Consider the following 56,275-nt stretch of genomic DNA (forward strand, 5'->3'; position numbering starts at 1 on the left):
AGTGAAACAGGCCCGCTAACTGGTCCCGGTAAATCCCCAAATTATGGGGTCTCATCAGGCGTTTTCCCCAGAGATGAGGGCCGTCAACAACGGGGACATCAGCGCGACAATCTCGTCGTCGCTGGCGGCCGCCAGATCGGGCATCCGCAAGAGGTACCGCTGACTGGCAATCCCCATCAATACGGCACTTAACAATGCAGCTCGTAGCCGCGCGTCGGGCTGCTCGATGGTGGCCGCCACCGAACTCACCGCATGATCGGTGACCTGTTCGCGCAGCAGTTCCAACGCATCCTCGCTGGTCATGCTGTTGCGGAGTAGAACTGCCATCGGGCCGTTCGGCTCGGCGGCCCATCCCGAGAGCAACCCACGCAGGTAGTTCTCGGCCGTCTCCGCCGGGTTCGGCACCGTCAGCTCCTCCACCGGGATCGTCCAGCTGACCGCCTCTCGGAAGAGGTTGCTCTTGCTCCCGAAGTACTGGATCACCGACGACTTATCCACGTCGGCTGCGGCCGCGATGCCCCGAATCGTGGCCTTCTCGTACCCGACCTCGGCGAACACCCGCCGGGAGGCCGACAGGATTCGTTGCCGCGTCCGCTGTCCCTTGCGCTCGGGCGGTGGTGAAGACATAGACACATCCTCGCAGGAACAAAAGTAGACAACCGTTGAGTTATTGTGGACAAGAGTACCGAGAAGAAGGGACGAACGGATGGCACACGTAATCGACTGGGATGGCGCCTACCGGAAGGACCGACCGGCGTGGAACATCGGCGAACCACAACCCGAGTTCGCCGCGCTCATCGACCAAGACGGGATCGTTCGGGGCGAGGTGCTCGATGCCGGCTGCGGCTACGCCGAACTGGGACTTGCCTTGGCGGCGCGTGGACACACCGTCGTGGGGATCGACCTGACACCTACCGCGGTCGAGGCCGCCACGGCCGCCGCCGCCGAACGCGGTCTGCGCACCGCCACCTTTCACCAGGCCGATATCAGCGCATTCACCGGCTACGACGGCCGCTTCGCCACCATCTTCGACAGTGGTCTGCTGCATGCGCTGCCCGCAGAGCTGCGCGACGGGTACCTGCGGTCCGTTCATCGTGCGGCGGCGCCCAGCGCCTCGTTCTACATCCTGGCGTTCGGCACCGGCGCGTTCGGAGACCACGATGGCCCCGCGCCCACACAGTTCACCGAAGACCAACTGCGCGAGATTGTTTCAAAGCACTGGCAGGTCGAGGGTATCCGCCCTGCCAGTCTCCAGGCGGGAATCGGCCAGGAGGGTGTGCAGTTGCCCGGGCATCTCGTGATCGCCCGCAAGGCATAAGGGAGCCAGGCGATGGCCTTCACCCCGAGTGAACAAGAATTTCTGCGCCAACAGCCCATAGGTCGCCTGTGCACCATGGGCGCCGCCGGCGATCCGCAGATCAGACCGGTCGGTGTGCACCTCGGTCCGGATGGAACGGCGATAGACGTCGTTGGTCACGCGCTGGCCTCAACGCAAAAGTGGCGCAACGTGATCGGAAATCCACGCGTGGCCTTCATTGTCGACGAAGTGATCTCGGTGAAACCTCCGCGAGCGCACGGCATCGAGGTCCGCGGGACGGCGCAGGTGATGCCCGGTCAAGGCAGCACCGACGGCGGGCTGAGCGGCGACATCATCCGCATTACGCCGCACCGGATCATCTCGTGGGGAATCGACGGCCCGCAGACCCGCGGGAGAAAGGCCTAGGCGCTACCGCACGCTATCGGTCATGCTCAGCGGTATGCCTGTGACGATCGAGACGCACGACCGGGTCTGCGTGATCCGGATGGATCGGCCCGCGAAGCGCAACGCCATCAACCCCGAGATGACGCTGGCGCTGGACGCCGCCCTGAACGAATTCGAAGACGACGCGGGCCTGTGGGTGGCCGTGTTGACCGGCTACCGCGAGGGCTTTTGTGCGGGTACCGATCTCGCCGAGACATCCGGCCCGCGCACCGCGCGCGGAGGAGAGTACGGGGTGATCCGGCGCTCACGCCGTAAGCCGCTGATCGCCGCCGTCGAGGGAATGGCCCTGGGTGGCGGCATGGAAATCGTGCTCGCCTGCGATCTGGTGGTGGCGGCGGTTTCGGCGACCTTCGGACTGCCCGAGGCCCGCCGGGGGGTCATCGCCACGTGCGGCGGCCTGTTCCGCGCGCAACGTGCACTGCCGCTGAACATCGCACGACAGATACTCCTCACCGGCGATCCGATCACGGCGGATCGTGCCTACCAGCTGGGGCTGGTGAACGAGGTGACCGAAAGCGGCGCAGCCCTGGAGTCCGCGATCGCCCTCGCCCAACGGATCGTGCTCAATTCGCCTGTGTCTGTTCAAGAAAGCCTGCGCGCGACGCACCAGGGGTTCAACCAGGCTGACGAGGCCGGGTGGGCGGACACCGAGACCGCATTCGAAGCAGTGCTGCAGTCCGCGGATATGGCGGAAGGGATCACCGCGTTCTTCGAACGTCGACCACCTCAGTGGACCGGCAAGTAGCCCCGCCTTTACCGTCCCGCGTTACGCGCCAGATCGATCGCGAACTGGTTCACGAAGGTTCCGGCCCGAGGATCCCCGCGGTCGCATGAACCGTCGGATTCCCCGGGACGCTTGACCCACAGATAAGCGTCAACGTTGGGGCTCGCGGTGGCCGTGGTGGGCGGGGTACCCAGGGCACGACCACTGGGGTTGCACCAGTAGAGCGCGTCAGCGGTGGGCCCCGCTCCGTTGCGCGAGGTGTCGATCACGTAGTGCGCGCCGTTCGTCATTCCGGAAATCGCGTCGCCGTATCCGATTTCCTCATCAGTGGTGAAGAAGTTCGCGGTGTTGAGGCTGAAGCCTCGCGCCTTGGCGATGCCGACGTCATTGAGCCGGGCGGCCATGGTGTCAGCACTCACCCAACGCGAATGGCCACCGTCGATGTACACGGCAGAGGCCGGATTACGGGTCAGTGTGTCGACGGCGTACCGCATCAACTCAAAGCGTTCCTGGCGTTGACCGGCCGACAGACAGTCGGCCATCGCCAGTGCGTCGGGTTCGAGGATGATCACTGCCGGCCCTGAACCCACGGCAGACGCGACGCCATCGATCCACCCTCGGTAAGCATCGGCCGACCCGAAGCCCCCGGCAGCGAAGCTGCCGCAGTCGCGGTGCGGGATTGCGTACAGAGCCAGTACCGGCGTGGCGCCGGAAGCCTGCGCCGCACTGATGTACTTCGCGTCCACGCTGGGAGTCGAGACGTTATCCATCCAGTACGCCTGCGGCGTGTTGGCGATGGAGGTCAGCTCGGCGCTTCCCGCACCCTGCGCGGCGCGCATGGCCGCCGAGTTCGGATTGACGTAGAACCCCTGACCATCCAACGGGTTGTCCGCCCTGGCCACCGGGCCAACGAACAGACCCAGGCACGTAACGGCCAGGATGGGGGCGATCCGTCGTGCGAGGACACCAGCAGCTGAGGAAATCACCTCAGAAAACTAGCGGTATCACGCCCGCGAGCGCCATTCGGCCCAGGGGCAGATCTCGTGCGCTACCTGGCAATGGCGTGCGGCGGGTTGTCTACTTCCTGCTGGTCCTCACAAGCGTCCAACTCGTTGACGAGCACACAGTTACTCCCACCGTCCTGCTGGTTAGGCGGGTCCTGCTCGCAATCGCCAAACTCATTGACCCGCTCGCACATCGCGCGAGTTGTGGGCACCGCGTATGCGGTGGGAACCGAGACGTGAAAAGTGCCCGCGATCACGGCGGCACATGCCGCGGCAACGACGCCTCCAATATTGGCCATAGTGCCTTCCCTTCTTCCTACGGGCACAACCCCCCGATCACGGTTTCTCGGCAGCGACGACACCTGAACACGGGCGGTGACCACCCATTTTACAAAGCAATGGCCGCGCTGATGGCCGATTGAGACACGGATCGGCGTCTATCTAGCCGGGGTCTGCGCGCTAGTGTGCTTGCGTCGGCCTCAGCGAACAGGCCGACAGGAAAGTTGGACAACTCATGACTGCACCAGCAGAAGCGTCGACGCTCGAAGCGCGCGTCGGCCACTACTACCAGATGGACGGCCCCTACCTGGTCGGCCGCGAGAAGGTGCGCGAGTACGCCCGCGCGGTGCAGGACTATCACCCCGCCCACTGGGATGCCGCCGCTGCCGCGGACCTGGGCTACTCAGGTCTGGTGGCCCCGCTGACGTTCACATCCACCCCCGCCATGGCCTGTAACCGCCGCATGTTCGAATCCGTGGTCGTCGGTTACGACACCTACCTACAGACAGAAGAAGTCTTCGAACAGCACCGGCCGATTGTCGCCGGAGATGAGCTGCATATCGACGTGGAACTGACATCGGTACGCCGGGCCGCGGGCAGGGATCTGATCACCGTGACCAACACCTTCACGGACACGGCCGGCGAGCGGGTGCACACCCTGCACACCACCGTCGTCGGCGTCACCGCCGACGAGATCAATCCGGGGACGATGGCGGCCGTGCAGAGGGCGATGATGCACGACGTGGACTTCTCCGGCGTCGGCGCATCGGCGCAGGCCTATGAGAAAACCGTGCGACCCGCGGGCGAGGTTCGGATCTCCGCGGACACCACGCGGACACCGGGCACGCCGTCCTTCGACGACGTCACGGTCGGCGACGAGCTGCCGGTCCATCACACCCGACTGTCCCGGGGCGATCTGGTGAACTATGCCGGCGTCGCAGGCGATGCCAACCCGATTCACTGGGACGAGGACATCGCCAAGCTGGCCGGGCTGCCCGACGTGATCGCACACGGCATGCTCACCATGGGTTTGGGTTCCGGATTCTTCTCGACGTGGTCGGGCGACCCGGGTGCGGTGACCCGCTACGCGGTGCGGCTATCCGCACCGGCGATCGTGTCGGCCGGCGAGGGCGCGGACATCGAGTTCGGCGGCAAGATCAAATCGCTGGATCCAGAGACCCGCACCGGCATCATCATGGTGACGGCGAAGTCCAGCGCTAAGAAGATCTTCGGCCTCGCGACCATGCACGTCCGCTTCAGCTGACCTGACGATCCCCTACAAGGAACGCCTGCGGCTACAGCTCGGTCACCCGGCCGTTGTCGACCATCCATGAACGGTCCAACCGAACATTCTGCAGCATCCGGCGATCATGCGTCACCAGCAACAGCGCACCGTCATAGCTCTCGAGCGCCTGCTCGAGCTGCTCGATCGCGGCCAGGTCGAGATGGTTCGTGGGCTCATCCAGAACCAACACGTTCGTGCCGCATGCCTGCAGCAGCGCTAGGCCGGCCCGCGTCCGCTCACCGGGCGAAAGCTCATCGACCGTGCGTTCCACATGGTCGGCACGCAGACCGAACTTTGCGAGCAGCGTTCGCACATCAGCCGTCGACCATGCCGGCACCCGCTGCTCAAAGCGATCGACGAGCCGGTCCGTTCCGGTGAAGTCGGCTCGCGCCTGGTCGATCTCGCCGATTGCGATGTTTGCACCCGTACTCGCGCGGCCCTCGTCGGGCTGCTGGCGCCCCAGCAGCAGGCGCAGCAAAGTGGACTTTCCCGCCCCGTTGGGGCCCGTGATACCGATCCGCTCACCGGCGTCAACCTGAAGCGACACCGGCCCCAGGACGAATTCGCCTTGCCTCACAACGGCATTGTCAAGAGTCGCGACGATAGAACTCGACCGGGGCGCGGCACCGATGGTGAACTCGAGCACCCATTCCTTGCGGGGTTCGTCGACCTCTTCGAGGCGGGCGATCCGGCTCTCCATCTGACGAACCTTCTGCGCCTGCTTCTCGCTGGACTCCGACGCCGCGCGGCGCCGGATCTTGTCGTTATCGGGGGCCTTACGCATCGCGTTGCGCACACCCTGGCTCGACCATTCCCGCTGAGTGCGTGCACGCGCCACGAGGTCGGCCTTCTTCTCGGCGAACTCTTCGTACTGTTCGCGTCGGTGCCGCCGACCAACGGCACGCTCTTCCAGATAGCTTTCGTAACCGCCGCCGAAGACCGTCGTGGTGTTCTGAGCCAGGTCCAGTTCCAGGACGTGGGTGACGCTGCGAGCGAGAAACTCGCGATCGTGACTCACCAACACCACGCCACCACGAACGTCGCGGACGAAGTCCTCCAGCCGGGCCAATCCGTCGAGGTCCAGATCGTTGGTCGGCTCATCGAGCAGGACAATGTCGAACCGCGACAGCACCAGCGCCGCCAACCCGACACGCGCCGCCTGCCCGCCCGACAAGTCAGTCATCAGGGTCGACTGCGGACGCACCGCATCCGAGCCGAGGCCCAGGTCGACCAGCACCGCGGGCAGCCGCTCGTCGAGATCCGCCGCACCGGAGGCAAGCCAGCGATCAAACGCGGCCGAGTAGGCGTCGGTCGGATCGATCTCCGAGCGGCTCTGATCCTCCTCGGCCAGCGCCGCGGCCGCGGCTTCCATGGCCTGCGTGGCGTCGATGCATCCTGTGCGACGCGCGATGTAGGTGGCGACGGTTTCTCCCGGCACCCGCTCATGCTCCTGCGGCAGCCACCCGATGAAAGCGTCGGCCGGCGCCACGCTGACGGCACCCTCGAGCGGCTCCAGATCCCCGGCAAGTATCCGCAGAAGTGTGCTCTTGCCGGCACCGTTGGCGCCGACGACTCCGACCACATCGCCGGGCGCCACGGTCAGATCGAGCGCCTCGAAGAGCGTGCGGTGGGCGAACCCACCAGCCACATTCTTCGCGACAAGCGTTGCGGTCATGGGTTCATCGTCCCATCACCACGCACCAACAGGGCCCGCGCGTAAGTAGCGGACGGCTACCATCGCGCCATGCACCTGTCGGTCTCACGGCGCGACGCCCTTCGATACGCCGTGGCCGCGCCGATCCTGGCGGGTCTTCCGATGGCCCTTGCACCGCACGCATCCGCAGACGGCACGCGGCTGATCGACTTCACCGAACGGCTGGTTACCCCGGAAGAGATCAAATCCGCGGGCTACGCGGGCGCCCTTGTCTACGTGTCGGAATTGCGGCCGGGCGCAACCTTTGACTTCAAACCCGTCACCCGGGAGTACGCCGCCGGGCTGCGCGCGGCCGGACTGCACGTCGTCAGCTGCTACCAGTACGGCAAGCCCGGTTGGCCCACCCCCTCAGACTTCACCCGCGGCTACGACGGCGGCGTGGCCGATGCACAGACCGCCCTGCGGCTGCACGGCGCCGCCGGAGGGCCGGATTCCGCACCGATCTTCTTCAGCGTCGATGAAGACATTGATCAGAGCATCTGGAAAACTGTTGCTGTGCAATGGTTTCGGGGCATCAACGCGGTGTTGGGCGTTGGCCGCACCGGCATCTACGGCCACGCACGGGCCTGCGGGTGGGCGATCGGCGACGATGTCATCGGACACTCGACGACCGGCGGCTACCGCTGGGCCTGGCAGACACGAGCCTGGTCGGGCGGGGCGCGTGAGCCCGCGGCCGTGCTGTATCAAAGCGCGGTCAATACCGCCTCGACCCCGGGACCGCTCATCGGTGACGTGCATGTGGACGTCGACGATGTTCTAGCAACCGATTTCGGACAGTGGGACTTGCCTCGATAAGCATCGAGAGATGCAGGGCGGGCCGCCATCGCATTGACGCCCGCGCACCCAAATATCTAGCACCGCAGCGCAACCAGATCTCCCGGGCCGAGGGACGCCACCAACAGAAGCAAGGTTACGCTAACCTACGTTGGCTGACCCATTTCATAGACGGTCAGCGAGCACTGGAGAGGAGACGCCAGGGCCGCCCGTGCGTCGCCCTGCAAATCGGTCAGATGATGAGTTGTGAAACTGGTTCCCCCACAGTCGGTCCGATGAGCGGCGTAGGCAACGGCTCATGACAGCTCCGGTTTGGATGGCGGCCCCTCCCGAAGTGCATTCGGCCTTGCTCAGTAGCGGCCCCGGCCCCGGGCCCCTGCTCGCGGCGGCAGGCGCCTGGCGTTCCTTGAGCACGGAATATTCCTCAGCAGCAACGGAACTCACCACGACGCTGGGTACAGTACGGGCGGGCTCATGGACCGGCCCCAGCTCCGAGCAATACCAGGCAGCACACGTGCCCTACCTGAGCTGGTTACAGCAGACCAGCACCGCCAGCGCGGGAGTGGCAGCCCAGACCGAGACCGCGGCCACGGCGTACTCCGAGGCGCTGGCGACCATGCCGACCCTTGTCGAGCTCGCCGCCAATCACGCGACACACGGGGCGCTCATCGCCACCAATTTCTTTGGTATCAACACCATTCCGATCGCCGTCAATGAGGCCGACTACATCCGGATGTGGATACAGGCCGCCACTGTGATGAGCACCTACCAAGCCGTCTCCGAGACCTCGGTGACATCGGCACCGCCGACCCTCCCGTCCCCGGTACTGCTCTCGCCAGAAAGTGGTGGGGCCGCACGGGCCGCAGCCCAGGACGCCACCAAGCCACCGCCCATCGTGCCTGATCCGAACGATCCCATCGAGATGTTGCTGGCGAACTCCCAACACTTCCTGGGTATGTATCGCGCGCTGAAGGGACTGATCACTGACCCGGTCGGCACCATCATCCAGATCATCATCGATTTCTCCACCAACCCGGCCGCAGCGCTGGTCACCTGGCAGCCGCTGTTCTTCGTATTCGCCTACGCCGCAACATTTGGCGTGATGGGAACGCCCATCTACGCCGCAATCTTGGGCCCCGCAGCGGGTATCTCGCTCCCGCTCGCCATCACCTTGGGCAGCCTGGCGCAGATGCCGCCAGCCCCACCGGCGGACCTGGCCGCAGAGGCCGTCCATCCGCGTGCTGAGCAACCGAACGCCGTCGCGACGAGTGGTGGCACGGTGACCACGGCGAGTTCCGCGGCGCCCGCCCCGTCATCCACCTCCACCGTGACTCCCAGCTCTGCCCCGGCGCCTACACCGCCACCCGCAGGAGTCGAAGGCCTGGGTTACGCCGTTCGGGGCGACGGTCCCGGCTTCGGGTTCGGGCCGACCATGGGCCAGAGCACCGGGGCCATCGCCCACGCACCGAGCAGCGCCGTGGCCGCCGCCGCCGCACTGGCCTGCAATCCCGGAAAGTCCAAGAACCGCAGGCGCCGCCGCGGAACCGCCGAGGACCGCGGCTATCGCCACGAATACGCCACCATAGACGCCGAAATCCCGGCTGGCCCGGATGATCCGGTGACGACGAGCGCTTCCGGCACCGGCGCGGGGAGGCTCGGCTTCGCCGGCGTGCACACGTCATCGGCGGTCACCGAGGCCGCCGGATTGGCCACGCTCGCTGCGAGCGCAGCCGACGGCCGGACCAGCCCGATGCTGCCGGGAACATGGGGCGTTGACGGGGACGACCCCGCACACTGACTACGCGCGCTTCCTGCGCGCATTGTCGATGTTTCAGTATTGCTCCGAGCGGGTATGTCTTCGCCGATAAGGCCTGGACGCACTGGGCCAGGAGAGGGACATCATGATCATCTTGGGCATTCTGCTGGCCGTGTTGGGATACGTACTGGCCGTTCCGATTCTGCAGACAATAGGAATAGTTCTCGTAGTGGCCGGAGCCGTGCTGTGGATCCTGGGTGCGGTGGGCAGGCCGGTTGCGGGCCGCAAGGTGTGGTTTTAAGTGCACTGAGTGCTGCCCGGATGTTTAGCGGTCGAGCTTATGGGGAACAGCTCGACTGACAATGGTTCAGGCCGGTTGGCTCTGGGGCCCTTTATTTTCTGCGAGCTTCTTGGAGGTTACTGTGCTGGTACGACGCGTCGCCCGTCCGATGCTTTCTTCTATCTTCATCGCAGCCGGAGTTGACGGCCTCCGTCGTCCCGCAGCTTCTGCGGACGTGGCCGAACCGCTGGTCAACAATCTGTTGGACAGCGCGCCGGACTCGGCGACCAGATACCTGCCACGAGACCCGCAGACCTACGTCCGCGTCCACGCGGCCACGCAACTTGTCGCCGGGTTGGCTCTTGCCAGCGGCCGATTTCCCCGGGTATCAGCATGGACACTCGCCGGCACCCTGGTTCCGGTGACGCTGGCGGACCAGGCGTTCTGGCGCGAACCCGATCCCGACCTCAAGTTGCAGCAGAAGGCCCACTTCTGGAAGAACATCTCGCTCTTGGGCGGATTGATCATCGCCGGTATCGACACCGAGGGACGGCCCGGCCTGTCGTGGCGCGCCCGCCGAGTTGCCGGCGACGCGGTCGCCGCCGTTACCTCGGCGATCCCCGGAGCCGACCATCCCTCGCATTCACTCCAGACCAAAGCCGCAGAGTTCGGAGAAACCGTGCGCGAGAAGGCGCCGGTAATCGCCGAGTATGCCCGGGAGCGCGGAGCCGAGCTCGCTGAGACCGCTCAACGACGCGGCAGCCAGCTGACCGAGATTGCCTCACAGCGCGGAAGTGAACTCGCAGAACTACTCTCAGAGCGCGGCTCGGAGCTGGCAAGCGCCGCCGACAAGGGCCGTCATCACCTAGAGGCCCTGGCCGCCGACCCACCTCCCAAACTCCGCAGACTCGCCCGCGCCTTCGGCCGTTAGCGCGGGCAGATCCGGCGTGGCGAGCTGATTCGGCTCAACTCTCGGAAAAACCCATGCCGCACATGACGGTATCCACATGCTCGCCATAGAGCGTTTCGCTGTCCGCCACGAGTTCCCGCAGGCTCCCGAAAACCTCACCTGCCAGGTATCCGGTAATCGACGCCCATGCGGAAATGCCGATCCCGATGATCGCCGGGTCCATCGGCATGTCCGAGCCCGTGCCGAGTAGTGCGGCCAGCAGTGGCCCCGGTGCCGTCCGGCGGAACTTGGTGCGTTGCGGTACTGCCTCGCCGGCCTGCACCGCACGGAAGTACGCAACCATGAAGGATCCCATGACTCTCGTTGCCGCTGGCCCGGTCTCAGACGGTTGCGCGCGATATCCCGGGATGGGCGTTCCGCTGATCAATGCGAAATCCCCCGGATTCGCCAGCGCCCAGCGGCGAGCCGCGACGAACGCGGCACGCACTTGCCCTGTCGCGTTGTCCTGGGCGGCAGCTTCTTGTCCGTCGCTCATGGCCGCGGCAAGAGCAATGTTGGCGTCAACGCACAATGCGGTGATTAGCGCTGCCTGCGTCTCGAAATAGCGGAACAACGCCGCGGGTGCCATGCCCATCTCGCGGGCGATCCCCCGTAACGACAGTGCGCCGGTACCGCCGTCGGCGAGCTGCTTTCTGGCGTGGGACTTGATCTCGTCCGTGGTCTGCGCACGCTGTCTAGCCCGTCTCGTCGCGGGGACATCCGCAGCATTCGTCGGGGTGGACACATCAAATCCTTTGGTTGAGATGGCGGTGGTGCTGGGACCAGTCTAGGAAGGCTTCCTCGCGCTCAACTGTTGACGAGTCTGGAACGCAGTACGTCCACCCCGGAGCCGGAGAGCTCGGTCAACACACTCGGGCGACCACCGACCGCCATCACGATTGCCTCGCCTGGACCTCGAATCTCTGGCCCATCGCCATAGGTCCAGTCCATATCGGTTGCCGTCCAACGTAACCCGACAAGCCTGCGTTTCGAGTGAATGAACGGGTCCGGGTTGTCCAGCACGGTTCGCAACGTGCCATCGGGAACCCTCCGGGGACGGTCCAGCGGACGGCGGATGTCTTGCTGATGAATGAGCAAGTCGGCGAGGACCAGCTTCGGCTGGATCTTCGCCGAATAGCTTCTCTCGATGGTAGATTCGAAGGCCGCAAGCAGTGTGTCCGTCGACCACCCTCGCGCCCGGTCGATGTAGAGCTGATTCAACTTGTCGGCCGACCCGCCCACGCGAACGACCTCGTAGAGGTACTTGGGCAGCGATGTTCCGTCATACAGCACGTGAGCCACCACATCACGCACCCGCCACCCCGCACAGAGTGACGGCGCATCCCAGTCCTGCGGAGTCAGCGTGCGCAGCAGCGCGGCGAGGTCGCGCTTCTCCTGTTGAACCATGGCGTACGCGTCGGTTCGGGACATCATTACCTCCGGTGTGGTTCGGTGTTCCGTTGGGGTACTTAGTGAAATCGCAATCGGACGAAGTTGCCCAGGCCGTTCCGCCGCCAGCTCCAAAGCATCTTCGGGGTCGGCAGCCAAAAGGGGTCCGGCAGATGGAACCCGAGCCACGTGGCGCGCGTGAGTCCCATCTGCCGCAGCTGTCGTGCCATCGTCAACACCGGCAGATGTGGTTGATAGGAGTAGTCGTGTCGCCCTTGCGCGATTGAACCGGTGACCAAGCGGGCCATCTCCACGGGCGACCGGGTGATACCGGCGAGCCCCGGATGTTCTGCCTTCCACTGGTTCGCGGCATCTTCCGATGCAAAGAAGCTGTTGTAGTCGCACCACCCGACGACCCGATGGGGCATCTCACGGATCGGATAGCCCAGATGCACCCGCAGTGTCTGCGGCGAGTAGTCCACCAGCACGCCGTCCTGCCCGACGAGGCGCACAGGTTGCCTGGTTTGTCGGCACACAGAGTCCACGATCACCTCGGCGCCGGGGAATTGCCCGGATATCGCGCAGGCCTCGACAGCGCATTCCGCGTACCACTTCTGGCGGCCCTCCACGGTGATCGCGTAGTGATTTTTGAACGTCGCAAAGGGGCGTGCGTACACCAGCTCGCCCAGGCGAGGCTGCCGTGCGGTGAGCACCTCACCCTGGAATATCGCGCTCTCCGCATGCTCCTCGTCCTGGCGAGCCACACAGATCGCGCCCTCCAAGTCGCGCAGGAGCGGAGCCAGTTCCTCGTCCGACATCGCGAACTCGCTGAGTAACTGAGCGATTGTCGGCGCCGTCCCCTCGCTCCGCATTTCGGCCATGATGCGTTCCCGGATCGCCCGCGCACCCTCACTCAGTGTCGCCACGTCCACCTCCATCGTCATTAGTGATCACTGATCGCACTTCGATCACTGTACACATGTGGACTTAAGCCCTCAACGCGTTTTCGGCCCCGGCTTGGGAGTCGTCTCCTTGATCCGTTAATATGACCGTGTGGTCATATCGGGATATCGGTCGGCCTACAGCGACTTGAGAGGGGTTCTGTGTCCGTTCGCCGTACTGTCCAGGAGCTTGCCCAGCGCCGTACCTTGCTGCCCGCGCGGATCGATTCCCTGCTGTCCGGCCCGGGTCGTGACGTCAGCCAACTGACCGTGGTGGTCACCGGCGCGTCGGCCGGAATCGGTCGACAGGCCGTCATACAGCTGCGCGCCCGCGGAGCCCGGGTCATCGGTGTGGCTCGGCGTGCAGACGAACTCCAGACACTCGCGGCGGAGACCGGCTGCGACTGGCGCACCTGCGACCTGACCGACCAGACCGAGATCGAACGGCTGCTGCAGGATCTCGACGATCAGCACGTGGATGTGCTGGTGAACAACGCCGGCCGTTCCATCCGCAGGCTCATTGTCGATGCGACAGACCGCCTGCACGACTACCAGCGGACGATGGCGCTGAACTACTTCGCGCCCGTACAGCTGACCCTCGGCTTGATGCCCGGAATGATCGAGCGCGGACGTGGCCAATTCGTCAATGTCAGCACATGGGCCCTGCACGCCAACACTTTTCCGCGCTTCTCCGCGTATGCGGCCTCGAAGAGCGCGCTGGCGATCTTCGGGCGCACCCTCAACGCCGAACGGCCGCACCCCGGCGTGCATGCGACCAACGTGCACTTTCCCCTCGTGCGGACCGAAATGATCACACCCACAGCGGAATACGACGGGGCCACCGCATTATCGGCGCAGGAGGCCGGCCGCTGGATCGTGCGTGCGATTACTCATCAGCCGGTGGAAGTCAACCCCGCCGTACTGCGCGCCCTGCTACCGGCGATCGACTTGTTCTCCCCGACAGCGTCGGACAGCACCATCGCGTCGATCACGTAGGGCCGGCTACCGCACGGATTTGATCGGAAGCACTGCCAGCGCACCAAGAACTGACAGCACCATGGACGCCAGGTACAGGATGCTGAAATCGCCTTGGGCGTGATGCAACCCGAATAGCGCTGTTGCCAGCATGGGGACAAGCAGCTGTGGCAGCAGGTACGCCATGGCCACCACGCCCAGGTCTTTCCCCGAGGACTCCGTCTCCGGCAGCACCTCCGTCATCAGCGCCAAGTCCACCGCGGCGTAGGCGCCCTGCCCCGCTCCGATGACCGCCGCACCAAGCAGGAGGGCGTTAAAGTCCTTGAACAACAACAGGATCACCAGGCCGACCGCCGTGATCAGGCACGAGGCCCAAACGATGCCCTTGCGCCGCCCGGTGCGATCCGACCACCAGGCAGATACCGCTGCGGTGAGCATATTGGTGATCAGGAAGGCGCCGATGATCACGCCGTACTTGGCGGCTGCCTCATGCTCGGACAACCCCAGGGTGCCCGCCACGATATACAGCATGTAGACCGTCACCAGCAGCACCGACATCGTCACGAAGAGGCGACACATCCACGCCCACGCGAAGTCCTGGTGCTTCCTGGGATTTATCCAGTAGCTGGCAAGGATCGCCTGCCAGCTTCGGGGGACCCGATGCGTGCGGACGATATCGCGCAGAACAAGTGCCGCGGCGCCATTGAATGCCAGCGCCAGTATCGCCGGGAGACCGAACCACCAGCGCGGATCGTTGGGCAGGATGTTGATGAAAACACTGCCGACCACGGGCGCCAGGCTGGTGGAGATGCCGAACACCGCCGCAACACGTGCCCGGATTGCGACCGATATCTGATCTGCCAACAATGCGTTAAACACCACAAGCGTTGCCGCGAAACCCATCTGGGTGATGCACCAGCCAGCGACGACCCCGCCGACCGTCGGTGCGGTGGCCAATGTCGTCAGACCCACCGCCCCCAGGAGGGTGCCTCCCACGAGAAACGGCCTGCGGATACCGAATCGCGAGATCGATGTGTCGCTGAGATGGCCCAGTGGCGGTGTCACCACGATGATCGCAATTCCACCGAGAGCCATCGTCAGCGACAGCGCCTGGGTCTTGTGGTCCGGGTCGAGCTCGGCGAGACGCAGGGGGATACTCACCGCACCGGCGGCAAGAAGTGCCACCGCGGAGGCGAAGTAAGCCAGCAGAAAGACCGGCAGGAAGGCGCGCGGCTGCACCACCCGGACATCCACCTCAAGGCGTGTAGCAGGCGTTTCCGTAGACATACGGTCCTCTCGATGTTCTTCGAACAACCACTGTAGGTGGTCTCACGCGGGGGCCGCTGGGGACGAGATCAGTGCACCTAGCAGGCGGAGCCCGGTTATCTCAGTCGCTTCACCGACAGCGGTTGAGGACAATGAGCTCGTGTACGTACCGAAGAACTTCGTGATGGCTGACGAGGAGACGGCTGCGGCGCTCGCCCAAGTCGGACTGGCCCACCTCGTCACGCATGATGACGACGGCTACCTGGTGACACCGATTCCTCTGCTCCATCGGGCCGCGACCAACACTTTGGTGGGGCATGTGTCTCGAGCCAACCCGCACTGGCAACGAAGCGGACCGGCCGTTGCGATCTTTCCCGGGCCGCAGGCGTACATCTCCCCGAGTTTCTATGCGACCAAAGGCGAAAGCGGCAAGGTGGTACCCACCTGGAACTACGAAGTCATCACCGTTCACGGCAATCTCACTGCTCATGACGATGCAGCCTGGGTACGCACACTCGTCGCCGAACTCACGGACCGGCATGAGCAGAACAGGGAGTCACCCTGGGGAATCGATGATGCGCCAGAGGCATTCACTACCGCACAGATACGCGCCATCGTCGGGATCGAACTGAGCATCGATCGTGTCGAAGGCAAGACGAAAATGTCGCAGAACCAGCCCGAACGCAATCGCGCCGGTGTCATCGATGGACTGCGTCGGTCCCCCGACCCAGCAGACCAGCGCGTCGCCGATTGCATGGAGACCCTGAGCTCCGGGCACTAGCCCTCGGTGGTCTCCTTGATGCGTTGCAGCGAGCGGTGCAATCCGTCCAGCGCAAGGACGTCACGGGGCCTGCCGAACGGACCCGACCAGCGCAACACTTGGTGAAGAAGCGCCGAACGGGGCCACTCGCGGTATTCGGTGATCATGACACCGCCGTCCTCATCGGGGTCCAGGTAGTAGCCCCATACCGTGCCGACGAGATAGACCTTGAACTCAAAATGGCGTCCAGGCACCAGTGCCGTCACACGGCACGGCGTCGCCCAGATAACCGGTCCAATGCGGTTGAAGCCGACGAACCACGAGTTCACCGCAGGTGCGGCCGAGGGTTTCAGCCACCATCCGGCGCGGTTCTCCGGGCTGAAGCGGCCCATGCGGGTGATATCGGAAACCATGTCCCACAACTGTTCTCGCGGTGCAGACACCTGCACCGAGTACTCATCGCGCACACCCGCTGCTGTTTCCGTGCGTAGTACGTCGGCCGGGCGCCGAAGCGGGTTCTTCACCATGGTGCTCCTCGCGCGTCCGTACTGCGTTGTACCTACTGCAGCGAACCTATGGGACGCCCCGATCTAGGGAAGGGCATTCGGCGCTACCCACCTGAAGTGTGTGACAGGTCCCAGCGCACGTTGTTGCCAATCACCAGACCGGAGAACCCCCGGTTTGCGCCAGCGGAGCACCTCCCGGGAAACGGGCTCGGCGGTGAATCCACGTACCGCCCGTCGGCTCGTGACTGCCTCGTAGACGTCCACAACCGCGCACCTTTCTGGGAAGTCTTGTCGGCCGATGAATCCATCCTCGTAGCCGTCGGCCGTCGGTGCACCCGGGGAAGTTCGTGGTTCTGCCGCTCGACGACCCTTCCCGTGCCTGCCGCTCAACTACCGTCGAGCTTGTGACGGTATCGGGATCGTGCGTCGTCCGGGCAGGTGCCGTCGTCGCCGTCTTACTTGCCCTCGCCGGGGTGCCTTCGTGCGGGAACTCAGTGCATCCGATCCCTGCGCCGAGCGTGGTTCCCCACGGTCCTTTCGCACCGGTCACGCAACTCGTGAACGACGCGGTTGCGGCACCTCGGCTGCCCGGTGCGGTGGTTGAAATTGGACACGCCGGCAAGATCGTCTTCCGGCAGGCCTTCGGGTGGCGCAAGCTCCCCGACGAACCGGGCCTGGATGGGTCGCCCTCCCCCGCCGAACCGATGACCGAAGACACGATTTTCGACCTGGCATCGTTGACCAAACCCCTTGCGACGAGCGTGGCCCTTCTCCAGCTGTACGAAAAGAGCCTGGTAGGAATCGATGAACCCGTGCAGACGTATCTGCCGGACTTCAACCCGGCCCACGACCCACGCCGCGCCCAGGTGACGCTTCGCATGCTGCTTACCCACACCTCGGGCGCCGGAGGCGACTTGAGTCATCAGGGCCCGTGGGGACTAACAGAGGCAGACAAGGCCGACGGCGTCCATCGCGCACTCACCGCCCCGTTGGCATTCGACCCCGGCACGACGTTCCATTACTCCGATATCAACTTCATCATCCTCGGAGCGCTCATCGAAAAGATCACCGGCGAGCCCCTGGATGTTTATGTGCAGGACAATGTCTTTGCGCCGTTGGGCATGGCCGACACTCGATACCTTCCCGCGGCGAAGTCGTGTGGCTCTCGTCAAATCATCGGTACGGCAATTGCTTTCGATAAGGCCACGCATACCCCCTGCTCAGCAGGTACCTGGAGCAGCGAGCTGTTGACACGCATCGCGCCGACTGCTCATGACGAAGACTCCCCGGGCCTCAACCCCAACTATGACCATCTGATTCGCGGCACCGTGCATGACCCGACCGCGCGCCGGATGGGCGGTGTGGCCGGCAGCGCCGGTGTGTTCTCGACCGCCGACGACGTCGGCCGGTACTCCCAGGCACTTCTCGACCGGCTCGCCGGGCGCGCGAGCCCGTTCCCGCTGAAACAATCCACTCTGCAATTGATGACGAGTCCGCAGCAGCCCGGCCATACCCCCGCGCAACTCGAAGCCGCTAACAACGCCACCCGCCAGGCCATCGAAAAGGCTCCTAACCCAACAGATTCCCTGCTTGCACCCGGCTATCCGGCCATCGCGGGACAGAACCTGCGCGGCTTCAGCTGGGATATCGATACCGAACTATCCAAGCCGCGCGGAATGCTCTTTCCTATCGGCAGCTTCGGCCACTCCGGCTTCACCGGGGTGTCGCTGTGGCTGGACCCAGGGTCGGACACGTACGTGATTGTCCTGGCGAACGTCATCCATCAACGAGGCGGCCCACCCATCGTGAGGCTGAGCGGCGATATCGCCACAACAGCCGCACAGGTTCTGCACCTCTACAGCAACTAGTGGGGCCCTGCATTCGAGAACGCCTGCGCCCGTGACGATCACGAGATCCTTCGCATTGATACAAGAGCGTTATGTAAGCGCCGTCGAGGCAACAGTTTTAACATCAGTCACTTTGTTAACATCGCGCAATGCAAGACTCGTCGGGGATTGACAGCCTTCGGCGCACCTCACGTCCGGTAACCCGGCGTGACGCGCTGCGCTACGCCACCGCGGTATCGGCACTCGCCGGACTGGGTGCGGCATCGCTTGGTGCCGGCACACCGACGGCCTCGGCCGCCGCTCCCACATTGATCGACTTCGCCATGCGCCAGATTCCCGCGGAGCACATCAAGGCCGCCGGGCATGCGGGAGTGATCAATTACGTCTCCACGTCACGTCCCGGCTCCTCCATGGGCGCCAAACCGATCACCCGGCCCTACGCCCAGGCGCTCACCGCCGCCGGGCTGGTGATCGTCAGTAATTTTCAATACGGAAAGCCCGGTGGGACAGCACCTTCGGACTTCACACGTGGATTCTCCGGCGGCGTCGAGGACGCTCGCACCGCCTGGCAGCTGCACACCGCGGCCGGCGGCGGCCAGAGCGCACCTGTCTTCTTCTCCGTCGACGACGACATCAACCGCGACACCTGGAATGACGTTGCGCTGCCATGGTTTCGGGGCATCAATTCGGTGTTGGGGGTGCAGCGCACCGGCATCTACGGGGGAGTTAATCCGTGCCAGTGGGCCGCCGCCGATGGCGTGATCGGTAACTCACGCTCACCCGGCCACGTGTGGGCCTGGCAGACCCGGTCATGGTCTCGCGGCCAGGTCTTCCCCGGCGCGGTTCTCTACCAACGCATCGTGAGCACCGCATCCAATCCGGGCCCGGTGGTCGGCGGGCTCGAAGTCGACGTCAGCGATGCCCTGGCCCAGGATGTCGGCCAGTGGAACTTCCATCAGTGAGGTCGATCGACACCCGCAGTTCCGTATAAGCGTCAACGAGTGCGTCCAGCGTGAACCGCCGGTTGAGGCCGCTAGGGTTCGGCAGCACCCATGTCGTCGCGTCCGCGAAGCGGAACGGCTGTAGTCCGAACGCGAGGTGCGGAGCTTCGAGCATGGACACCACCGCACGCTTTCCGAGAAAGGCCAGCGCTCGAGGTCGCATGCGGCGAATCTTCTCCTCGAAATCTGGCCGCGCCTCGCGGAACTCGCTCGCCACGATGTCGTCGGCGCGCGGTGTTGCGCGACTGACAGCGGCGGTAATGCCGCACCCGTACGTCAGCAGCCGCCGCTCGTCCTCCGGGCGTAATCGAGTGTCGGTAAACCCGGCCCGGTAGAGCACCTCCCAGAAACGGTTGCTTCGGTTCGAGAAGTTATGCCCGTCGGCCACAGCGGTCGAAGCGGGATTGATTCCACAGAAAACTACGTCGAGCCCAGTAGCGAGAATATCGGGAGAGTACTGGCCCACAGCATGTAGGTTCTCATGACTCAGCGGCCTGGTGGTACCGAACTATCTTGGAGGGCTGGAGGGTTCGGGCCTTGCCCAACGATGCGCTCCTGAAGCCGGTACAGGGTGTACTTGAAGCTACCGACAAAGTAGCCCCAGTCTGCCTGCTTGGGTCCGTGGTAATCGCTGGAGCCCGTGTTGCCGGCATCGTCGAGATTACCCAAACCCGTACGGGCAAAACTCCAGCGCTGCTTGATATCTCGCTGATACCGGCTACGCTCACCAGCGGGCCGGGAAACGTTGGTGCAGTCCGCCGGTCGGTGACCGCTCTATGGGCGCAGGTGGTACTGACCCGTGTCGGGCGCCGGCCATTGATCGCATTTTGGCTAGTCGTTTCCGGTTAGCTTGTCCTTGACGGCCTCAACACCCTCTTTGACTTTATCTGCAGCGTCGGCGATCTTCTGCTTAGCAGAGGCGATTCCCTGCTCGGCTTGTCCTTCAGCTTTCAGATCGTCGTCGTTGGTGACGGACCCGGCAGCTTCCTTAGCGCGACCCTTAAGATCATCGAACTTGTTCTGGGCGTCATCAGTAATTCCCATGTTTTCCAACCTTTCTCACGATGTCATCGCAGCGAGACAAGTGTCTCGTTTTTGGAATGGCCAATTCCGCTGTTGTCAGCAGCACGGGTCGTCTGCGGCGTTTCGAGGGCCACCGACGACCCGTGCCAGTGCTGACGTTTCTACTGGTTGCTCAGTTTGTCAGTGAGACTTTCGCATCGGCATCGCCGACTTTGAAAGTGATCGTTCCGTGCTCGAAGGTGGACTTGAACGAGCCGTCTGTCTCGGTCACCTCATCGGCCGTGGGATAGCCGAGTTTGCCTTGTGAGGCTTGATTGTCATTCCAGGTGTCTCGGATCTTGCCCCACACGAAATAGACCGGCTCTCCATTGCGGTAGATCAGCACGCCGCCGTCGAACTGCTGATAGACGCCGCTGCGATCCAGCGTCTCCTTCTGATTGTCATACGGTGCGCCCAGGTCCTTCTTCTGAACATCATTCAGGGTGTTCCACTTGGCGAGGATCGGTCCCTCCACGGTGTAAGGCGTGCCGTTTTTACCCGGAACCTGTGTAGTGCTGGGCTTTTCGGAGGGCGAAGCGGTGATGGACGAAATCGCCGACGAAGCGGCCGAGCTAGCAGAACTGAGCGAGGGCGCGTCACCAGTCTTGTGTGAGCAGCCCACCGCAACTGAGGCAATGACGCCTACTGCGACGGGCAACGCGGTGACATGCAGATTCTTGATGCGCATCTACTTCTCTCCCTAGGTGTGTGATCGATCTTCCGCGACAAACTCGCGCTGCACTCATGCCGATCTTGCGCCGGCAAGAGACATCTATGAACGAACCTCGGATGTCCGACGATGCTAGCAATTGTTTACAGGATAAACTAGGGTTGTGGCTATGACGGGTAAGCCTTCAAACCGCCACCGGATGTTGGGACCAGCGCTGGTGGTGTGCGGGGTCGTGACTTTGTTCGGCGGCACCATCACCACCAATCACAGCAGCCACGGTGGCGTCCTTTCCACGGTGATGGCACTCCCCGGCAATTCCGAGGTGGCCGATCCTGACAGCGATTCTTCCGGGGGTTCGGACGTGACCGGTCCCATCGGAAACTCTGACCGTTCCGACGTGACGGGCCCCATCGGCGGTTCACCCAGCGGTCCCGTCGGCAATTCCGCCAACTCGAACGTCCCCCCCATCGGTGGTCCCGGCGGCGGTTCCGCAGGCGGTTCCTCCAACGGTCCCGCTGGCGTGAACGGGGCCGCGGGTGGGGTCCCCAGCGGCCCCGCCGACATGAACGGCACCGTCGGCGGCGGTCCCGGCACCCAGTGATTTCAGCGACCACAACCAGCATTGCCCGCTAATCTCGCGACGCAACATCGCAACAACGAAGACTCGGCGGACACACGTTAGATGCCGGATGGCGCGCTCGAGCTGGTGGGCATCCGGGCCCGTTAAGACGCGAGCTGGCGGCGGCGCTGCGTACCGGGCGCGCCAAACGAAAACTATCGCGCTGCTTCATGACGGCCAGCGACGGTACTGACCCATGTAATAGCCACCAAACCCCGGGCGCTTCACGTTGATAACGATATGAAACCTCAGTGGTTGCAATGCGATACGTGAACCCTGAGTACTTGCTGGGCGCCACTATGTTCACTGGGTGCACCGTCGAACGGCCCTGAAGATTCCGCTGGTGCTGGCGGTAGCGACTCTCCCCCAGATACTGGCTCCTCTTTCGGCAATCCCGCGGGCGACCGCCGCGCCAGGCCAATGGCCGGTTGAACGCGCCAATGCGTGGTACCAGGCGCAGGGTTGGCAGGTCGGCACCAACTTCATCACCTCGAACGCGATCAACCAGCTCGAGATGTTCGCGCCGGGCACCTACGACGCGCGACGCATCGACAGCGAGTTGGGGGCGTGCCGGCTATTGGGGTTCAACACCGTACGGGTGTTCCTACACGATCTGCTGTGGGCCCAGGACCGCGCCGGATTCCAAAACCGGCTGTCGCAATTCGTCGGGATCGCCGCGCGCCAGGGCATCAAGCCACTGTTCGTCTTCTTCGACTCGTGCTGGGATCCAAATCCTCAACTAGGAGCCCAGCGGGCGCCGACGCCGGGCGTACACAACTCGGGCTGGGTACAGAGCCCAGGGGCGCACCGCATCGACGACCCGCGCTACCGCGGGATGCTGAGAGATTACGTGGTGGGCGTCATGAGCCAGTTTCGCAATGACAACCGGATCCTGGGCTGGGACCTGTGGAATGAGCCGGACAACCCGGCCAAGCAGTACCGCAAGGTGGAGCGCAAAGACAAGATCGACGCCGTCAGTGGGCTGCTCCCGCAGGTATTCAGCTGGGCACGTTCGGTCAATCCAGTGCAGCCGTTGACCAGTGGTGTGTGGCAGGGCAGTTGGGATCGCGGAAGCCGTAGTGAGATGGCCGGCTTCCAACTCGACAACTCCGACGTCATCTCGTTCCACTCGTATGCAGGCCCCACCGAGTTCGAGGCCCGCATCAACGAGCTCACCCCGCTGGGCCGACCGATCCTGTGCACCGAGTACCTGGCCCGCGACCAGGGCAGCACAGTCGAGGGCGTGCTCCCAGTTGCGAAGCGGCACAACGTCGGTGCGTACAGCTGGGGGTTGGTGGCAGGCAAGACCCAGACCTACTTCCCGTGGGATTCCTGGGACAAGCCTTACACCAAGGTCCCGGACGTGTGGTTCAGCGATCTACTACAGCCAGACGGGCGGCCGTATCGCGACGCCGAGTATCAGACGCTGCGAAAGCTGACTACGCGCGTGTAAAACATGTCGACCAACCTTGTTCATGAGGCGATAGGCAACCTATCGGGGGCCCCGTCATCAGCAGTGGCGGCCAGTCAACGCTCGGGCATGATCTGGGTGATTCGAGAAATGCCGGGCCGGGATGAAACCGAACTTGAGAATACGAAACGGAACTTGAGACCCTACAACCGAATGTAGTTACCGCGCCATGTTGGTAAAACGCGACAGGTGCAGCTGGTGCGCCACGGTGATGGTGGCCGTCGGACCGTTACGGTGCTTGCCGAGAATCAGGTCGGCCTCACCACCGCGCGGATCGTCACGCTCGAACGCATCCGGTCGGTGCAGCAGGATAACCATGTCGGCATCCTGTTCCAGCGAGCCGGATTCACGAAGGTCGGATACCTGCGGGCGCTTGTCGGTGCGCTGCTCGGGACCACGGTTCAGCTGACTGATCGCGATGACCGGAACCTCGAGCTCCTTGGCCAACAGCTTCAGATTTCGGGAGAACTCCGAGACTTCCTGCTGACGGGATTCGTGCTTCTTACCGGAGGTCATCAGCTGCAGGTAGTCCACAACCACCAGCTTGAGCCCGGCCTTCTGGTTGAGCCGTCGCGCCTTGGCGCGGATCTCCATCATGGTCAGGTTCGGGGAGTCGTCGATGTAGAGCGGGGCCTCGCTGATCTCACTCATCCGCCGCGCCAGCCGGGTCCAGTCGTCATCGCTCATCCGGCCCGAACGCATATCGCCTAGCTTGATCTTCGCCTCGGCCGAGAGCAGTCGCATGACGATCTCGGTCTTGCTCATTTCCAGCGAGAAGATGACGCTGGGCAGCTGGTGCTTGATCGAGCACGACCGCATGAAATCCAAACCGAGCGTCGACTTACCCACACCAGGTCGCGCCGCCACGATGATCATCTGACCCGGGTGCAGACCATTGGTGATCTCATCCAGATCGGTGAAGCCCGTCGGCACGCCCTTGGACATACCGCCAGCAGACGCGATCGCATCGATCTCGTCCATCGTCGGCTGCAGCAGTTCTTCCAGGGGTACGTAGTCTTCCGACATCCGACGGTCGGTGACGTCATAGACCTCGGCCTGGGCGCGGTCCACCACCTCAGCCACATCGGCACCCTCGGCCCCGGCATACCCGTACTGCACCACGCGGGTCCCGGCCTCCACGAGCCTGCGTAGCAGTGCCTTCTCGGCGACGATGCCCGCGTAGTACCCGGCGTTGGCGGCGGTCGGCACGGTAGAGATCAGCGTGTGCAGATACGGCGCCCCGCCCACCCGGCGCAGCTGCCCGCGCCGGTCCAGCTCGGCGGCCACGGTCACCGCATCGGCGGGCTCGCCCCTGCCGTACAGATCCAGGACGGCCTCATACACGCTCTGATGATTGGGCCGATAGAAATCGTGCGGCCGCAGCTTCTCCAGCACATCGGCGATGGCGTCCTTGGACAGCAGCATCCCGCCCAGCACGGACTGCTCGGCAGCCACATCCTGAGGTGGTTGACGGCCGAACTCCTCGGGAGGGGCAACTGGACCGGACTGGCCCAGATCGTCGACTATTGCCACGGCGCGCGGTCCTCCTACTCACATCAAGTCGAACACATGATCGCGGCAAGGTCCGACAAGTACGGTTCATCCCGGCGCGCCGCGGTAGACGTTAGATGTTGCTAGCGACCCTGCCAAGTGCCCCTGTGGATGAGCCTGGGCATGGGGTGTGGACTACTGTCCAACCCGGTGTTAGGGGGTTGGGGACAACCTGGGGATAGCTACCTACATTCCTGCACTTTTCCCTGTTGGCAGCCGGTCAACTAATTGACAGGACTGTGGATGGGAATCCGTTCGGCGTGTCGCATCAGGTTGCGTGCTCGGGCGTGTTCTGTTACCCCTCTCAACCCTCTAGGTTAACTAGAGGTAGCTTCGCTGGAGTGGCACACGCGTACAATACGTTCGCCAGCAGATACGGCAACGGCGCCGCGGAAACCCGCGACGCCGTTGACCCGGCAGTATTTCGGATCGATCAGCCTGCGGCGACTACATCCACAGTGACCTTGGTTGCCACTCCGGCGTGCAGATGCACATCCAGTGCGTACGAACCGATCTGCTTGATATGTGCCTTCGGCAGGGTGACGGTCCGCTTGTCCAGGTTCGGTCCACCGGCGGCCTTGATGGCACCCACCACGTCAGCGGCGGTTACCGAGCCGAACAGCTTGCCCTCGCCGGCGGTCTTCACCGTCAGCTTGACGGCACCCAGGCCCTCGATCGCCTGCTTGATCTCGTGGGCATGCTCCACGCCACGGATCTCCTTGGCCTCGCGGGCGCGACGGATGTCGGTGGCCTGGCGCTCCGCACCACGGGTGGCGACAATCGCCAGCCCGCGGGGCAGCAGGTAGTTGCGTCCGTAACCGTCCTTGACCTCAACGGTGTCACCGGCAGTGCCGAGGTGCTCGACCTCGGTCGTCAGAATCAGCTTCATCAGATGTCCCTCCGGTCCTACCGCGTCGCCGAGCTGAACGGCAGCAGGGCTACTTCGCGAGCGTTCTTCACCGCGATCGCGATGTCCCGCTGGTGCTGAACGCAATTGCCGGTAACCCGGCGGGCACGAATCTTGCCGCGCTCACTGATGTACGTGCGCAGCAGGTTGGTGTCCTTGTAATCGATGTTCAGCGCCTTCTTGGTGCAGAACGCGCACTTACGTGTCTTGACCGGCTTTTCCGGGGCAGGACGGCGCTTAGTCGTCTTGGCCATGGTGAATCTCTTTCTTTCTAGCTAGATAAGTTGTATCGCCCAGATCAGAAGGGCGGTTCGTCGTCGGCCGCGGTGGAACCGGAGGCCGGGGCACTGCCCCACGGATCGTCGGCAGGCTCGCTGGAGCGGGGAGCCGCGCTGGCACCTCCGCCGCCACCAAAACCTCCGCCGCCGCCACCACCACGCGAGGCCTTGTTGACCTTGGCGGTCGCGTACCGCAGAGACGGGCCGATCTCGTCGACCTCGACCTCCATGACGGTGCGCTTCTCGCCCTCGCGGGTTTCGAAGGAGCGCTGCTTGAGCCGACCAGTGACGATGACACGTGACCCGCGGGTCAGGCTCTCGGCCACATTTTCGGCGGCCTCACGCCAGATATTGCACCGCAGGAACAGCGCCTCTCCGTCTTTCCACTCCGAACTCTGTCGGTCGAAGATGCGGGGAGTCGACGCCACTGTGAAGTTGGCGACGGCGGCCCCGGACGGTGTGAAACGCAGTTCTGGATCGGCGGTCAAATTTCCGATGACCGTGATGGTGGTGTCACCTGCCACGGTTCCTCCTCGTGTCTGTCAGCTGGCGTGGTTAACCGGCAGCCTACGGAAGTCGACTGACTTCCGTAGGACCTCTAGCGGGCTCCGGTACGCAGGACCTTGGTCCTGAGCACGGACTCGTTGAGGCCAAGCTGGCGATCAAGCTCCGATACGGTGGCGGGCTCCGCGACCACGTCGATCACCGCGTAGATGCCCTCGGCATGCTTGGCGATCTCGTATGCGAGACGACGCTTGCCCCAGACCTCTACCTTCGAAACGGTTCCGCCGTCACCCCGGATAACGTTCAAGAACGTATCCAGCGATGGAGCTACGGTGCGCTCGTCAAGGGTTGGGTCGAGAATGACCATGATTTCGTACTGACGCATGAGAAACTCATCACCTCCTGTGGTCTAGTGCGGCCACGGCGTGTCCGTGGCAGGAGAGTCGCCTGCGTCGGCAACCGGCCAAGGCTACCGCACAGCCCCCTGACCGGCGAAATCGCCGACTGAACGGAACTACGCGCGGGCGATATGCGGTGCGGCTTTACGCGGCCGCAGCCAGGAGGGCAGCCAGGCCGGGGCGTCGTCGGCGGCCCCATCGCACGGCCCACCCGCCGGATCGTCGGTGCTGTCGGCGCGCACCACATCCTCGCTGGGGTGATAGATCTGGCGCAGCACCACGGCGCACAACCCGATCACCGCGATGTCGCGTACCAGCACCGTGCCGGTGAACCATTGCTCGGGCAGCCCCTTGTTCTCCATACCCAGCAGGTAATACATCCGTGGAATCCACACGAGCGCATCGACGGTCATCCACGCCAACAGGATTCGGCGGTGCGGCAGCGCCACCACGGCCAGCGGCACCAGCCACAGTGAGAACTGCGGGCTCCACACCTTGTTGGTCAGCAGGAACACCGCCACCACCAGGAAAGCCAGCTGCACCACGCGCGGACGCCGCGGCGCCGTCAGTGCCACGTATCCGATACCCAGGCAACAGATCCCGAACAGCGCGGCCGATACCGCATTGAGAACGACCGGGGGCTCCCAGAAGCCCAGCGGGCCGTCGAAGCCCTGCCATCCCGTGAACGACTTGAAGACGTTGTACAGCGAGTCCATATCGTCGCCACGACGGGTGTTGAGCCGGAAGAACTCACCCCACCCTCGTGGGAAGAGCATCGCCACCGGTGCGTTCACCACAACCCAGCTCGCCAGCGCGGCGGCGGCAGTCTTCGAGAACTCGTGCATCTTGCCGCCCCGCATGCTCACCAAGAGCAGCGGAAACAGCAGCAGTACCGGATAGAGCTTGGCCGACACCCCCAGCCCGATCAGCACGCCGGCAAGCCACGGTTTCTTGCGCGCCCACGCCAAGAGCGCCGTCATACTGAAAGCCGTTGCGAGAGCATCGAAATTCGTGAAAATCTGGAAGATCACGATCGGGGACGCCGCGATCATCACCGCATCCCATGGACGCGTGCGCGGACTCAATCCCGCACTGGCCCAAATGGTCACCAGCCAGGCCAGCGCCAACCCGAAGGCCACGATGTTGAAGAACATCACCACTTCGGCGACGACGGGCAGCCCCAGCAGATCGCTGGCCTGGGTGTAGGTCTTGGCCAGGGCCATCGCGGTGTACTGGTACACCCCGGTGACCACCGGGTACTCCATGTACCGGACCGCCGGGGTGCCGTCGTACTGAATCTTCTGATGCCCGCTCGAGTCGGTTTCCAGCCAGCTCGACTTGTACGGGAAGCGGCCCTGATTCAACAGCTCCGCGCCGTAGAGCGGCACGGTGTCCGAGTAGCACAGTTGGTAGTAGGCGCGGTTGTTGTCCCAATTGGCCACGCGTGCAGCGCCGTTGCCGGTTCCACTCTGCTGCAGACAGGGCGCCTTGCTGGTCCATCCCAGGATGAGGAACCCCAGCGCGATGACGAACACCACCCGCAGCGGCGTCCAGAACGGCTGTCTGCCCACCAACGCGTGCCGACCCAACGGTCCGCCGACCACCTCGGACAGCTCGGCGCCCATCACATCTGTGCGACTGGGGAAGTCACGATCGTCGGCGCTGCGCAGATCGCCCGCGAGTTTTTCGGGAGACACCGTCGCACCCTGAATGTCGCCAACAGTGCGGCTCACGGGCTCAATGTCGCCGGCGCTGCGGCTCACAGGCTCAATGTCGCCGGCGCTGCGGCTCCGGGATTCTGCCGGCACCTGCCTACTGCCCCGGAGGTGGCGGTACGTCACCCGCCGGTGGCGCCGCCGGGCCAACCGGAATCGTTGTCGGCGGCCCCACGGGAATGGTGATACCCGGCGCGATCTCGATGGTCGGCTGGATGACCGTCACCTCTCCACCGCCGCCCGGTGCGGGCGCCGGCGGACCATTCGGAGACGGAGGCGGCGGTACATAGACGGGCACACCGGCATAACCACCGATGGCGCCGGGCTTGGGGAAGGTGTCCTTGGTGGTGCCATCCAGCGCACCATCCATGGTCTTCTTCCAGATGTCCGACGGCAGGCCGGAACCGTAAATCGGTCCGCCCCAGCTGTTCTTGATCGGCTTGCCGTCGTCGGTTCCGACCCAGACCGCCGTCGAGAGCGACGGGGTGACACCGACCATCCAGGCGTCCTTGTTGTCCTTGGTGTCGCCCAGCTGTGCGGTGCCGGTCTTGGCGGCCGACTCTCGTCCACCGGCCAGCGCGTGTCCACGCGAGTAGCCCGCAATCGGTTTCATCGCCGCGATGGCATTGTTCGCAACGTCATCGGAGATGCGCTTCTCGCCGGTGTTGTCGGAGGAGCCTGCGTCGAAAAGCACCTGACCGTCGGCGTTCACCACCTTCTGGATGAAGTGCGGCTTGCGGTAGGTCCCCGACGCCGCCAAGGTCGCGTACGCCGAGGCCATGTCGATCACCCTGGTCTGATACTGGCCCAACACGACACCGTTGTTCGGCGGGCCGCCCTGACCATCCTCGGAGAGGGTGTGTGAGACACCGGGAAAGTTCTCGGCGATGCCGGCGGAATGCGCGGCGGTGGCCACGTCGTCGGGCCCGTTCTTCAGCTTCAGCATGAGCCGGTAGAAGCTGGTGTTCAGCGAGCGCTTGAGCGCCTCCGCCACCGAACACGTTCCGCACGAAGCATCTTCGCTGTTCTTGATGGTGATGCCCTGATAGGTCAGCTCCGAGCTGTCCAGCTGGTAGCCCAGACCGATCCCCTGTTGCAACGCCGCCACCAAGGCAAACACCTTGAACGACGAGCCGGTCTGCAGACCCTGCTGCGCATAGTCCAGGCCCTGCGCGTTCGATCCGCCGTAGTACGCCTTCACCGCACCCGTCCGTGGGTCGACGGAGACCACCGCCGTCCGCAGATCCGGGTTCTCTCCCTGAAGGGTGCTGTTGACCGCGTTCTCGGCGGCCTGCTGCGCCTTGGTATCGATCGACGTGGTGATCTGCAGGCCCTCGGTGTTCAACGTCTGCTCGTCGATATTGAACAGGTCGGTCAGCTCCGCCATCACCTGGCGTTTGATGAGGCCGTTCGGGCCCGTGGTCGCGTTCTGCGCGGCGGCCTGCTCGGGCGGCACCGTTGCCGGATACACCTGCCCGGCACGATCCTGCGCGGACAGCGCGCCGATCGTGACCATGCCGTCAAGCACCCAATTCCACCGGTTCGTCGACTCGGGCAGATCCACCGCGGGATCCAGTCGCGACGGCCGCTGGATCAGCGCGGCCAACAACGCACCCTCGGACACCGTCAGCTGTTCGACCGGCTTGTCGAAGTAGGCCTTCGATGCCGCCGAGATGCCGTACGCACCACGGCCGAAATAGATGATGTTGAGGTAGGCCTCCAGCACCTGATCCTTGGACCACGACTGGGACATCTTGGTGGAGATGACGATCTCCTTGGCCTTACGCGTCAGACCGCCGAGGCCGGCGCGCTGCGCACCCACCATCGCGTTCTTCACGTACTGCTGGGTGATGGTCGACCCGCCCTGAGTATCGCCACCGAACATATTGTTCTTGACCGCGCGCAGCAGGCCCGAGAAGGAGAAGCCGGGGTTGCCGTAGAAATCACGGTCCTCGGCGGCCATCACTGCCGCACGCACGTGCTGGGGCACCTGGTCGATCTTGATGTCGACCCGATTCCCATCCGGTGGAACAACTTTGGCGAGCTCGGTGGTGCCGTCGCTGGCCAGGATGGTGGACACCTGGCTGGTACGAATGTCACCCGGCTTCGGGATGTCGACCACCGAATACGCCAGCGCGAACGTGGCCAGCGGGATCACGATCGCCAGCAAGACAAGCGCGATCATCAGGCGGCGGAATATGCTCCAGCCGTTGCTCTTTCGTTTACGGCGGCGCTGCGGGGGACGCGACGGGCCGTCGGGCCTGCTGGATGGCGGCAGCGGCTCGTGTCCCATGCCCTCGTCGTCGTCACGTTCCAGCGCCGCGCGCGCCTCGGCCACGGCGTCCTCATCGCGCCGGTACAACGGCAGATCCTCGACAGGGTCGAGGATCGAAGTCGGACGATCGTCCATGCTGGGGGTACGCGGTGAATCCGAGCCGCCGCTGGGAGCTACCGGATTCTGCCCGCCAACCACGCCGCCCTCACCTTGTGGCCTATTCACTGGCCGTCCGGGCACGAGTTGTCCGCTGACGTGGGGTGGTCCCCTTCGGCGCCGGCAGGGCGCCCATGACATACGACTTCACCAAATGATTCCAACTGCAGGTCCGGCATACCTCGACAACGTGCACGGCGAACTCCGAGAACCGAGTGGCCAGCATCACGAGTTCCTCGGCCGAACGGGCCGAGCCGGATACCGCTCCCAAGTGCTCACCGAAAACCCACGACACCAGCGTCAGTTGCTCCTTGCGGCAGATCGGACACACCACCGCACTCGATTTGCCGTGAAACTTAGCCGCGCGGAGCAGGTACGGGTTCGCGTCGCAGACTTCGGTCACCCCGGTACGCCCGGAATAGACCTCGGCCAGCAGGGATCGTCGCTTGAGCGCGTAATCCACCACCTGTCTCTGCAATCGCACGGTAACCAGAGTACGTCCGATTACGCGCAGGCAGACCCCGGGCCACACAGACAGCATGTCCTTTGCGAAGCCGAACTCTCTCTGCGTTCCACTCGTTACGATTGACCGGTCGTCAACAAGAGGGGGCAGGGTGACATTTCCTCGACTTTCGCCGGTGCTTGTCGGCTTTGCGGTTATCGCCGTGATCACATCCGGGTGCGGGAAATCTGCCGACACCACACCCACGCACGCAGCCACCTCAACGGCTACGTCGACGACGCGGCCGGTCCCGGTCGACGGTCCCGCGGTGACCGCCTCCGCACCGGTGGGAGTCAAGGGCACCGGCAAGGTCGTCGGATCTGCGGTCCTGAAAGTGATCGGCGCCGGGACGGCGACCGTCACCTGGAAGGAAAACGGCGGCCCCGCGCACATCGAGAAGGACGTCTCGCTGCCCTGGGAGCACACCATCGACGTTGTCGAGGAAGCGAACTCCGAAGTCCGGGCCGACGGCACCGGCGCCACCGGCTGCACCATCACGATGGGCGACATGCTGGTCTCGTTTAAGAACGAGCCGAACCCGGTCTGCGAGTTCGCGTACTGGGGCTGATTCCCCCCACTCTACGATTCCTCGCATGGCGACCCGTGCCAAGGACTCTGACCGAGACGTCACGTGCAAGGCACTCGATGCCGCCTTTGGTGAGGGCCAGATCTCCTCGGAGGAACATCGCCAACGGATCGCCGTGGCCACCTCTGCGCAGACTCTCGGTGAACTCAACGGCGTGGTCTCCGATCTGCAGATCGCCGCCCTCCCCGCCTACGCACCCGCACCGCGGCCGCAGCGGCGCCGCTGGCCGGCGATCGTTGTCACCGCCGTCATCGCTGCCGCCGCCGGAGCCGGGGTGGGGAGCTACACGACGCGGCCGGTGCCACCGGACCCGGGCGCGGTCGCCGACGGCGTCGCTCCCGTGGTGATCGCGCCGACCAAACTGTTCTCCGTCCAGGGCCTATCGGGCCTACTGGACCAGATGCGCGCCAAGTTCGGCGACACCGTCGGCATCGAACTGACCGTCCGCTCGAACAACGCATCGCTGGTTCGCATCGAGCCCGCGGATCCGAACCTGCCCATCACCTACCCGTATCAGGGCGGGTTCCGCGACGGTGGTGCGATGCCCGGCACCTGGCGCGACGTCAGGATCGGGGATCTGAGCCGGTTCGATCCGGCCAAGATCGTCGGCGTCCTGCGCGGAGCTCCCGAGACCCTGAATGTGCCCGCCGCCGGCGACGGCGGGACCGTCATGGTGATCAAGCCCAACGACGAGGGCGTCGACATCACCATCACCGTCTCGGAGCGGGACCGCACCGGACGGATGGTCGTCGCGGGTAACGGTGAACCCAAAGAGGTAGCGCCCGCATCCTGAGCATCAAGATCGCTCTACGATTCCTCGCATGGCGACAGGCATCCGGGCCAAGGACAGTGACCGCAACGACACCTGCAAGCTGCTCGACGATGCGCTGAGCGACGGCCAGCTGTCCATGGAGGAACATCGCGAACGCGTGGCGACCGCCACCACCGCCGCCACACTCGCACAGCTCACCTCGCTGGTCTCGGACCTGCAGAACTCCAAAGCGTCCGCGGGCATGCCCGTTCTCAAGCGGCCGCAGCAGCCCCGGTGGCGGCGGTGGTACATACCTGCCGGTGTGTCCGCCGCGCTGGTTCTCGTGGGTGTGCTCGTCGGTTGGGGCGCTTATGGCAATACCAGCTCCCCCTTGGACTTCACCGCCGACCCGGGCGCCAAGCCCGACGGTGTGGCGCCCATCGTGCTGACGCCGCCGCGTCAACTGATGTCACTGGGTGGTCTGACTGGACTGTTTGAACAGATGCGCCAAAAATTCGGGGACACCACGGGATACGAACTGAACATCTACGGGGACTACGCCCTGCTCACCCGGCCAGATCCTCGTGAACCGCGCCGGACGCTGCGGTACCGCTACGACGGCGGCTGGGACCATCCCGACGACGACAGTGGGTCGCATGCCGACCACGTGGTGGACCTCGCCAAATTCGACGTCAAGACCATCGTGGGCATCCTGCGCGGCGCGCCCGAAACCCTCGGCATCAAGGCCAGCGAGGTGAAGAACACCTACCTGTTCATCAAGCCCAGCGAGGACAAGACCGCACCGCCGGACACCGTACAGATCGACATTTCGATCAGCGGTGAGTTCCAGAACGGCTCGATCTACGTCAATCCCGACGGCAGTCCCATTCGGACCATGTATCCAACCGACAGGTAAACCCTCCCCCGTGTGGCGCCCGCATATATCGCGGCGATACTATGGCCCGATCGGTGCACGAGAGATGCTCCGGCGTCATACACGGTGTTGGGAGGTGACTTCATGTTGGAACTGGCGATCCTCGGCTTACTGCTTGAGTCACCCATGCACGGCTACGAGCTGCGCAAGCGCCTGACCGGCCTGCTGGGCGCCTTTCGGGCCTTCTCCTACGGCTCGCTGTACCCGGCCCTGCGCCGCATGCAAGCCGACGGGCTCATCGAAGAGGACTCCGCGCCCGCGGGCACCACGGTGCTGCTTCGCGGCAAGCGGGTCTATCAGATGACGGCCGCCGGCCGCGCTCGCTTCAGCGAGCTGGTGGCGGACACCGGCCCACAGAACTACACCGACGACGGCTTCGGTGTGCACCTGGCATTCTTCAACCGCACCCCGGCCGAGGCCCGGATGCGCATCCTCGAAGGCCGCCGCCGTCAGGTGGAGGAACGCCGGGAAGGTCTGCGCGAGGCCGTCACCCGGGCAAGCAGTTCGTTCGACCGATACACGAAGCAGTTACACCAGCTTGGCCTGGAATCCAGTGAACGAGAAGTGAAGTGGCTCAACGACTTGATCGCTGCCGAGCGCACCGCGCAGGCACGGGTCGAGGAGCGTTAAGTATGTCCATCGGTAAAGGAGAACCGTCCATGTCCAACAACACATCTGAGGTGCGCGTCGCCATCGTCGGCGTCGGCAACTGCGCGTCCTCGCTGGTCCAGGGTGTGCAGTACTACCAGGACGCGGACGAGAACTCCAATGTTCCCGGTCTGATGCACGTCAAGTTCGGCCAGTACCACGTGCGCGACGTGAAATTCGTCGCCGCGTTTGACGTGGATGCCAAGAAGGTCGGCTTCGATCTCTCCGAGGCCATCGCCGCTTCCGAGAACAACACCATCAAGATCGCCGACGTACCCCCGACCAACGTCCTGGTGCAGCGCGGCCCGACCCTGGACGGCATCGGCAAGTACTACGCCGAGACCATCGAGATTTCCGACGCCGAGCCCGTCGACGTCGTGAAGACGTTGAAGGACAACAACGTCGACGTCCTGGTCTCCTACCTGCCGGTCGGTTCGGAAGAGGCCGACAAGTTCTACGCGCAGTGCGCCATCGACGCCAAGGTGGCGTTCGTCAACGCGCTACCGGTGTTCATCGCCTCGGACCCGGTGTGGGCCAAGAAGTTCGAGGACGCCGGTGTGCCGATCGTGGGCGACGACATCAAGAGCCAGGTGGGCGCCACCATCACCCACCGCGTGATGGCCAAGCTGTTCGAGGACCGTGGTGTCACCCTGGACCGCACCTACCAGCTCAACGTCGGCGGCAACATGGACTTCAAGAACATGCTCGAACGTGAGCGTCTGGAGTCCAAGAAGGTCTCCAAGACCCAGGCCGTCACCTCGAACCTGAACGGCTCGCTGGCCGACAAGGTGTACGACAAGAACGTGCACATCGGCCCGTCCGACTATGTCGCGTGGCTCGACGACCGCAAGTGGGCCTACGTCCGCCTGGAAGGCCGCGCCTTCGGTGACGTGCCGCTGAACCTCGAATACAAGCTTGAGGTCTGGGACTCCCCCAACTCCGCCGGCATCATCATCGACGCGGTGCGTGCTGCGAAGATCGCGCTTGACCGTGGACTCGGTGGACCGATCCTCCCGGCCTCGGCCTACCTGATGAAGAGCCCGCCGAAGCAGCTCGCCGACGACGTCGCGCGTGTCCAGCTGGAGCAGTTCATCGAGGGCTGAGCGCTCACGTACTCCTCAACGCGGAGGGCATACCCGACGGTATGCCCTCCGCGTTATTTTTTGGCGCGCAATCGATTCGCGATCGCAGCGAGTCGGTCGAGCTCCGCCAGGGTTTTCGTCTCACTCCGCGGATCCAGGTGAAACAGCACCCGATCTACGCCGGCGTCCAGATACTCCGCGGCGACCCGCTCGTCCCCGTCCGTGCCGCTCACGCTGACGGGCAGGTCCGCCCGACCATGCTCGGCGAACCTGCGGCGCGCCTCGCGCACGTCCCCGGGCGTGGACGTCGCCGCGTAGGGCAGCCAGCCATCACCCAGCCGCCCCGCACGCCGCTGCGCGGCCCGGCTCGGGCCGCCGACGTAGATCGGGATGGGCGATGGCGGACGCGGACTCGCTACGACAGGCCCGAAATCCACATACTCTCCGTGGAATTCGGCTACCTCGTCGGTCCACAGCAGCTTCAGTGCGGCCAACTGCTCGTCGACTTTCGCACCGCGTACCTTCGGGTCGGCGCCGTGGTTGCGCAGCTCGCCCAGATTCCACCCGACACCGACGCCGAGCACCGCACGGCCACCCGACAACGTCGCCAGGGTCGCCCACGCCTTGGCGGTGTGCAGCACATCGCGCTGGGGTAGCAACGCGACTCCGGACCCGACCACAAGCCGTTCGGTGGCCGCGACCGCGTAGGCCAGCACCACGGGAAGGTCCCGGATCAACGGAAGCCGGGCACGAAAGTCCGCATCGATCTCATCGGGTGTGTCGACCGGGAAGTACGAGTGGTCATCGAACAACAGCCAATCGAACCCGCGTTCCTCTACCGCGCGGGCGAGCACGTCCGGGCTCACGTATCCATCGGCCGATGAGGTGGAGATACCGAAGTGACTCACGACCTCCAGGAACCTCCCGCAGGCCCCCGAAATTCCTGGCAACGCGCTGCACGATCTGGTTACGGGGTGCAACATCGACCTACCCGGCTGAAGGAGACACCCCATGGGCACCACGGCGGAAGCGCCCGATGGCGGCGGTCTGCAGCACTCGCTGCAGAAGCGCCACCTGACGATGATCGCGATCGGCGGCGTGATCGGTGCCGGTCTGTTCGTCGGGTCCGGTGCGACCATCAAGGCCGCCGGACCGGCTGCCTTCCTCACCTATGCCATTACCGGCGTGCTCATCGTGCTGGTGATGCGCATGCTCGGCGAGATGGCCGTGGCGAATCCGTCAACCGGCTCCTTCGCCGACTACAGCCGCCGTGCACTCGGTGATTGGGCGGGATTCTCGGTCGGCTGGCTTTACTGGTACTTCTGGGTGATCGTTGTCGGATTCGAGGCGGTGGCCGGCGGCAAGATCGTCCAAGATTGGTGGCCGCATACTCCCCTGTGGCTCATCGCACTCGTCCTCATGGTGGCCATGACCGGCACCAACCTCTTCTCGGTGCGCTCCTATGGCGAATTCGAATACTGGTTCGCGAGCGTGAAAGTCCTTGCCATCATCGCTTTTCTGGTCCTCGGCACGCTGTTCGTCGTGGGCTGGTGGCCGGATAAGCAGATGGACTTCTCCAACCTCACCAAGGGCGGGTTCGCACCGAACGGCACCGGTGCGATCTTCTCCGCCATCGTCGTCGTGGTGTTCTCCATGGTCGGCCCGGAAATTGCCACCATCGCGGCCGCCGAATCCAAGGACCCCGCGCGGGCCATCAGCAGGGCCACTAACTCGGTCATCTACCGAATTGGGCTCTTCTTCGTGGGATCCATCTTCCTCATCGCGGTGATCGTGCCATGGGACAGTCCGACCCTGGGCACCTCGCCCTTCGTCACCGCATTCAAGACCATGGGAATTCCGCACGCCGACAACATCATGCGGATCGTGGTGCTCACCGCCGTACTGTCCTGTCTCAATTCAGCGATGTATACCGCCTCCCGCATGCTGTTCGTGTTGGCAGGACGGGGCGAGGCACCACGCAGCTGGCTACGCGTCAACTCTCGCGGCGTTCCCATGCACGCCATCCTGGCGTCCTCGTTCATCGGATTCGTCTGCGTAATACTCGCCTACGTCGCCGAGGACACCGTATTTCTGTTCCTGCTCAATTCCTCCGGCGCGGTAATCCTCTTTGTGTACTTCATGATTGCGATATCGCAGCTGGTGCTCCGGCCCCGCACACCCCCGGAGAAGCTGATCGTCAAGATGTGGGGCTACCCGGTGTTGACGATTCTCACCGCGGGCGCCATCGTGGCGATTCTGGTTGCCATGGGCTTTCAGGACGGCACCCGGTCGCAGCTGTGGGCCAGTCTGCTGTCCTGGGCGGTGATCCTGATCGCCTTCGTGGTGCTGAGGCTGACCCGGCGACGCGACCCGTTACCCGAGGAGCCGGTCACCCGGTAATCGCCACCGCCCGCCCGAACAGTTGCAGGGTCAGACCGTGGAGGTAATCACCCACCGCCACAGGCGCTTTCCCGGCGAACGCACGGGCATGCGTACCCTCCAGGATGATGCCCAGCTTGAAGCAGGCCAGCACCGTATACCAGTCCATCGCACTCAGATCACGATCCGTGCGTTCGGCGTAGTGTGCGACGAGCTCCTCGGGCGTGGGCAGGTTCCCGGCCTGTACGAGTGCTCCACCCAGTGACGCATCGTCGGTCTCCGACGGCCAGGTCGCCAGCAGCCACCCCAAATCCAACAGCGGGTCGCCGATGGTCGACATTTCCCAGTCCACGATCGCCGCCAACTGCGGGCCATCGTGACGGAACATCATGTTGGCCAGGTGGAAATCGCCGTGCATGATTCCCGGCTTCCACAGCGACGGCCGATGCTGCTCAAGCCAATCCGCGACGGACTGCAGGCCCGGGATGTCCGGGCCTGGATATCCCTCATGCTTGGCATACGAGTCGAGCTCCTTGAGCCAGCGCGGCACCTGGCGCTCCAGGAAGCCGTCGGGATTGCCGTAGCCGTCCAGTCCCAGCGTCTGGTAGTCCAGCGCGCCCAGCGCAGCAATACCGCTGACCGCCTCCAATCCCATCTGATGCCGGACATCCGCACTGCCGGCATGCAACTCCGGCAGGGTAACCGAGGCATTGAATCCGTCGACCGGCTCCATCAGGTAGAACACCGCGCCACCCAGCACCGTCTCGTCGACGCAGGCCGCAATGAGTTCCGGCGCCGGAACTCCTTGCCCGCGTAATGCTCCCAGCAATCGTGCCTCGCGGCGGATCACATTGTTGCTGGCCTCACGCAGGTGCTTCGGCGGCCGCCGCAACACGTACTCGCGGCCGCCCCGGGTGAACCGCACCATGATGTTCTGAGTGCCTCCCGTGATCGCGGAGATATCCACAACCTCACCCACGGGGAGCCCTTGCTCGTCCATCCAGCGCGAAACAGTATCGAAGTCAACGCTTTTCGGATCTACATGCTGCGGCGCGGCCATTACAGGTTGCCCACCCGGTGCTCGAGCCGGGCCGCCACATGCGCCCGTGCCTTCTCCGTCAGCGCTGGGATGTGGCTCGGCGGGAACAACCCCTCGTACGGGGTGTAGTCCTTGAGTACCTCCTTGGCGATGGTCACCTTATGCACCTCGGTCGGGCCGTCGACCAGACCCATCACCTCCGAGTACAGGAACATCTTGGCCAGCGGCATCTCCTCGGACACCCCGAGCGAGCCGTGCAGATGCAGCGCGCGCTGGGCGACATCGTGCATGACCTTCGGCATGGCGGCCTTGATGGCCGCTATGTCCTTGCGCACCCTGAGGTAGTCCTGGTGCTTGTCGATCAGCCAGGCGGTACGGAGCACCAACAGGCGGAACGACTCCATCTCGATCCAGCTGTCGGCGATGCGCTCCTGCGTCATCTGCAGTTTGGCGATGGTGCCGCCACGCGCTTCCCGGCTGATGACACGCTCACACATCATGTCGAATGCCTTGCGCACCTGGGCCACCGTGCGCATGGCGTGGTGCACGCGACCGCCCCCGAGACGGGTCTGCGCGATCACGAACGCGGCGCCCTCGGCACCCAGCATGTTCTCGGCGGGAATCCGGGCGTTGGTAAAGCGGGTATATGCCTCGTCCTCGCTAAACCCGTGCACGGTGATGTTTCTGACGATCTCGACTCCGGGGGCGTTCGGGTCGACGATGAACATGGACATCCCCTGGTACGGACTAACGTCCGGGTTGGTGACGGCCATGACGATCCAGAAGGCGGCGTGCCGCGCTTCGGAGTTGAACCACTTCTCCCCGTTGAGGATCCACTCATCGCCGTCGCGCACTGCGGTGGTCTTGAACAACGTCGGATCGGATCCACCCTGCGGCTCGGTCATGACGTAACAGGAGCCGATGTCACCGTCCATCAGCGGCTGCAGATAGGTGGCCTTCTGGGCTGCCGTCCCGTAGTGCGCGAGGATCTCGGCATTGCCGGTGTCGGGTGCCTGACATCCAAATATCGAAGGCCCCCAGACCGACCTGCCCAGGATCTCATTGAGAAGCGCCAGCTTGAGCTGCCCGAAGCCCGGACCGCCCAGTTCGGGTCCGAGGTGGCAGGCCCACAGGCCGCGCCGCTTGACCTCTTCCTTGAGTGGACGTACGTAGTCCATGGCCTCTTTGTCGGACTTGTCGTACGGATTGGGGAACACGTAGTCGAGCGGTTCGACCTCGGTGCGGACGAACTCCTCGGCCCAGTCCAGCAGCTCCTGGTACTCCGGGTCGGTTTCGAAATCCCATGCCATGTCAGTCACTTCCTGTCGGTTCGGGTTCAACGGGACGGTTCATCTGGACACCGTCCAAAACCATGTCGGCAATGCGCTTGGCGATCTGTGCCGGGCTCTTGCCGTCGGCGCGGTACCAGACCGCCACCATGTTGAGCATCCCGAGGATCGCGTTGGTAATGAGGTGATCGGCCGTACGAAACACCCCGGCCTCGTGGCCCTCGTCGAGGACGCGCTGCCAACAGCGCTGCAATTCGTCGCGTAGTTCCTGCAGTTCCGCGGCGCGCTCACCGGTCAGCGCGGAACCGTCGCGGACCTGGATGGCGACCTGCTTGCGGTACTTGACGATGAGGATGACGTAGGAGCCGATCAGCGTGCGCAGGCGCTTGTCCGGCGCGGTGTTCATGCCCGCGATATGTGCTGCCTCGGTGAGCATCTCGTCGATGTAGCTGCGCAGGATCTCCCAGAGAAGTTCCTCTTTTGATCCGATGTGGTAGTACAACGCACCACCGCGCACACCTGCCACCGAACCGATCTCTGCGACGCCAGTAGCGTGAAATCCCTTTTCCGCGAAGAGTTCCGTTGCCACGTCCATGATCCGTCGGCGGGTCGCCGCGGCATCACCGTCGGGCGCGGGGGGCCGGCCCCGTCGCGGTTTGGCGCTGGCCTCCGTCACAGGATGCCACCATCCAAGCGAATCGTCGTTCCCGTGCAGTAGGCCGACGCTTCGCTTGCGAGATACAGTGCCGCGCCGACGATATCCTCCGGTTCACCGACACGTCGCAACGGAATGCTGGGAATGAGCGCCTCGGCGAATCCCTCCGGCCAGGCTGCCGCGATATCGGTGTTGAACAGCCCGCACTGAATCGTGTTGGCACGCACGGTCGGTCCAAAAGTATGCGACAGCCCGAGGGTCAGGGCGTTCAAACCGGCCTTGGCCGCCGCATACGGCAGCGCGGTGGCGTCGGGCCGCACCGCCTCGATCGAACTGATGTTGATGATCGAACCACCCGCCCCCGCCGCCATCCTGGTGGCGATCGATGCCGACAACCGGAACGGGCCCTTCAAGTTGACCCCGATCACCTTGTCGAACAATGCTTCCGACACCTGGTCCAGGCTGGGGTACAGCGGGGACAATCCCGCGTTGTTCACCAACACGTCCACGCGGCCGAATTCGCGGTACACCGTGTCGACCAGCTCATCGCATTGTGCCCAGGAGCTGACATTGCAGGCCACCGGGAGCGCACGGCGGCCATGCTCGGCTTCCACCTTGGCGGCCAGCTCGTTACAGGAGTCGATCTTGCGGCTCGCGATCACCACGTCGGCGCCGTGGGCCGCGAACGCCTGCACCATCGCTCGCCCCAATCCACGGCTCCCACCGGTGACGACGACGACCTTGTCCTGCAGCATCCGAGTCTCCTCCATTAATGTGGCGATCGATACATTAAAGATGCGACGCCGATAACACAAGGGCTGCTGTGATCGATCAGCGAGCGAGCTTGTCCAGCAACAACGTGAACAGCGCTTCGGTCTTGTCGTCCTCCGGATCGAGACGGCAGAACATCACCGAGGCGACGTAGTTCGCGCGCTGCCGCGCCACCAGCCGGCACGACCACGGTGAGCGGTCGGTGGTGCGCGTCCAGTTCACCTCATCATGGCCGCTGCGCACGATGCTGAGCGTCCAGCTTTCCTGGACGCCGCCCACCTCGGTAGTGCCATGCACTCCATCGCATCTGGACATGCGCTGGGCAAACTGCTCGAACTGCTGGCTCGCCGAGCTGGCGGTCTCGAACACGATGAGCGCCGTGCCGATGGTGTGTCTGCGTACCTTTCCGACGGTTTCCGAGTACGCCTGGATGCGCGCCGCGCTGAAGCTCAGGTACTGCTGCCGGGTGGCCAGGGAGTACCCGTACGCGCAGTCGGACACGGTGTTCGCCGTCGAGAGCACCGTGTCGAGCGGCGGAATGGTCTTGACCTCCGGAAGGCCCACTGCTGCACGAACATCCGATGCCGACAGCAGGCGATCTTCAAGGTCGGCCTGCCTCGGCGGCAACACCGGGTAGAGCCTCTCCGGCCTGGCGGGGGCGGCGGCCTCACCCGCGACCGCATGGGTGCACGAGGTAAACAGCGCAGACAGACTGAGCAAAATGATTGGTACCCAGCGCATTACCGTGTCTCCAAGAGCTTCATCGTCAATCGGTCCAGCACATCGCCCGCCTTGTTATCGGAACCATGGGTGCAGAACATCGACGATGCCACGAAGTTGGTCCGCTGTCGTGCGGCCATGTAGCAGGTCCAGCTCGAGTCGACCACGCTACGCGTCCAGGCCACCTCGTCGGCGGTATCGGCACTGGTGATGCTCAGAGTCCAGGCGTCGGCGGCGTCACGCCTCTTCTGCGTGGTGACGCCATCACATTGCGACATCCGGCCGGCGAATCTCCGAAACTCACGCTGCGCAGTGCGCGTATCACCGAAGACGACCAGCGCGTTCGCTACCGAGTACTCCCTGACCTCCTCGGTCTCTTGCGAGTACCCCTCAATACGCGCGGCCTCGTATCCCGAGTACTGCACGACCTCGGCAAGCGAGTAACCCAGCGCGCATGGCAGGCCGGGGTCGGTCGACCCGAACATGCCGTCTACCGGGTCCCATACCTTCAGAAGTCTCGGGAGGCCGGTAATTTCCCGAACCTCCTCGGGAGTGAGCAACCGCCCGCCGAGCTTGCCATCAACCGGCCGAATCTCTCGGCCGATGCTCCCTCTGTCCGCCGACACCAACGCCTCTCCATCGGCAATCCGCGTGCAACCAGCCAAACTAAGTGCCGCACACAACAGCGCGATACCTCGGTGCATACACACCCCCTATCCCCGCAACCCCCGATCAGGGTTTGCTAGGAGTGTAACTACACCACTAGTGCCATGCGTGGATCGGTGAGCATTGCACCCAGATCCGCGAGAAACTTCGACCCCTGCTCACCATCGACCAGTCGGTGGTCGAAGGACAGCGCCAGGGTGGTGACGTCGCGGACCGCGAGCTCGCCTTCCACCACCCACGGGCGTTTGGCGATCGAGCCCAGGGCCAGGATGGCCGCTTCACCCGGATTGATGATCGGGGTGCCCGCATCGATGCCGAACACGCCGATGTTGGTCAGCGTGAACGTTCCACCGGTCATATCGGCGGGCGCCGTCTTTCCCTCACGCGCGGTGGTCACCAACTGCGCGAAGACCGCGGCCAGCTCACGCAGCGACATCCCGCTGGCGCTCTTGACATTCGGAACCACTAGTCCGCGCTCGGTCGCGGCCGCGACGCCGAGATTCACGTAGTGCTTGATGACGATCTCGCCGGCCTGCTCATCCCAGGTGGAGTTGAGAGAGGGGTGTGACCGCAGCGTCAGCAGCACCATCCGCGCGACCAGCGTCATCGGGGTGAGCTTGAGGTCGGGGTACTTGGCCTTCAACTCGGCGAGCAGCTCCATCGTCGCAGTCATGTCGACCGTCAGGAACTCGGTGACGTGCGGCGCGGTGAAAGCGCTGCGCACCATGGCGGCGGCGGTGTGCTTACGGACGCCCGCGATGGGAATCCGCGTTTCCCCGCCCACCGGTACCGCGGGTTCCGCCTGCGGAGCGCGGGCGGTGAGGCTGCGGGTGTAGGCCTCCACATCCTGTCGGGTGATGCTGCCCCCGATCCCGGTACCGCTGATCAGGTCGAGGGTCACGCCGAGTTCGGCGGCCAGCTTGCGCACCGACGGCTTGGCAGCGGGGCGGGGCTGGTCCACGGCCGCCGGCTGCACTGTCACCGGCGCGGACGCCTCCGTCTCCTCCACCAACGCGAGCGCGGCCGACCCCGCTGCCGTGCGCCGCCGACGACGAGTCTGGCCACTCGATTCCGACGGACCGTAGCCGACAAGGTTCGCGGGCGCGTCCGGTTCGGCACCGGCCACCTCGATCGAGATCAGCGGCGACCCGACCGCAAGGGTCGAATTCTCGGCCGCCTCCAACGCCACCACGGTTCCTTCGTAGGGGGACGGCAGCTCGACCATCGCTTTCGCCGTCTCCACATCGGCGAGCACCTGGTTCAGCTTTACCTCGTCGCCGACCTTCACCTTCCAGGAGATCAGGTCGGCTTCGGTGAGCCCCTCACCGAGATCTGGGAGCAGAAACTGTTTGACTGCCATGGATTTCGCATTCCTCCTAGGCGGCGATGGCGCGATCGACGGCGTCCATCACCCGCTCCGCGTCAGGCAGGTAGTGGTGCTCCACCTTGTTGGCGGGGTACGGCAGGGCGAACCCGCCGACCCGCAGGACCGGAGCCTCCAGGTGATAGAAACACCGCTCGGTGATGCGTGCCGCGATCTCCGCACCCAATCCCATGAACACCGACGCCTCGTGAACCACCACCAGCCGCCCGGTCTTGCGTACCGACGCCTCCAGGGTCTCGAAGTCGACCGGCGAGAGGGAGCGCAGATCGACCACCTCGATCGACACACCCTCCGCGGCTGCCATATCCGCCGCGGCGGTGGCGACGGCGACCATCGGACCGTATGCGGCGATCGTGGCCGCGGTGCCGGGCCGGACGATGCGGGCGGAGGACAGCGGGAGCAGGTCTTGAGATTCGGTGCTGACCTCGCCCTTCTCCCAGTAGCGGCGCTTGGGCTCGAAGAAGATGACCGGGTCATCGCATGCCACGGACTGGCGGATCATGTCGTAAGCATCCTGCGGCGATCCGCACGCCACCACCCGCAGGCCGGCGGTGTGGGCGAAGTACGCCTCCGGCGATTCCGAATGGTGCTCCACCGCACCGATTCCACCACCAAACGGGATGCGGATGGTCAGCGGCATGCCCACCGCCCCCTTGGTCCGGTAGTGCAGCTTGGCCACCTGGCTGACGATCTGGTCAAAGGCCGGGTACACAAAGCCATCGAACTGGATCTCGCACACCGGGCGATATCCACGCATAGCCAAACCCACTGCGGTGCCGATGATTCCGGACTCGGCGAGCGGCGTATCGATGACCCGATGGTCACCGAAGTCCTTCTGCAGCCCATCGGTGACCCGGAAGACGCCACCGAGCTTGCCCACGTCCTCCCCCATGACGATCACCTTGTCGTCGTCTTCCAGGGCCGCACGCAGACCTGCGTTCAGGGCACCGGACATGGTCATTCTGGTCATGATGCGATCCCTTCGTCCTCAAAGCCCGCGAGGTATTCCAGATAGTCGCGCCGTTCCGCGGCGACAAGTGAATGTGGTTCTGCGTATACGTGATTGAACATGTCCGCGGCGGTCGGCTCGATCGTGCCGAGACATCCGGCGCGCATCTCGGCGGCGACCTTATCGGCCCTTGCCGCGATGCGCTGCTTGTCCGAATCCGTCAGGGCTCCTCGCCGCGCCAAGTACTTTTCCACCCGCGACAGCGGGTCCTTGGCACGCCACTCCTCGAGCTCGGCGGAGTTGCGGTACTTGGTGGGGTCATCGGAGGTGGTGTGCGGCCCCATCCGATAGGTGACGGCTTCGATCAGGGTGGGCCCGCTGCCCTCGCGCGCGCGTCGCAGCGCCGCCCGCGTCGTGGCCATCACCGCGAGCACATCGTTGCCGTCCACCTGAATTCCCGGCACACCGAATCCGGTGCCGCGCGCCGCCAGCGGCAGGTGGCTCTGCACCCGCACCGGCTCGCTGATGGCCCACTGGTTGTTCTGGCAGAAGAAGACAACGGGCGCACCGAAACTCGATGCGAAGGCGAACGCCTCCGATACATCGCCCTGACTGGTGGCGCCGTCGCCGAAGTACGCAATGACCGCGGTATCCGCCCCGTCGAACTTGACACCCATGGCGTATCCGGTGGCGTGCAGCGTCTGCGCGCCGACGATGATCGCGGGTGCGGTGACGTTGTGGTCGCGGGGATTCCAGCCCGACTGCGTGGAGCCCCGCCAGAACTGGAGCATGGCGGTGGGTTCGACGCCGCGGCAGTACGCGACACCGTGCTCGCGGAAGCTGGTGAAGGCGAAGTCATCATGCGCCAGCGCACGGGCAGAGCCCACCTGTGCGGCCTCCTGGCCCAGCAGCGGCGCCCACAGCGCGAGCTCACCCTGACGCTGCAGGGCCGTGGCCTCAGTGTCGATGCGCCGGACCACCACCATGTCCTCATACAGCGCGGCGAGCTGCTGGTCGCCGATATCCGCGACCAGCGGCGTGTACGCCGAATTCTCGACCCGATTGCCCTCCGGATCCAGGAGCTGGATGGTTTCCATACCCGCCTCGCTAACGAAGTGAAGCACCGCCTACCGATGACCACCACCCTGTGGTTGTGTCATGACTCACAGTGCATCAGATAGTCATACTGCGCAACCGATGCGTGTCATATTGCGCATACTGCCCATATTTGTTGCGCCATTCTGTGCGATACTGCGCGCTATGACCACTCTGGACGCCACCGACGCCAAGTTGTTACTCGCGCTCACGCAAACACCCCGCGCGTCCGGGGTGGAGCTGGCGCAGCGGCTGAATCTGTCCCGCAACACCGTGCAGGCGCGGCTGACCCGCTGGGATCAGCACGAGGCGCTAGCCGGTATCGACCACCAGATCGTGCCGCGCGCGATGGGCTATCCCATGACGGCGTATGTCACTGCGCGCATCGACCAGCATCAGCTCAGCGCCATCGGGGTGGCGCTTGCCGACGTGCCGGAGGTGGTGCAGGTGCATGGCCTGGCTGGCGCCGATGACCTGATGATCAAGGTGGTGGCGGTCGATAGCGACGACCTCTACCGCATCGCGGGGAACATTCTCGATATCCCCGGCATCACCCGAACATCCATCGCGATCGCCATGCACGAGTTAGTCGCATTCCGGATGACACCACTGCTGCGGCGCCTGGCCGGGCACGACTGATACTCAGCCCAGCCAGTCCAGAACCGCTGCGGCCGTCCAGGATTGCTGCATGCTGCCCAACGGCGCACCGGTAAACGGCTCGTAGTACTCCGCGAAGGACCCGTCACCCGCCTGACGTAACCCTTCCTGCCGTAGCAGGAAGGCACGTTCACTCCATCCACGCCGCTCGAACGCCCAACAGAACAGCCAGGTGAGTACCGGCCAGACCGGACCCCGCCAATACTCGCGCGGGCGAAAGTCCCGGGACACCGGCGACGTGGACGGCACCAGCGCGTATCGCAGGTCGGGGTGGCCGCAGAACCGCGGGCCTTCCAGCAGCCTCAGCAGTGCCAGCTCCTGTGGGCGTGGCAGACCACCGGAGAGCAGTGGCGCGAACATGGCAACAGTATCGGTCGCCACCCACTTACCCGTCTTGACATCGAAATCCCTTGCCGCGCCGCTACGTTCTTCGGTGGTATCGATAACCCCGCGCCGGAATCGCTCGGCCCAGCCGTGTAGTTCACGCACATCGGCGCGGGGCCGGGCGTGCTCCTCGCCGATCGTGGCCAGCACCTCGCAGGCCACCGCGAAGATCGCCGAGACGAACACGTCCTCCATGACAAAACTCATCACGTCCGGCAACCGGGCATCGTCATACCCGACCGATTTCATCTCTTCGAGCAGCCAGAGGTACACGTCGTACTCGGCGTCCTTGGGGCGCTGCGACGGATCCGTGACGATCGCCGTATCCTCCCGCACATACGGCGGCAGCTCTCCCGGAACCACATTGGCGTACGCACTGTCCCAGCGCGGCGAGTTGTCCATCCCCGATTCCCACCCGTGGTACAGGGTGATACGGCCGTGCTGGTTCTGATCTCGTGCCTCCGCGAGCCAACGATGCCACCGCATCAGGTCCGCCCAGCGCCGGTCCAGAAAGGCCTCGGCGATTCCCCGGGCACTACGGCCCCGGCGACGCGCGTGGTCCAAGATGCGTTGCACCGCTATCGCATGTACCGGCGGCTGGGTGATACCCGATGTCTGATAGTTCGACGGCGCATTCACAGCCAGTGTCGATGTCTGCCAGCGCGCCGGCCCGGGAAAGTACCCGTCGACTCCGTTGGCGAAGACGATATGCGGGATCATCCCGTTGGCCCATTGCGCCGAAAGCAGGGTGTCCAGTTCGGTGACCGCACGTTCGACGCTCAGCGGCGCCAGCCCCACCGCCACGAATGCCGCATCCCAGCTCCACATGTGCGGGTACAGCTTGGGCGCGGCACTGGTCATCGTCCCCCGGTCGTTTCCTCTGAGCAGGTATGCCGCACGTGCGGCCAGCTGCGTGGGAGTGAACATCGGGTGGGACGGCATCCGTCCATTGTGGGGCGTACCCGGCCATTCCCTCTCGTTGAAAGCGCACTTTCGTTGCGAAAGTGCAGGGACAAGCCGCCAAAAGTCGACATTCGGCGGAAGGAGGCTAGCCTGGCGCGCATGCCCCTGGCTCTCATCACCGGCGCAAGCGGCGGACTCGGCGCCGCGATCGCGCGCGCATTCGCCCCCACTCACGCACTCCTGCTCGGCGGCAGGCCCTCGGCACGGCTCGACAAGCTGACCACGGAGTTGGGCGCGACCGCGTGGCCGGTGGACCTGGGCGACGAGGACGCGGTGCTGGCGGCCGTAGCCAATATCGGCGAACTCGACGTCCTGGTGCACAACGCCGGCGTTTCCTATCCGGCGACGATCGCCGACTCGAATCTGGCCGACTGGCGAAAGACCCTTGAGGTCAACGTGTTAGCACCGGTAGCGCTCACCCAGGCGCTTCTACCCGCCTTGCGCGCGGCGCAGGGCGACGTGGTGTTCATCAACTCCGGCGCGGGGATCAACGCACACCCGGGCATCGGCTCGTACTCGGCGAGCAAGTTCGCGTTGCGCGGCTTCGCCGATGTGCTGCGGGCCGAGGAACCACTACTCAGGGTGACCTCGGTGCATCCCGGCCGCATCAGCACACCCATGCAACAGGAGCTCACCGAACACGAAGGGCGCGAATATGATCCGGCAGAGTACATGCGCCCAGAATCCGTGGCGCAGCTGGTCGCCGATGCCGTGAACCTTCCGCGCGACGCCCGCGTTCATCAGATCGTGGTGCGGCAGAACTGAATCAGTCGTCGTCGCGATGGCGTAGGGGCAGGCACCAGATATCGCTGTACGGCAACGCCTGGTTCAGGTAGGCCAGGAATTCACCCTTACCGCGATCACCCGTGCGGATAGTGGATGCGACCGCCTCGGCAACAGCCGCCAGATCCGGCATCACCCCGGCGTCGTTATTGCGCGCGTCCATCTGCCCATCCTGGCCCCCGTGATCTTGAAATGGAAGGCCCCCGGGCGGACCGATCTGAGCGAGCGCCCCTAGACGACCAGGTTCACCATGCGGCCGGGCACCACGATGACCTTCTTCGGGGTGGCACCCGCCAGGAACTCCAGCACCTTCTCCTCGGCGAGCGCCGCTGCTTCGATATCGCCCGCCGGCGCATCGGCGGCAACCGTGATGCGGCCACGTACCTTGCCGTTCACCTGGATCGGGTACTCGACCGTGTCGGCCACGAGCCACCGCTCATCGGATTCCGGGAACGGGCCGTGCGCCAAGGACTCATCGCGCCCCAGCCGGCTCCACAGCTCCTCGGCCAGATGCGGCGCCAGCGGCGCGAGCAGCAACACCAACGGTTCCACCGCCGCGCGCGGGGCACCCTCCGGGTACTCCTTGGTGAGGTGGTTGGTGTACTCGATCAACTTGGCCGCTGCGGTGTTATTACGCAGGGCTGCATAGTCTTCGGTGACTCCAGCGATCGTCTTGTGCAGCGCCCGCAGTGTCGCTTCGCTCGTCAGGTCATCGTCGGTGACTCGGATCTCGCCGGTCTCCTCATCGATTACCGTACGCCACACCCGCTGTAAAAACCGGTGTGCGCCAACGACATCCTTTGTCGCCCACGGACGCGACAGCTCAAGCGGGCCCATCGACATCTCGTACACGCGCAGTGTGTCGGCGCCGTAGTTGTCGCAGATGTCATCCGGCGAGATCGAGTTCTTGAGGCTCTTACCGATCTTGCCGAACTCTTGTTTCACCTCGGCACCCTGGTAAAGGAACTTTCCGCTCTCCTCAACCACCTCGGCGGCCGGGACGTACATGCCGCGCGCGTCCGTGTAGGCGTACGCCTGGATGTAGCCCTGGTTCAGCAGCCGCCGATACGGTTCGCGGGAGCTGACGTGTCCGAGGTCGTAGAGGACCTTATGCCAGAACCGCGAGTACAGCAGGTGCAGCACGGCGTGCTCCATGCCGCCGACGTACAGGTCGACGCCACCGGGATCATCCGGACCATGCTCGGCCGGGCGCGGACCCAACCAGTAGGCCTCGTTCTCCTTGTCGCAGAAGGCTTCCGCGTTGTCAGGGTCCGCGTAACGCAGCTCGTACCACGAGCTGCCCGCCCACTGCGGCATCACATTGGTATCGCGCGTGTACTGCTTGAGTCCATCGCCCAGGTCCAGCTCGACGCTCACCCAATCGGTGGCCTTCGACAGGGGCGGCGACGGCTCGCTCGAAGCGTCATCGGGATCGAAGGACACCGGCGCGTAGTCCTCTACCTCCGGCAGCTCGACGGGCAGCACATCCTCGCCCAGCGCATGCGGTCGCCCGTCCTCGCCATAGACGATGGGGAACGGCTCGCCCCAATAGCGCTGGCGCGCAAAGAGCCAGTCGCGCAGCTTGTATTCGATGCGCGATTCGCCACGCCCGTCGTTCACCAGCCGGCGGGTCACCTCGACCTTGGCCGCGACGACATCCAGCCCATTCAGGTAGTCAGAGTTCACCAGCGCGCCATCGCCCGTGTATGCGGCCTCCGTGACATCACCACCGGAAATCACTTCCCGCACAGGCAAACCGAAGGCATGCGCAAAATCCCAGTCGCGCTGGTCATGTCCCGGCACCGCCATGATGGCTCCGGTGCCATAGCCCACCAGCACATAGTCCGCGATGAAGACCGGCACCGGATCACCGCTCACCGGGTTAGTCGCATACGCACCGGTGAAGACGCCCGTCTTTTCTTTGTTCTCTTGACGTTCCAGATCGCTCTTGGCCGCGATGGAGCGCCGGTACTGGTCGATGGCCGCACGTGGCGAGTCCTGACCACCGGTCCACCTCGCGTCGGTCCCCTCCGGCCAGCTGTCGCCGACCAGCGCATCGACCAGCGGGTGCTCGGGGGCCAGCACCATGTAGGTGGCGCCGAAAAGTGTGTCGGGCCTGGTGGTGAATACCTCGATATCGCCTACGCCTGCGACGGCGAACAACACCGACGCACCCTGTGACCGGCCGATCCAGTTGCGCTGCATCGTCTTGACCTTGTCGGGCCAATCCAGGTACTCCAGGTCGTCGATCAGCCGGTCGGAGTATGCGGTGATCCGCATCATCCACTGCCGCAACCGCTTACGGAAGACGGGGAAGTTGCCGCGCTCGCTGCGGCCATCCGAGGTGACCTCTTCGTTGGCCAGCACGGTACCCAATCCCGGGCACCAGTTGACCACGGAATCCGATTGGTACACGAGGCGGTACGAGTCGACGAGATCGGCTCGCTGACCGTCGCTCAGTTCCCCCCACACCGTGCCATCGGCAGGGGTACGCGCGCCGGAATCGAATTCGGCCACCAGCTCGTCGATTCGACGGGCCCGCTGGGTATCGACGTCATACCAGGCGTTATAGATCTGCAGGAAGATCCACTGAGTCCACGTGTAGAAGTCGACGTCGGTGGTCGCGAAGCTGCGGCGTGAGTCATGGCCCAGTCCGAGCCGCCCCAGCTGACGCTTGTAGTTGACGATGTTGGCCTCGGTGCGCACCCGCGGGTGCGTGCCCGTCTGCACCGCGTACTGCTCGGCGGGGAGCCCGAACGCGTCGAACCCCAGTGCATGCAGCACGTTGGCGCCGCGCATCCGGTGGAAGCGGGCATAGACATCCGTCGCGATGTAGCCCAGCGGGTGTCCGACGTGCAGCCCGTCACCCGACGGGTAGGGGAACATGTCCTGGACAAACATCTTGTCCGTGGGAATCGGGGTGCCGTCGGTCGGCGCGAGCGTCCCCACCGGATTCGGTACATGGAACGTGCCGCGGTCGGCCCAATTCTGTTGCCAGTTGTGCTCGATCTGCCCGGCGAGCTGCGCGGAGTAGCGATGCTTGGGGAATTCGGCGGTTTCCTCAGTAGCTCTGCCGGCGTCCTGCTGGGCTTCAGTCACGCATCAAGGGTAAATGCGGCAGCTCAGCGAACAGAAATCGCCGGTTTGGCGACGAGAGTTAATCACTCTGGTCACAATCCGGCCACTTCCGGGGGTGTCCGGGGTGGTTTCTCAGCTGCGCTCATTAACTTCGGGACCGCCACAACCGAAAGCCTGCCTGTCGACATCGCGGTCGACACCTCCGCGCCCACGGTTGTCGTCCACAACGCGCAGACAACTCACACGACGCATTGGACAGAGCCGGAAGGACAGAGAAGTGAAGACCACACGGTATTCAGTCAGGTTCGCGGCGGCCACGGCCTCCGTCGCAGCACTGCTCGCCGGGACCACCGCCATCGCACTGGCGGACCCACAGCCCGTACCCCCGGCACCGGTGGCCACTCCGAACGCCGCCACGTCGGCTCCCGTCGCACCGGCGGCAGCCCCCAACGCTCCCGCCCCGAATGCGGCGGCCGCACCGGCGACGGCGCCCACGGCGTCAACGAATCCGCTGCAACCCTCCGCGCCGATCAGCGGGCTCGCACCTGCCAACGAGGGCACGCTGACGGAATTCTTCGCTTCCAAGAACGTCAAGCTGGAACCGCTGACCAAGAACAGTCACGGTGCACCGCGCATCAGCATTCCGATACCCAACAACTGGGCGAACGTGCCGGATCCCAATGTCCCCAACGCCTACCAGGTGATTGTCAGCAAGGCCAACGGCACCGGGCTGTACCAGTCCAACGCGCAGGTCACCATGAGCAAGCTTGTCGGCGAGTTCGACACCAACGAGGCCGTCTCTCACGGTCCCGTTGAGGTCAAGGCCCTGCAGGGCTGGCAGCCCACCGACGCCTCGCTGGTCACCTATCAAGGCGCCCCATCCTCGGTCGTGGAGGGCACGTTCCGCCAGGACGGTGAAACCCTCAACACCTCGCGCCGGGCCGCGATCATCACGCAAGGAAAGGACCGTTACCTGGTCCAGCTGGCCGTCACCACGACCGTCGGCAACGCCATCGCCGAAGCTCCCGCCACCGACCTGATCGTCAACGGGCTGCGCTTCGGAGATGCGGCGCCGGTCACCGCGCCGGTAGCCGATCCAAATGCGCTCGCCGATCCGGACGCCGTGCCCGGTGCACCCGTCACGCCTGCTCCGGGGGCACCCGCGCCCGCGGACCCCAACGCGCCGCCTTCGCCGGCACCGGGCATCCCCGGCCTGCCACCCCTGCCCACCCTGCCTCCGCTGATCCCACCGGCGCCGCCCGCGGCATAACCGGCCGCGCATCCCGCTTAAACTGAACGGGTGTTGATCGCCGCCATCGTGACCATTGCCCTCGCCGGGCTGCTGGCTGCGCTGTCGGCGGCGGCGTTCCTACGGGCACCGCACGGCAGCCCTCAGCGCATGCTCGCACCCGCCCAGGCCGCAGCCGCCGTCATCCTCGCCGCAGGCGCGCTCGCCGCGCTATTCGGCTCCACCGCAATCGGTTTGGTGGGACTGGTGGTATGTGGTGCCGCTGCCATCGTGACGATGGGTGCGGCCGCCTGGCAGGTCGCGCGATACACCACCGCCGCACAACAGATGTCGTCCTCGGGCGGCTGCGGCAGTTCCTGCGGCGGCTGCCCCAGTGCGGGCGCCCCCGCGAGTGACGGTCTTCGCGCAAGCGGCTCATCCGTGTGCGCGCGGCCCTGACATGTCCAATCTTTAGACACGTCGGCGTTACCTCATCTGAATGTGATCCGTATTCGCCCATGTCGGCCCATTTTTTGGTGTTATGTTCCCGGCACTCGTAGACAGGTGTGGTCAGAAAGGGAGCCGTGAAAGACACCAAGCAGATGGTGAAGTTCATCCTCGTTGGTGTTCTCACGCTTGCTTCCGGTATCGCCGCGTACATCTATCGCGACGACCAGCTGATGGTGGACCTGCTCACCGTGCCACTGTTCACCGGCATCATCGGATACATCACCAACTGGACCGGCGTGCTGATGCTGTTCGCACCCTTGCGTTTTTACGGCTGGCGCATCCCGGGACTACGCACCTTGTACGCCTTCCTGCCCCGACGCGTGCAGGTGATTCCCGCCATCACCTCCGACGGACGGTTCGGGTGGCAGGGCATTGTGCCGTCACGTGCGGAGAAGATGGCCAGCATCGCCGTCGACAAGAGCCTCGCCAAGCTCGGTAGCATCTCGGACTTCTACGAGCAGCTCGAACCGGATCTCATCGCGAATCACCTTGCACTGATTGCCAAAACAGAGATTCGCAGCGTTATCACGAAGATCATGGAGCGCGAGGACCCCCAGCTGTGGCACAACCTGCCGCCGGCATTGCGGGAGATGATGTTCAAGCGCATCGAGAATCAGCTGCCGCAGATCGTCAAGAACATGACCGATCAAATCGGCGAGAACATCGGCCAACTCGTCGACGCCAAGCTGATGATCATCCGATACCTCACCGCTCATCCCAAGCTGCTCAATGACATCTTCCGGACCATGGGACACAAAGAGCTGCAGTTCATGCAGAACTTCGGGTTCTACTTCGGCTATCCCATGGGCTTCGTACTCGTCGCGATCCTGCACTCGGTTCCGCACCACTGGTGGACTCCGTGGATCGTCCTGCCACTGGGCGGCATCGTGATCGGGTACATCGTCAACTACCTCGGCATCACCATGATTTTCGAACCCGTGCATCCCAACAAGTGGGTGCCGTGGCGCCAGGGTCTCTTCATCAAACGCAAGTCGGAGATCTCGGAGGAGTACGCGCGCACCATTTCCGAGAACGTCATCACCCTGGAGAACATCGGCAACGAGATGCTCAACGGGCCACGGTCGGACCGCACCCGGCAGATGCTGGCCGACGGCATCCGGCCGGCACTGGAGCAAGCGCTCGGGCCCGCGCGCCGCGCCATTCGAGTAGCCGTTGGTCGGCGCCAATACGACCAGATCACGGAGTCGGTCACCATCGAGGCAACCGGATTCGCGCCGCTGGCGTTTTCCGATCCGGAGTTCAACAAGCAACGCCAGGGCAAGATCGGTGCCTTCGTCTCGACCCAGATGCACAAGCTCTCACTCGACGATTTCAATGAGTTGCTGCGCTCGGCGGTCAAACAGGACGAGTGGTTGCTCTTCGTGCACGGCGCCGTCCTCGGTGCGGCCGGCGGGCTGGCCCACCTGCTCATCTTCCCGCCAGCAGGGTGACACGTGGCCCGAATCGACCTGACAAGATGATGCCCGATGACCAATAACACGCCCGTACCCGCGCACAACAATCAGCAGCTGCGGCCCGATCGCGTTGTCCAGGGCGTGGCCATGCTGGCCGCGAAAACCTGGTGGCGTGGCGTCAAGTGGTCGGCCGATATCGCCACCACCACCGGTACCAAGATCATCGACGACGTCCGGGCCGGGCGCTCGGCCTCTGATATCGCCCTGTCGGCCACCGAGCATGTCCTGGGCGCCGTGCGCGACGCCTTGCAGCTGCCCACCGACTCCACTGGGCTCACCATTACCAAGCCGCAAAGGCCCGCCCCGTCTCGGGTCACCATCGACATCACCGAATCGGGTACGCCCGACTGCGACGAATTGCGCCGGCGTGGTGCCGAATTGCTGCGGCGTTCGGCTGATGTCTCCGACGTGGAGGACACCCATCCCGCGTACGCCCGCATTCTCAATCAGCTGGCACCTGATGAGGCGCGCATCCTGCGGTTCCTCGCCGCGCACGGCGCACAGCCGGTGGTGGACGTGCGCACCAGCCGTCCGTTTGACGTCGGCTCGGAGATGATCGCCGAGGGGCTGTCGATGGTCGCGGAACGTTCGGGCTGCCGCTACACCGACCGCAACAATGCCTACACCAACAATCTGGTACGCCTCGGCCTGGTGCGCTCATCTCCGGAAGCGGTTGCGGCCGAGCGCTATCAGGTATTGGAGGTGCAACCGGACGTCGTCGCCGCGTGCCGCCGCGCGGGCCGTGCCCATAAGACCGTCCGCCGCAGCATCCACTTGACGCCCTTCGGTGAGGACTTCTGCCGGGCCGTGATCCCCTCGGATCCGTCAGTGGGCGACGATCTGTAGGTCTAGTTGCGGCTGACGTCGATGGGGTGCGTCGCCAACAATGACAACGGCAACGGCTGACGTCGCAGCACCTTGGCCCACAG

60 protein-coding genes and 1 pseudogene (1 of these 61 running past the window's edge) are annotated in these 56,275 nt (G+C 64.4%); 26 read left to right on the forward strand and 35 right to left on the reverse strand.

Annotated features, from left to right (window positions below; all coding sequences use genetic code 11):
• Positions 1-54: 54 nt before the first annotated feature.
• On the reverse strand, positions 55-627 hold the full coding sequence (locus DSM43276_RS23020) for a TetR/AcrR family transcriptional regulator (protein ID WP_078328682.1): 573 nt from the start codon (positions 625-627) through the stop codon (positions 55-57).
• 79 nt (positions 628-706) lie between these two features.
• Between DSM43276_RS23020 and DSM43276_RS23025 the strand changes: the two genes are divergently transcribed.
• From DSM43276_RS23025 to DSM43276_RS23035, 3 genes are read left to right on the forward strand one after another with little or no spacing between them, the layout of a single operon-like run.
• The gene (locus DSM43276_RS23025) at positions 707-1,318 is read left to right on the forward strand and encodes a class I SAM-dependent methyltransferase (RefSeq protein ID WP_078328683.1); all 612 of its coding nucleotides are present in this window, start codon (positions 707-709) and stop codon (positions 1,316-1,318) included.
• Positions 1,319-1,330: 12 nt separating this feature from the next.
• Positions 1,331-1,723, forward strand: a complete 393-nt coding sequence (locus DSM43276_RS23030) for a PPOX class F420-dependent oxidoreductase (RefSeq protein ID WP_078328684.1) — start codon at positions 1,331-1,333, stop codon at positions 1,721-1,723.
• Between the two features lie 34 nt (positions 1,724-1,757).
• A complete protein-coding gene (locus tag DSM43276_RS23035) occupies positions 1,758-2,507 on the forward strand; it encodes an enoyl-CoA hydratase-related protein (RefSeq protein ID WP_078328773.1) in 750 nt (249 codons plus the stop codon).
• An 8-nt stretch (positions 2,508-2,515) separates the two neighbouring features.
• Here the strand turns inward: DSM43276_RS23035 and DSM43276_RS23040 are convergent, their stop codons facing one another.
• Together DSM43276_RS23040 and DSM43276_RS23045 are read right to left on the reverse strand one after the other, a co-directional pair.
• Positions 2,516-3,427 carry a glycoside hydrolase family 6 protein gene (locus tag DSM43276_RS23040; protein WP_412458638.1) on the reverse strand — a complete coding sequence of 304 codons (912 nt, stop codon included), beginning with the start codon at positions 3,425-3,427 and terminating at the stop codon, positions 2,516-2,518.
• Between the two features lie 107 nt (positions 3,428-3,534).
• Positions 3,535-3,789: a hypothetical protein gene (locus DSM43276_RS23045; RefSeq protein ID WP_136629149.1), complete on the reverse strand. Its 255-nt coding sequence runs from the start codon at positions 3,787-3,789 to the stop codon at positions 3,535-3,537.
• 215 nt (positions 3,790-4,004) lie between these two features.
• Between DSM43276_RS23045 and DSM43276_RS23050 the strand changes: the two genes are divergently transcribed.
• Positions 4,005-5,033 (forward strand): fused (3R)-hydroxyacyl-ACP dehydratase subunits HadA/HadB, encoded by a 1,029-nt coding sequence (locus DSM43276_RS23050; protein WP_078328686.1) that lies wholly within the window; start codon positions 4,005-4,007, stop codon positions 5,031-5,033.
• Between the two features lie 31 nt (positions 5,034-5,064).
• On the opposite strand, the gene DSM43276_RS23055 is transcribed toward DSM43276_RS23050, so the two are convergent.
• On the reverse strand, positions 5,065-6,729 hold the full coding sequence (locus tag DSM43276_RS23055; RefSeq protein ID WP_078328687.1) for an ABC-F family ATP-binding cassette domain-containing protein: 1,665 nt from the start codon (positions 6,727-6,729) through the stop codon (positions 5,065-5,067).
• Positions 6,730-6,798: 69 nt separating this feature from the next.
• On the opposite strand from DSM43276_RS23055, the gene DSM43276_RS23060 reads away from it, so the two are divergent.
• From DSM43276_RS23060 to DSM43276_RS23075, 4 genes are all read left to right on the forward strand, one after another.
• Positions 6,799-7,563 carry a DUF1906 domain-containing protein gene (locus DSM43276_RS23060; protein WP_078328688.1) on the forward strand — a complete coding sequence of 255 codons (765 nt, stop codon included), beginning with the start codon at positions 6,799-6,801 and terminating at the stop codon, positions 7,561-7,563.
• 277 nt (positions 7,564-7,840) lie between these two features.
• Positions 7,841-9,340: a PPE family protein gene (locus DSM43276_RS23065; protein ID WP_078328689.1), complete on the forward strand. Its 1,500-nt coding sequence runs from the start codon at positions 7,841-7,843 to the stop codon at positions 9,338-9,340.
• 103 nt (positions 9,341-9,443) lie between these two features.
• Positions 9,444-9,599 (forward strand): hypothetical protein, encoded by a 156-nt coding sequence (locus DSM43276_RS23070; protein WP_099051630.1) that lies wholly within the window; start codon positions 9,444-9,446, stop codon positions 9,597-9,599.
• 121 nt (positions 9,600-9,720) lie between these two features.
• Positions 9,721-10,509, forward strand: coding sequence for a DoxX family protein (locus DSM43276_RS23075; protein ID WP_078328690.1), 789 nt, complete (start codon positions 9,721-9,723; stop codon positions 10,507-10,509).
• A gap of 34 nt (positions 10,510-10,543) precedes the next feature.
• Here the strand turns inward: DSM43276_RS23075 and DSM43276_RS23080 are convergent, their stop codons facing one another.
• From DSM43276_RS23080 to DSM43276_RS23090, 3 genes are all read right to left on the reverse strand, one after another.
• A complete protein-coding gene (locus tag DSM43276_RS23080; protein ID WP_078328691.1) occupies positions 10,544-11,272 on the reverse strand; it encodes a TetR/AcrR family transcriptional regulator in 729 nt (242 codons plus the stop codon).
• Between the two features lie 62 nt (positions 11,273-11,334).
• On the reverse strand, positions 11,335-11,958 hold the full coding sequence (locus DSM43276_RS23085) for a maleylpyruvate isomerase family mycothiol-dependent enzyme (protein ID WP_078328775.1): 624 nt from the start codon (positions 11,956-11,958) through the stop codon (positions 11,335-11,337).
• 38 nt (positions 11,959-11,996) lie between these two features.
• Positions 11,997-12,842, reverse strand: coding sequence for an alkylmercury lyase family protein (locus DSM43276_RS23090; protein ID WP_078328776.1), 846 nt, complete (start codon positions 12,840-12,842; stop codon positions 11,997-11,999).
• 177 nt (positions 12,843-13,019) lie between these two features.
• Between DSM43276_RS23090 and DSM43276_RS23095 the strand changes: the two genes are divergently transcribed.
• On the forward strand, positions 13,020-13,853 hold the full coding sequence (locus tag DSM43276_RS23095; RefSeq protein WP_078328692.1) for an SDR family NAD(P)-dependent oxidoreductase: 834 nt from the start codon (positions 13,020-13,022) through the stop codon (positions 13,851-13,853).
• A 6-nt stretch (positions 13,854-13,859) separates the two neighbouring features.
• Here the strand turns inward: DSM43276_RS23095 and DSM43276_RS23100 are convergent, their stop codons facing one another.
• Entirely contained in the window at positions 13,860-15,119 is a 1,260-nt protein-coding gene (locus DSM43276_RS23100) for an MFS transporter (protein WP_078328693.1), read from the reverse strand.
• A 139-nt stretch (positions 15,120-15,258) separates the two neighbouring features.
• Between DSM43276_RS23100 and DSM43276_RS23105 the strand changes: the two genes are divergently transcribed.
• The gene (locus DSM43276_RS23105; RefSeq protein ID WP_078328694.1) at positions 15,259-15,879 is read left to right on the forward strand and encodes an FMN-binding negative transcriptional regulator; all 621 of its coding nucleotides are present in this window, start codon (positions 15,259-15,261) and stop codon (positions 15,877-15,879) included.
• On the opposite strand, the gene DSM43276_RS23110 is transcribed toward DSM43276_RS23105, so the two are convergent.
• Positions 15,876-16,382 (reverse strand): SRPBCC family protein, encoded by a 507-nt coding sequence (locus tag DSM43276_RS23110; protein ID WP_169899971.1) that lies wholly within the window; start codon positions 16,380-16,382, stop codon positions 15,876-15,878. The two genes, DSM43276_RS23105 and DSM43276_RS23110, sit on opposite strands and share 4 nt — an antisense overlap.
• Positions 16,383-16,768: 386 nt before the next feature.
• Here DSM43276_RS23110 and DSM43276_RS23120 point away from each other — a divergent pair, with 386 nt between their 5' ends.
• The gene (locus tag DSM43276_RS23120) at positions 16,769-18,232 is read left to right on the forward strand and encodes a serine hydrolase domain-containing protein (RefSeq protein ID WP_078328777.1); all 1,464 of its coding nucleotides are present in this window, start codon (positions 16,769-16,771) and stop codon (positions 18,230-18,232) included.
• Positions 18,233-18,360: 128 nt separating this feature from the next.
• Complete coding sequence (locus tag DSM43276_RS23125; protein ID WP_078328696.1) at positions 18,361-19,173, forward strand: DUF1906 domain-containing protein; 813 nt, start codon at positions 18,361-18,363, stop codon at positions 19,171-19,173.
• On the opposite strand, the gene mug is transcribed toward DSM43276_RS23125, so the two are convergent.
• The 4 genes and pseudogenes from mug to DSM43276_RS23145 all read right to left on the reverse strand — a co-directional run bounded on the left by mug (position 19,124) and on the right by DSM43276_RS23145 (position 20,962).
• A complete protein-coding gene (mug, locus tag DSM43276_RS23130) occupies positions 19,124-19,678 on the reverse strand; it encodes a G/U mismatch-specific DNA glycosylase (protein WP_211196743.1) in 555 nt (184 codons plus the stop codon). The genes DSM43276_RS23125 and mug overlap by 50 nt on opposite strands.
• Positions 19,679-19,698: 20 nt before the next feature.
• Positions 19,699-19,887 (reverse strand): annotated as a pseudogene (locus DSM43276_RS23920) (mammalian cell entry protein); the annotation flags it as partial.
• Between the two features lie 156 nt (positions 19,888-20,043).
• Entirely contained in the window at positions 20,044-20,256 is a 213-nt protein-coding gene (locus DSM43276_RS23140) for a CsbD family protein (RefSeq protein ID WP_030097629.1), read from the reverse strand.
• Between the two features lie 151 nt (positions 20,257-20,407).
• Positions 20,408-20,962 carry an LGFP repeat-containing protein gene (locus tag DSM43276_RS23145; RefSeq protein ID WP_078328698.1) on the reverse strand — a complete coding sequence of 185 codons (555 nt, stop codon included), beginning with the start codon at positions 20,960-20,962 and terminating at the stop codon, positions 20,408-20,410.
• Positions 20,963-21,113: 151 nt separating this feature from the next.
• Between DSM43276_RS23145 and DSM43276_RS23150 the strand changes: the two genes are divergently transcribed.
• The gene (locus tag DSM43276_RS23150) at positions 21,114-21,545 is read left to right on the forward strand and encodes a hypothetical protein (protein WP_136629150.1); all 432 of its coding nucleotides are present in this window, start codon (positions 21,114-21,116) and stop codon (positions 21,543-21,545) included.
• Positions 21,546-21,873: 328 nt separating this feature from the next.
• Positions 21,874-23,016, forward strand: coding sequence for a glycoside hydrolase 5 family protein (locus DSM43276_RS23155; protein ID WP_211196744.1), 1,143 nt, complete (start codon positions 21,874-21,876; stop codon positions 23,014-23,016).
• Between the two features lie 177 nt (positions 23,017-23,193).
• Here DSM43276_RS23155 and dnaB read toward each other — a convergent pair whose 3' ends face one another.
• From dnaB to DSM43276_RS23195, 8 genes are all read right to left on the reverse strand, one after another.
• Positions 23,194-24,567 carry a replicative DNA helicase gene (dnaB, locus tag DSM43276_RS23160; protein ID WP_078297993.1) on the reverse strand — a complete coding sequence of 458 codons (1,374 nt, stop codon included), beginning with the start codon at positions 24,565-24,567 and terminating at the stop codon, positions 23,194-23,196.
• Positions 24,568-25,018: 451 nt separating this feature from the next.
• Positions 25,019-25,474, reverse strand: coding sequence for a 50S ribosomal protein L9 (gene rplI, locus DSM43276_RS23165; RefSeq protein ID WP_078289820.1), 456 nt, complete (start codon positions 25,472-25,474; stop codon positions 25,019-25,021).
• Positions 25,475-25,491: 17 nt separating this feature from the next.
• Positions 25,492-25,746, reverse strand: a complete 255-nt coding sequence (gene rpsR, locus DSM43276_RS23170) for a 30S ribosomal protein S18 (protein WP_005064619.1) — start codon at positions 25,744-25,746, stop codon at positions 25,492-25,494.
• A gap of 44 nt (positions 25,747-25,790) precedes the next feature.
• On the reverse strand, positions 25,791-26,294 hold the full coding sequence (locus DSM43276_RS23175; protein WP_078325707.1) for a single-stranded DNA-binding protein: 504 nt from the start codon (positions 26,292-26,294) through the stop codon (positions 25,791-25,793).
• 74 nt (positions 26,295-26,368) lie between these two features.
• On the reverse strand, positions 26,369-26,659 hold the full coding sequence (gene rpsF, locus DSM43276_RS23180; RefSeq protein WP_030097640.1) for a 30S ribosomal protein S6: 291 nt from the start codon (positions 26,657-26,659) through the stop codon (positions 26,369-26,371).
• Between the two features lie 129 nt (positions 26,660-26,788).
• A complete protein-coding gene (locus DSM43276_RS23185) occupies positions 26,789-28,369 on the reverse strand; it encodes a glycosyltransferase family 87 protein (protein ID WP_078328779.1) in 1,581 nt (526 codons plus the stop codon).
• A gap of 115 nt (positions 28,370-28,484) precedes the next feature.
• Positions 28,485-30,860 (reverse strand): transglycosylase domain-containing protein, encoded by a 2,376-nt coding sequence (locus tag DSM43276_RS23190; RefSeq protein WP_078328700.1) that lies wholly within the window; start codon positions 30,858-30,860, stop codon positions 28,485-28,487.
• Between the two features lie 19 nt (positions 30,861-30,879).
• Positions 30,880-31,302, reverse strand: coding sequence for a DUF5318 family protein (locus DSM43276_RS23195; protein ID WP_078298216.1), 423 nt, complete (start codon positions 31,300-31,302; stop codon positions 30,880-30,882).
• Positions 31,303-31,432: 130 nt separating this feature from the next.
• Between DSM43276_RS23195 and DSM43276_RS23200 the strand changes: the two genes are divergently transcribed.
• The 5 genes from DSM43276_RS23200 (at position 31,433) to DSM43276_RS23220 (ending at position 35,342) form a co-directional block, all read left to right on the forward strand.
• Complete coding sequence (locus DSM43276_RS23200; RefSeq protein ID WP_078328701.1) at positions 31,433-31,888, forward strand: hypothetical protein; 456 nt, start codon at positions 31,433-31,435, stop codon at positions 31,886-31,888.
• A gap of 25 nt (positions 31,889-31,913) precedes the next feature.
• Positions 31,914-32,699 carry a DUF1707 SHOCT-like domain-containing protein gene (locus tag DSM43276_RS23205; RefSeq protein WP_078328702.1) on the forward strand — a complete coding sequence of 262 codons (786 nt, stop codon included), beginning with the start codon at positions 31,914-31,916 and terminating at the stop codon, positions 32,697-32,699.
• Positions 32,700-32,727: 28 nt separating this feature from the next.
• A complete protein-coding gene (locus DSM43276_RS23210; protein ID WP_078328703.1) occupies positions 32,728-33,573 on the forward strand; it encodes a DUF1707 SHOCT-like domain-containing protein in 846 nt (281 codons plus the stop codon).
• Between the two features lie 102 nt (positions 33,574-33,675).
• Positions 33,676-34,221, forward strand: coding sequence for a PadR family transcriptional regulator (locus tag DSM43276_RS23215; RefSeq protein WP_078328780.1), 546 nt, complete (start codon positions 33,676-33,678; stop codon positions 34,219-34,221).
• Positions 34,222-34,250: 29 nt separating this feature from the next.
• Positions 34,251-35,342, forward strand: coding sequence for an inositol-3-phosphate synthase (locus DSM43276_RS23220; RefSeq protein ID WP_078289988.1), 1,092 nt, complete (start codon positions 34,251-34,253; stop codon positions 35,340-35,342).
• A gap of 53 nt (positions 35,343-35,395) precedes the next feature.
• On the opposite strand, the gene DSM43276_RS23225 is transcribed toward DSM43276_RS23220, so the two are convergent.
• Entirely contained in the window at positions 35,396-36,229 is an 834-nt protein-coding gene (locus DSM43276_RS23225; protein ID WP_078328704.1) for a TIGR03619 family F420-dependent LLM class oxidoreductase, read from the reverse strand.
• Positions 36,230-36,332: 103 nt separating this feature from the next.
• Between DSM43276_RS23225 and DSM43276_RS23230 the strand changes: the two genes are divergently transcribed.
• Positions 36,333-37,721: an amino acid permease gene (locus DSM43276_RS23230; RefSeq protein ID WP_078328705.1), complete on the forward strand. Its 1,389-nt coding sequence runs from the start codon at positions 36,333-36,335 to the stop codon at positions 37,719-37,721.
• Here DSM43276_RS23230 and DSM43276_RS23235 read toward each other — a convergent pair.
• From DSM43276_RS23235 to pdhA, 9 genes are all read right to left on the reverse strand, one after another.
• Positions 37,711-38,760, reverse strand: a complete 1,050-nt coding sequence (locus DSM43276_RS23235) for a phosphotransferase family protein (RefSeq protein ID WP_078328706.1) — start codon at positions 38,758-38,760, stop codon at positions 37,711-37,713. The genes DSM43276_RS23230 and DSM43276_RS23235 overlap by 11 nt on opposite strands.
• Positions 38,760-40,049, reverse strand: coding sequence for an acyl-CoA dehydrogenase family protein (locus DSM43276_RS23240; RefSeq protein WP_078328707.1), 1,290 nt, complete (start codon positions 40,047-40,049; stop codon positions 38,760-38,762). The genes DSM43276_RS23235 and DSM43276_RS23240 overlap by 1 nt, the downstream gene beginning before the upstream one ends.
• 1 nt (position 40,050) lies before the next feature.
• Positions 40,051-40,704, reverse strand: a complete 654-nt coding sequence (locus DSM43276_RS23245) for a TetR/AcrR family transcriptional regulator (protein ID WP_078328708.1) — start codon at positions 40,702-40,704, stop codon at positions 40,051-40,053.
• Complete coding sequence (locus DSM43276_RS23250) at positions 40,701-41,438, reverse strand: SDR family NAD(P)-dependent oxidoreductase (protein WP_078328781.1); 738 nt, start codon at positions 41,436-41,438, stop codon at positions 40,701-40,703. Before DSM43276_RS23250 ends, DSM43276_RS23245 begins: the two co-directional genes overlap by 4 nt.
• 76 nt (positions 41,439-41,514) lie before the next feature.
• On the reverse strand, positions 41,515-42,195 hold the full coding sequence (locus DSM43276_RS23255) for a sensor domain-containing protein (protein WP_078328709.1): 681 nt from the start codon (positions 42,193-42,195) through the stop codon (positions 41,515-41,517).
• Positions 42,195-42,878, reverse strand: coding sequence for a sensor domain-containing protein (locus DSM43276_RS23260; RefSeq protein WP_078328710.1), 684 nt, complete (start codon positions 42,876-42,878; stop codon positions 42,195-42,197). The genes DSM43276_RS23255 and DSM43276_RS23260 overlap by 1 nt, the downstream gene beginning before the upstream one ends.
• Positions 42,879-42,928: 50 nt before the next feature.
• Positions 42,929-44,200: a dihydrolipoamide acetyltransferase family protein gene (locus DSM43276_RS23265; protein WP_078328711.1), complete on the reverse strand. Its 1,272-nt coding sequence runs from the start codon at positions 44,198-44,200 to the stop codon at positions 42,929-42,931.
• A gap of 16 nt (positions 44,201-44,216) precedes the next feature.
• A complete protein-coding gene (locus DSM43276_RS23270; RefSeq protein ID WP_211196787.1) occupies positions 44,217-45,179 on the reverse strand; it encodes an alpha-ketoacid dehydrogenase subunit beta in 963 nt (320 codons plus the stop codon).
• A gap of 11 nt (positions 45,180-45,190) precedes the next feature.
• Positions 45,191-46,270: a pyruvate dehydrogenase (acetyl-transferring) E1 component subunit alpha gene (gene pdhA / locus DSM43276_RS23275; protein ID WP_078328713.1), complete on the reverse strand. Its 1,080-nt coding sequence runs from the start codon at positions 46,268-46,270 to the stop codon at positions 45,191-45,193.
• A gap of 163 nt (positions 46,271-46,433) precedes the next feature.
• On the opposite strand from pdhA, the gene DSM43276_RS23280 reads away from it, so the two are divergent.
• The gene (locus DSM43276_RS23280; RefSeq protein ID WP_078328714.1) at positions 46,434-46,907 is read left to right on the forward strand and encodes an Lrp/AsnC family transcriptional regulator; all 474 of its coding nucleotides are present in this window, start codon (positions 46,434-46,436) and stop codon (positions 46,905-46,907) included.
• 3 nt (positions 46,908-46,910) lie between these two features.
• On the opposite strand, the gene ggh is transcribed toward DSM43276_RS23280, so the two are convergent.
• Positions 46,911-48,251: a glucosylglycerate hydrolase gene (gene ggh, locus DSM43276_RS23285; RefSeq protein ID WP_078328715.1), complete on the reverse strand. Its 1,341-nt coding sequence runs from the start codon at positions 48,249-48,251 to the stop codon at positions 46,911-46,913.
• Between the two features lie 120 nt (positions 48,252-48,371).
• On the opposite strand from ggh, the gene DSM43276_RS23290 reads away from it, so the two are divergent.
• Positions 48,372-49,037 (forward strand): SDR family oxidoreductase, encoded by a 666-nt coding sequence (locus DSM43276_RS23290; RefSeq protein WP_078328716.1) that lies wholly within the window; start codon positions 48,372-48,374, stop codon positions 49,035-49,037.
• 1 nt (position 49,038) lies between these two features.
• Here the strand turns inward: DSM43276_RS23290 and DSM43276_RS23295 are convergent, their stop codons facing one another.
• A complete protein-coding gene (locus tag DSM43276_RS23295; RefSeq protein WP_078328717.1) occupies positions 49,039-49,218 on the reverse strand; it encodes a hypothetical protein in 180 nt (59 codons plus the stop codon).
• Between the two features lie 68 nt (positions 49,219-49,286).
• Positions 49,287-52,154, reverse strand: coding sequence for a leucine--tRNA ligase (gene leuS, locus DSM43276_RS23300; RefSeq protein WP_078328718.1), 2,868 nt, complete (start codon positions 52,152-52,154; stop codon positions 49,287-49,289).
• 256 nt (positions 52,155-52,410) lie between these two features.
• Here leuS and DSM43276_RS23305 point away from each other — a divergent pair, with 256 nt between their 5' ends.
• The 4 genes from DSM43276_RS23305 to DSM43276_RS23320 all read left to right on the forward strand — a co-directional run bounded on the left by DSM43276_RS23305 (position 52,411) and on the right by DSM43276_RS23320 (position 56,192).
• Positions 52,411-53,403: an LpqN/LpqT family lipoprotein gene (locus DSM43276_RS23305; RefSeq protein WP_078328719.1), complete on the forward strand. Its 993-nt coding sequence runs from the start codon at positions 52,411-52,413 to the stop codon at positions 53,401-53,403.
• A gap of 30 nt (positions 53,404-53,433) precedes the next feature.
• Positions 53,434-53,820 carry a hypothetical protein gene (locus DSM43276_RS23310; protein WP_078328720.1) on the forward strand — a complete coding sequence of 129 codons (387 nt, stop codon included), beginning with the start codon at positions 53,434-53,436 and terminating at the stop codon, positions 53,818-53,820.
• 125 nt (positions 53,821-53,945) lie between these two features.
• The gene (locus DSM43276_RS23315) at positions 53,946-55,322 is read left to right on the forward strand and encodes a DUF445 domain-containing protein (protein WP_078328782.1); all 1,377 of its coding nucleotides are present in this window, start codon (positions 53,946-53,948) and stop codon (positions 55,320-55,322) included.
• A 36-nt stretch (positions 55,323-55,358) separates the two neighbouring features.
• Complete coding sequence (locus DSM43276_RS23320) at positions 55,359-56,192, forward strand: DUF4393 domain-containing protein (protein WP_078325686.1); 834 nt, start codon at positions 55,359-55,361, stop codon at positions 56,190-56,192.
• Positions 56,193-56,194: 2 nt separating this feature from the next.
• Here the strand turns inward: DSM43276_RS23320 and DSM43276_RS23325 are convergent, their stop codons facing one another.
• On the reverse strand, positions 56,195-56,275 hold the 3' end of the coding sequence (locus tag DSM43276_RS23325) for a YqgE/AlgH family protein (RefSeq protein ID WP_078328721.1). 546 nt of this gene lie beyond the right edge of the window; 81 of the gene's 627 nt are visible here — the last part of the coding sequence; the start codon falls outside the window, past its right edge — the gene reads right to left on this strand; its stop codon occupies positions 56,195-56,197.

Origin of the sequence: Mycobacteroides salmoniphilum (assembly GCF_004924335.1) — a bacterium.
Classification (GTDB): domain Bacteria; phylum Actinomycetota; class Actinomycetes; order Mycobacteriales; family Mycobacteriaceae; genus Mycobacterium; species Mycobacterium salmoniphilum.

What these genes read in the sequence shown, in the direction of transcription:
- DSM43276_RS23210 (WP_078328703.1), top strand. Translation starts at nt 32,728, where the DNA reads ATGGCGACAGGCATCCGGGCCAAGGACAGTGACCGCAACGACACCTGC.
- DSM43276_RS23145 (WP_078328698.1), bottom strand. Translation starts at nt 20,962, where the DNA reads ATGCGCATCAAGAATCTGCATGTCACCGCGTTGCCCGTCGCAGTAGGC.
- DSM43276_RS23035 (WP_078328773.1), top strand. Translation starts at nt 1,758, where the DNA reads ATGCCTGTGACGATCGAGACGCACGACCGGGTCTGCGTGATCCGGATG.
- DSM43276_RS23320 (WP_078325686.1), top strand. Translation starts at nt 55,359, where the DNA reads ATGACCAATAACACGCCCGTACCCGCGCACAACAATCAGCAGCTGCGG.
- DSM43276_RS23240 (WP_078328707.1), bottom strand. Translation starts at nt 40,049, where the DNA reads ATGGCATGGGATTTCGAAACCGACCCGGAGTACCAGGAGCTGCTGGAC.
- DSM43276_RS23045 (WP_136629149.1), bottom strand. Translation starts at nt 3,789, where the DNA reads ATGGCCAATATTGGAGGCGTCGTTGCCGCGGCATGTGCCGCCGTGATC.
- DSM43276_RS23220 (WP_078289988.1), top strand. Translation starts at nt 34,251, where the DNA reads ATGTCCAACAACACATCTGAGGTGCGCGTCGCCATCGTCGGCGTCGGC.
- DSM43276_RS23050 (WP_078328686.1), top strand. Translation starts at nt 4,005, where the DNA reads ATGACTGCACCAGCAGAAGCGTCGACGCTCGAAGCGCGCGTCGGCCAC.
- DSM43276_RS23025 (WP_078328683.1), top strand. Translation starts at nt 707, where the DNA reads ATGGCACACGTAATCGACTGGGATGGCGCCTACCGGAAGGACCGACCG.
- DSM43276_RS23280 (WP_078328714.1), top strand. Translation starts at nt 46,434, where the DNA reads ATGACCACTCTGGACGCCACCGACGCCAAGTTGTTACTCGCGCTCACG.
- DSM43276_RS23140 (WP_030097629.1), bottom strand. Translation starts at nt 20,256, where the DNA reads ATGGGAATTACTGATGACGCCCAGAACAAGTTCGATGATCTTAAGGGT.
- DSM43276_RS23265 (WP_078328711.1), bottom strand. Translation starts at nt 44,200, where the DNA reads ATGGCAGTCAAACAGTTTCTGCTCCCAGATCTCGGTGAGGGGCTCACC.
- DSM43276_RS23055 (WP_078328687.1), bottom strand. Translation starts at nt 6,729, where the DNA reads ATGACCGCAACGCTTGTCGCGAAGAATGTGGCTGGTGGGTTCGCCCAC.
- pdhA (WP_078328713.1), bottom strand. Translation starts at nt 46,270, where the DNA reads ATGGAAACCATCCAGCTCCTGGATCCGGAGGGCAATCGGGTCGAGAAT.
- DSM43276_RS23060 (WP_078328688.1), top strand. Translation starts at nt 6,799, where the DNA reads ATGCACCTGTCGGTCTCACGGCGCGACGCCCTTCGATACGCCGTGGCC.
- DSM43276_RS23085 (WP_078328775.1), bottom strand. Translation starts at nt 11,958, where the DNA reads ATGTCCCGAACCGACGCGTACGCCATGGTTCAACAGGAGAAGCGCGAC.
- DSM43276_RS23215 (WP_078328780.1), top strand. Translation starts at nt 33,676, where the DNA reads ATGTTGGAACTGGCGATCCTCGGCTTACTGCTTGAGTCACCCATGCAC.
- DSM43276_RS23070 (WP_099051630.1), top strand. Translation starts at nt 9,444, where the DNA reads ATGATCATCTTGGGCATTCTGCTGGCCGTGTTGGGATACGTACTGGCC.
- DSM43276_RS23290 (WP_078328716.1), top strand. Translation starts at nt 48,372, where the DNA reads ATGCCCCTGGCTCTCATCACCGGCGCAAGCGGCGGACTCGGCGCCGCG.
- rpsF (WP_030097640.1), bottom strand. Translation starts at nt 26,659, where the DNA reads ATGCGTCAGTACGAAATCATGGTCATTCTCGACCCAACCCTTGACGAG.
- DSM43276_RS23150 (WP_136629150.1), top strand. Translation starts at nt 21,114, where the DNA reads ATGACGGGTAAGCCTTCAAACCGCCACCGGATGTTGGGACCAGCGCTG.
- DSM43276_RS23295 (WP_078328717.1), bottom strand. Translation starts at nt 49,218, where the DNA reads ATGGACGCGCGCAATAACGACGCCGGGGTGATGCCGGATCTGGCGGCT.
- DSM43276_RS23065 (WP_078328689.1), top strand. Translation starts at nt 7,841, where the DNA reads ATGACAGCTCCGGTTTGGATGGCGGCCCCTCCCGAAGTGCATTCGGCC.
- DSM43276_RS23235 (WP_078328706.1), bottom strand. Translation starts at nt 38,760, where the DNA reads ATGGCCGCGCCGCAGCATGTAGATCCGAAAAGCGTTGACTTCGATACT.
- DSM43276_RS23250 (WP_078328781.1), bottom strand. Translation starts at nt 41,438, where the DNA reads ATGCTGCAGGACAAGGTCGTCGTCGTCACCGGTGGGAGCCGTGGATTG.
- DSM43276_RS23030 (WP_078328684.1), top strand. Translation starts at nt 1,331, where the DNA reads ATGGCCTTCACCCCGAGTGAACAAGAATTTCTGCGCCAACAGCCCATA.
- DSM43276_RS23100 (WP_078328693.1), bottom strand. Translation starts at nt 15,119, where the DNA reads ATGTCTACGGAAACGCCTGCTACACGCCTTGAGGTGGATGTCCGGGTG.
- DSM43276_RS23205 (WP_078328702.1), top strand. Translation starts at nt 31,914, where the DNA reads ATGGCGACCCGTGCCAAGGACTCTGACCGAGACGTCACGTGCAAGGCA.
- DSM43276_RS23020 (WP_078328682.1), bottom strand. Translation starts at nt 627, where the DNA reads ATGTCTTCACCACCGCCCGAGCGCAAGGGACAGCGGACGCGGCAACGA.
- ggh (WP_078328715.1), bottom strand. Translation starts at nt 48,251, where the DNA reads ATGCCGTCCCACCCGATGTTCACTCCCACGCAGCTGGCCGCACGTGCG.
- rpsR (WP_005064619.1), bottom strand. Translation starts at nt 25,746, where the DNA reads ATGGCCAAGACGACTAAGCGCCGTCCTGCCCCGGAAAAGCCGGTCAAG.
- DSM43276_RS23270 (WP_211196787.1), bottom strand. Translation starts at nt 45,179, where the DNA reads ATGTCCGGTGCCCTGAACGCAGGTCTGCGTGCGGCCCTGGAAGACGAC.
- DSM43276_RS23255 (WP_078328709.1), bottom strand. Translation starts at nt 42,195, where the DNA reads ATGCGCTGGGTACCAATCATTTTGCTCAGTCTGTCTGCGCTGTTTACC.
- DSM43276_RS23230 (WP_078328705.1), top strand. Translation starts at nt 36,333, where the DNA reads ATGGGCACCACGGCGGAAGCGCCCGATGGCGGCGGTCTGCAGCACTCG.
- DSM43276_RS23125 (WP_078328696.1), top strand. Translation starts at nt 18,361, where the DNA reads ATGCAAGACTCGTCGGGGATTGACAGCCTTCGGCGCACCTCACGTCCG.
- DSM43276_RS23260 (WP_078328710.1), bottom strand. Translation starts at nt 42,878, where the DNA reads ATGCACCGAGGTATCGCGCTGTTGTGTGCGGCACTTAGTTTGGCTGGT.
- rplI (WP_078289820.1), bottom strand. Translation starts at nt 25,474, where the DNA reads ATGAAGCTGATTCTGACGACCGAGGTCGAGCACCTCGGCACTGCCGGT.